At 58.6% G+C, this 55,984-nt stretch carries 54 protein-coding genes and 2 tRNA genes (2 of these 56 only partly in view); 30 read left to right on the forward strand and 26 right to left on the reverse strand.

Features of this window, described 5'->3' with window-relative positions; genetic code table 11:
• From ABD903_RS14380 to ABD903_RS14415, 8 genes are all read left to right on the forward strand, one after another.
• On the forward strand, positions 1-383 hold the 3' portion of the coding sequence (locus ABD903_RS14380; protein WP_345225365.1) for a glycosyltransferase family protein. 646 nt of this gene lie to the left of the window's left edge; the window shows 383 of its 1,029 coding nt (coding positions 647-1,029); its start codon lies off the left edge, out of view; the stop codon is at positions 381-383.
• Positions 384-627: 244 nt separating this feature from the next.
• Positions 628-2,070 carry a GH1 family beta-glucosidase gene (locus ABD903_RS14385; protein ID WP_345225367.1) on the forward strand — a complete coding sequence of 481 codons (1,443 nt, stop codon included), beginning with the start codon at positions 628-630 and terminating at the stop codon, positions 2,068-2,070.
• 339 nt (positions 2,071-2,409) lie between these two features.
• Positions 2,410-3,342 (forward strand): TIGR01777 family oxidoreductase, encoded by a 933-nt coding sequence (locus ABD903_RS14390; RefSeq protein WP_345225369.1) that lies wholly within the window; start codon positions 2,410-2,412, stop codon positions 3,340-3,342.
• A gap of 204 nt (positions 3,343-3,546) precedes the next feature.
• The gene (locus ABD903_RS14395; protein WP_425555486.1) at positions 3,547-3,975 is read left to right on the forward strand and encodes a GbsR/MarR family transcriptional regulator; all 429 of its coding nucleotides are present in this window, start codon (positions 3,547-3,549) and stop codon (positions 3,973-3,975) included.
• Positions 3,976-4,003: 28 nt separating this feature from the next.
• On the forward strand, positions 4,004-5,056 hold the full coding sequence (locus ABD903_RS14400; RefSeq protein ID WP_345225373.1) for a hypothetical protein: 1,053 nt from the start codon (positions 4,004-4,006) through the stop codon (positions 5,054-5,056).
• Positions 5,031-5,828 carry a class I SAM-dependent methyltransferase gene (locus ABD903_RS14405; protein ID WP_345225375.1) on the forward strand — a complete coding sequence of 266 codons (798 nt, stop codon included), beginning with the start codon at positions 5,031-5,033 and terminating at the stop codon, positions 5,826-5,828. The genes ABD903_RS14400 and ABD903_RS14405 overlap by 26 nt, the downstream gene beginning before the upstream one ends.
• Before the next feature lie 70 nt (positions 5,829-5,898).
• Entirely contained in the window at positions 5,899-6,678 is a 780-nt protein-coding gene (locus ABD903_RS14410; protein WP_345225376.1) for a nucleotidyltransferase domain-containing protein, read from the forward strand.
• 61 nt (positions 6,679-6,739) lie between these two features.
• Positions 6,740-7,822 (forward strand): DNA polymerase beta superfamily protein, encoded by a 1,083-nt coding sequence (locus tag ABD903_RS14415; protein ID WP_345225378.1) that lies wholly within the window; start codon positions 6,740-6,742, stop codon positions 7,820-7,822.
• Between the two features lie 78 nt (positions 7,823-7,900).
• Here the strand turns inward: ABD903_RS14415 and ABD903_RS14420 are convergent, their stop codons facing one another.
• The gene (locus tag ABD903_RS14420; RefSeq protein WP_345225380.1) at positions 7,901-8,122 is read right to left on the reverse strand and encodes a hypothetical protein; all 222 of its coding nucleotides are present in this window, start codon (positions 8,120-8,122) and stop codon (positions 7,901-7,903) included.
• A 261-nt stretch (positions 8,123-8,383) separates the two neighbouring features.
• Between ABD903_RS14420 and ABD903_RS14425 the strand changes: the two genes are divergently transcribed.
• From ABD903_RS14425 to ABD903_RS14440, 4 genes are all read left to right on the forward strand, one after another.
• A complete protein-coding gene (locus tag ABD903_RS14425; protein WP_345225382.1) occupies positions 8,384-8,986 on the forward strand; it encodes an RNA polymerase sigma factor in 603 nt (200 codons plus the stop codon).
• A 4-nt stretch (positions 8,987-8,990) separates the two neighbouring features.
• Complete coding sequence (locus ABD903_RS14430) at positions 8,991-9,284, forward strand: hypothetical protein (protein ID WP_345225384.1); 294 nt, start codon at positions 8,991-8,993, stop codon at positions 9,282-9,284.
• 104 nt (positions 9,285-9,388) lie between these two features.
• Positions 9,389-10,087 carry a ClpP family protease gene (locus ABD903_RS14435; RefSeq protein WP_345225385.1) on the forward strand — a complete coding sequence of 233 codons (699 nt, stop codon included), beginning with the start codon at positions 9,389-9,391 and terminating at the stop codon, positions 10,085-10,087.
• An 11-nt stretch (positions 10,088-10,098) separates the two neighbouring features.
• Positions 10,099-10,506: an ADP-ribosylglycohydrolase family protein gene (locus ABD903_RS14440; protein ID WP_345225387.1), complete on the forward strand. Its 408-nt coding sequence runs from the start codon at positions 10,099-10,101 to the stop codon at positions 10,504-10,506.
• Positions 10,507-10,588: 82 nt separating this feature from the next.
• On the opposite strand, the gene ABD903_RS14445 is transcribed toward ABD903_RS14440, so the two are convergent.
• The gene (locus ABD903_RS14445) at positions 10,589-11,536 is read right to left on the reverse strand and encodes an acetyl-CoA carboxylase carboxyltransferase subunit alpha (protein ID WP_345225389.1); all 948 of its coding nucleotides are present in this window, start codon (positions 11,534-11,536) and stop codon (positions 10,589-10,591) included.
• A 263-nt stretch (positions 11,537-11,799) separates the two neighbouring features.
• Between ABD903_RS14445 and ABD903_RS14450 the strand changes: the two genes are divergently transcribed.
• Positions 11,800-11,873: transfer RNA gene (locus ABD903_RS14450), tRNA-Asp, on the forward strand.
• Between the two features lie 318 nt (positions 11,874-12,191).
• Positions 12,192-12,265, forward strand: a tRNA-Asp gene (locus tag ABD903_RS14455).
• 200 nt (positions 12,266-12,465) lie between these two features.
• On the opposite strand, the gene ABD903_RS14460 is transcribed toward ABD903_RS14455, so the two are convergent.
• The gene (locus ABD903_RS14460) at positions 12,466-12,801 is read right to left on the reverse strand and encodes a hypothetical protein (RefSeq protein ID WP_345225390.1); all 336 of its coding nucleotides are present in this window, start codon (positions 12,799-12,801) and stop codon (positions 12,466-12,468) included.
• 110 nt (positions 12,802-12,911) lie between these two features.
• Between ABD903_RS14460 and ABD903_RS14465 the strand changes: the two genes are divergently transcribed.
• The 5 genes from ABD903_RS14465 (at position 12,912) to ABD903_RS14485 (ending at position 16,852) form a co-directional block, all read left to right on the forward strand.
• Positions 12,912-13,760 carry an MBL fold metallo-hydrolase gene (locus ABD903_RS14465; RefSeq protein WP_345225392.1) on the forward strand — a complete coding sequence of 283 codons (849 nt, stop codon included), beginning with the start codon at positions 12,912-12,914 and terminating at the stop codon, positions 13,758-13,760.
• 8 nt (positions 13,761-13,768) lie between these two features.
• On the forward strand, positions 13,769-14,581 hold the full coding sequence (locus tag ABD903_RS14470) for a patatin-like phospholipase family protein (RefSeq protein ID WP_345225394.1): 813 nt from the start codon (positions 13,769-13,771) through the stop codon (positions 14,579-14,581).
• Between the two features lie 33 nt (positions 14,582-14,614).
• Positions 14,615-15,172 (forward strand): 1-acyl-sn-glycerol-3-phosphate acyltransferase, encoded by a 558-nt coding sequence (locus tag ABD903_RS14475; protein WP_345225396.1) that lies wholly within the window; start codon positions 14,615-14,617, stop codon positions 15,170-15,172.
• Between the two features lie 130 nt (positions 15,173-15,302).
• A complete protein-coding gene (locus ABD903_RS14480) occupies positions 15,303-16,199 on the forward strand; it encodes a methylated-DNA--[protein]-cysteine S-methyltransferase (protein WP_345225398.1) in 897 nt (298 codons plus the stop codon).
• 56 nt (positions 16,200-16,255) lie between these two features.
• Positions 16,256-16,852, forward strand: coding sequence for a hypothetical protein (locus tag ABD903_RS14485; RefSeq protein WP_345225400.1), 597 nt, complete (start codon positions 16,256-16,258; stop codon positions 16,850-16,852).
• Positions 16,853-16,859: 7 nt separating this feature from the next.
• On the opposite strand, the gene ABD903_RS14490 is transcribed toward ABD903_RS14485, so the two are convergent.
• The 3 genes from ABD903_RS14490 to ABD903_RS14500 all read right to left on the reverse strand — a co-directional run bounded on the left by ABD903_RS14490 (position 16,860) and on the right by ABD903_RS14500 (position 19,730).
• Positions 16,860-17,519, reverse strand: coding sequence for a DUF4159 domain-containing protein (locus ABD903_RS14490; protein WP_345225402.1), 660 nt, complete (start codon positions 17,517-17,519; stop codon positions 16,860-16,862).
• A gap of 106 nt (positions 17,520-17,625) precedes the next feature.
• A complete protein-coding gene (locus ABD903_RS14495; protein ID WP_345225403.1) occupies positions 17,626-18,333 on the reverse strand; it encodes a 16S rRNA (uracil(1498)-N(3))-methyltransferase in 708 nt (235 codons plus the stop codon).
• Positions 18,334-18,944: 611 nt separating this feature from the next.
• Entirely contained in the window at positions 18,945-19,730 is a 786-nt protein-coding gene (locus ABD903_RS14500) for a S1/P1 nuclease (protein WP_345225405.1), read from the reverse strand.
• Positions 19,731-19,901: 171 nt separating this feature from the next.
• Here ABD903_RS14500 and ABD903_RS14505 point away from each other — a divergent pair, with 171 nt between their 5' ends.
• Positions 19,902-21,023 (forward strand): SDR family oxidoreductase, encoded by a 1,122-nt coding sequence (locus tag ABD903_RS14505; RefSeq protein WP_345225406.1) that lies wholly within the window; start codon positions 19,902-19,904, stop codon positions 21,021-21,023.
• A gap of 82 nt (positions 21,024-21,105) precedes the next feature.
• Here the strand turns inward: ABD903_RS14505 and ABD903_RS14510 are convergent, their stop codons facing one another.
• Together ABD903_RS14510 and ABD903_RS14515 are read right to left on the reverse strand one after the other, a co-directional pair.
• Positions 21,106-21,825, reverse strand: a complete 720-nt coding sequence (locus ABD903_RS14510; protein WP_345225408.1) for a hypothetical protein — start codon at positions 21,823-21,825, stop codon at positions 21,106-21,108.
• A gap of 107 nt (positions 21,826-21,932) precedes the next feature.
• A complete protein-coding gene (locus tag ABD903_RS14515; protein WP_345225410.1) occupies positions 21,933-22,463 on the reverse strand; it encodes a hypothetical protein in 531 nt (176 codons plus the stop codon).
• Between the two features lie 285 nt (positions 22,464-22,748).
• On the opposite strand from ABD903_RS14515, the gene ABD903_RS14520 reads away from it, so the two are divergent.
• Positions 22,749-23,144, forward strand: a complete 396-nt coding sequence (locus tag ABD903_RS14520) for a hypothetical protein (protein ID WP_345225411.1) — start codon at positions 22,749-22,751, stop codon at positions 23,142-23,144.
• Positions 23,145-23,236: 92 nt separating this feature from the next.
• On the opposite strand, the gene ABD903_RS14525 is transcribed toward ABD903_RS14520, so the two are convergent.
• Together ABD903_RS14525 and pckA are read right to left on the reverse strand one after the other, a co-directional pair.
• Positions 23,237-23,845 carry an SRPBCC family protein gene (locus tag ABD903_RS14525; protein WP_345225413.1) on the reverse strand — a complete coding sequence of 203 codons (609 nt, stop codon included), beginning with the start codon at positions 23,843-23,845 and terminating at the stop codon, positions 23,237-23,239.
• Positions 23,846-23,937: 92 nt separating this feature from the next.
• The gene (pckA, locus tag ABD903_RS14530; protein ID WP_345226415.1) at positions 23,938-25,563 is read right to left on the reverse strand and encodes a phosphoenolpyruvate carboxykinase (ATP); all 1,626 of its coding nucleotides are present in this window, start codon (positions 25,561-25,563) and stop codon (positions 23,938-23,940) included.
• Between the two features lie 268 nt (positions 25,564-25,831).
• On the opposite strand from pckA, the gene ABD903_RS14535 reads away from it, so the two are divergent.
• Positions 25,832-27,259, forward strand: a complete 1,428-nt coding sequence (locus ABD903_RS14535; RefSeq protein ID WP_345225415.1) for a peptide MFS transporter — start codon at positions 25,832-25,834, stop codon at positions 27,257-27,259.
• A gap of 214 nt (positions 27,260-27,473) precedes the next feature.
• Complete coding sequence (locus ABD903_RS14540; protein WP_345225417.1) at positions 27,474-29,102, forward strand: peptide MFS transporter; 1,629 nt, start codon at positions 27,474-27,476, stop codon at positions 29,100-29,102.
• Between the two features lie 89 nt (positions 29,103-29,191).
• Here the strand turns inward: ABD903_RS14540 and groL are convergent, their stop codons facing one another.
• The 12 genes from groL to ABD903_RS14600 form a co-directional block, all read right to left on the reverse strand.
• Positions 29,192-30,847, reverse strand: coding sequence for a chaperonin GroEL (gene groL, locus ABD903_RS14545; protein WP_345225419.1), 1,656 nt, complete (start codon positions 30,845-30,847; stop codon positions 29,192-29,194).
• A gap of 40 nt (positions 30,848-30,887) precedes the next feature.
• Positions 30,888-31,175, reverse strand: coding sequence for a co-chaperone GroES (gene groES / locus ABD903_RS14550; protein ID WP_345225421.1), 288 nt, complete (start codon positions 31,173-31,175; stop codon positions 30,888-30,890).
• Between the two features lie 289 nt (positions 31,176-31,464).
• A complete protein-coding gene (gene secG / locus ABD903_RS14555; RefSeq protein ID WP_345225423.1) occupies positions 31,465-31,887 on the reverse strand; it encodes a preprotein translocase subunit SecG in 423 nt (140 codons plus the stop codon).
• 14 nt (positions 31,888-31,901) lie between these two features.
• A complete protein-coding gene (locus ABD903_RS14560) occupies positions 31,902-33,128 on the reverse strand; it encodes a hypothetical protein (RefSeq protein WP_345225425.1) in 1,227 nt (408 codons plus the stop codon).
• A gap of 258 nt (positions 33,129-33,386) precedes the next feature.
• Entirely contained in the window at positions 33,387-33,917 is a 531-nt protein-coding gene (locus tag ABD903_RS14565) for an LptE family protein (protein WP_345225427.1), read from the reverse strand.
• Positions 33,904-35,208, reverse strand: a complete 1,305-nt coding sequence (locus ABD903_RS14570) for a sigma-54 interaction domain-containing protein (RefSeq protein WP_345225429.1) — start codon at positions 35,206-35,208, stop codon at positions 33,904-33,906. The genes ABD903_RS14565 and ABD903_RS14570 overlap by 14 nt, the downstream gene beginning before the upstream one ends.
• Positions 35,209-35,377: 169 nt before the next feature.
• Positions 35,378-36,817, reverse strand: coding sequence for a tRNA (N6-isopentenyl adenosine(37)-C2)-methylthiotransferase MiaB (gene miaB, locus ABD903_RS14575; protein WP_345225431.1), 1,440 nt, complete (start codon positions 36,815-36,817; stop codon positions 35,378-35,380).
• 144 nt (positions 36,818-36,961) lie between these two features.
• The gene (gene pabB, locus ABD903_RS14580; protein WP_345225433.1) at positions 36,962-38,233 is read right to left on the reverse strand and encodes an aminodeoxychorismate synthase component I; all 1,272 of its coding nucleotides are present in this window, start codon (positions 38,231-38,233) and stop codon (positions 36,962-36,964) included.
• Positions 38,234-38,288: 55 nt separating this feature from the next.
• A complete protein-coding gene (locus ABD903_RS14585; protein ID WP_345225435.1) occupies positions 38,289-39,848 on the reverse strand; it encodes a tetratricopeptide repeat protein in 1,560 nt (519 codons plus the stop codon).
• A gap of 59 nt (positions 39,849-39,907) precedes the next feature.
• Positions 39,908-40,657, reverse strand: coding sequence for a zinc ribbon domain-containing protein (locus tag ABD903_RS14590; protein WP_345225437.1), 750 nt, complete (start codon positions 40,655-40,657; stop codon positions 39,908-39,910).
• Complete coding sequence (locus tag ABD903_RS14595) at positions 40,647-41,747, reverse strand: Nif3-like dinuclear metal center hexameric protein (RefSeq protein ID WP_345225438.1); 1,101 nt, start codon at positions 41,745-41,747, stop codon at positions 40,647-40,649. Before ABD903_RS14595 ends, ABD903_RS14590 begins: the two co-directional genes overlap by 11 nt.
• 237 nt (positions 41,748-41,984) lie before the next feature.
• Complete coding sequence (locus ABD903_RS14600) at positions 41,985-42,674, reverse strand: uracil-DNA glycosylase family protein (protein WP_345225440.1); 690 nt, start codon at positions 42,672-42,674, stop codon at positions 41,985-41,987.
• 161 nt (positions 42,675-42,835) lie between these two features.
• Here ABD903_RS14600 and lpxK point away from each other — a divergent pair, with 161 nt between their 5' ends.
• The 4 genes from lpxK (at position 42,836) to ABD903_RS14620 (ending at position 47,093) form a co-directional block, all read left to right on the forward strand.
• Positions 42,836-43,903: a tetraacyldisaccharide 4'-kinase gene (gene lpxK / locus ABD903_RS14605; RefSeq protein WP_345225442.1), complete on the forward strand. Its 1,068-nt coding sequence runs from the start codon at positions 42,836-42,838 to the stop codon at positions 43,901-43,903.
• Positions 43,896-45,845 carry a putative porin gene (locus ABD903_RS14610; RefSeq protein WP_345225443.1) on the forward strand — a complete coding sequence of 650 codons (1,950 nt, stop codon included), beginning with the start codon at positions 43,896-43,898 and terminating at the stop codon, positions 45,843-45,845. Before lpxK ends, ABD903_RS14610 begins: the two co-directional genes overlap by 8 nt.
• Positions 45,846-45,902: 57 nt before the next feature.
• The gene (locus tag ABD903_RS14615) at positions 45,903-46,544 is read left to right on the forward strand and encodes a MiaE family protein (protein ID WP_345225445.1); all 642 of its coding nucleotides are present in this window, start codon (positions 45,903-45,905) and stop codon (positions 46,542-46,544) included.
• Positions 46,545-46,625: 81 nt separating this feature from the next.
• Complete coding sequence (locus ABD903_RS14620) at positions 46,626-47,093, forward strand: hypothetical protein (RefSeq protein ID WP_345225447.1); 468 nt, start codon at positions 46,626-46,628, stop codon at positions 47,091-47,093.
• 21 nt (positions 47,094-47,114) lie between these two features.
• Here the strand turns inward: ABD903_RS14620 and ABD903_RS14625 are convergent, their stop codons facing one another.
• Both ABD903_RS14625 and ABD903_RS14630 read right to left on the reverse strand, forming a co-directional pair.
• The gene (locus tag ABD903_RS14625) at positions 47,115-48,971 is read right to left on the reverse strand and encodes a glycoside hydrolase family 2 protein (protein ID WP_345225449.1); all 1,857 of its coding nucleotides are present in this window, start codon (positions 48,969-48,971) and stop codon (positions 47,115-47,117) included.
• Between the two features lie 253 nt (positions 48,972-49,224).
• Positions 49,225-50,502, reverse strand: coding sequence for an asparagine synthetase B (locus tag ABD903_RS14630; protein ID WP_345225451.1), 1,278 nt, complete (start codon positions 50,500-50,502; stop codon positions 49,225-49,227).
• A gap of 148 nt (positions 50,503-50,650) precedes the next feature.
• Between ABD903_RS14630 and ABD903_RS14635 the strand changes: the two genes are divergently transcribed.
• Positions 50,651-51,892 carry an ABC transporter permease gene (locus ABD903_RS14635; RefSeq protein ID WP_345225453.1) on the forward strand — a complete coding sequence of 414 codons (1,242 nt, stop codon included), beginning with the start codon at positions 50,651-50,653 and terminating at the stop codon, positions 51,890-51,892.
• Between the two features lie 802 nt (positions 51,893-52,694).
• On the forward strand, positions 52,695-53,300 hold the full coding sequence (locus ABD903_RS14640; RefSeq protein WP_345225455.1) for a hypothetical protein: 606 nt from the start codon (positions 52,695-52,697) through the stop codon (positions 53,298-53,300).
• Between the two features lie 78 nt (positions 53,301-53,378).
• Here the strand turns inward: ABD903_RS14640 and mtaB are convergent, their stop codons facing one another.
• The gene (gene mtaB / locus ABD903_RS14645; RefSeq protein ID WP_345225457.1) at positions 53,379-54,728 is read right to left on the reverse strand and encodes a tRNA (N(6)-L-threonylcarbamoyladenosine(37)-C(2))-methylthiotransferase MtaB; all 1,350 of its coding nucleotides are present in this window, start codon (positions 54,726-54,728) and stop codon (positions 53,379-53,381) included.
• 338 nt (positions 54,729-55,066) lie between these two features.
• Between mtaB and ABD903_RS14650 the strand changes: the two genes are divergently transcribed.
• On the forward strand, positions 55,067-55,783 hold the full coding sequence (locus ABD903_RS14650; protein ID WP_345225459.1) for a hypothetical protein: 717 nt from the start codon (positions 55,067-55,069) through the stop codon (positions 55,781-55,783).
• An 81-nt stretch (positions 55,784-55,864) separates the two neighbouring features.
• Here ABD903_RS14650 and ABD903_RS14655 read toward each other — a convergent pair whose 3' ends face one another.
• Positions 55,865-55,984, reverse strand: the final stretch of a protein-coding gene (locus tag ABD903_RS14655) for a hypothetical protein (RefSeq protein WP_345225462.1). 261 nt of this gene lie beyond the right edge of the window; only the last 120 of its 381 coding nucleotides appear in the window; its start codon lies beyond the right edge, outside the window — the gene reads right to left on this strand; it ends in the stop codon at positions 55,865-55,867.

Genomic DNA, 55,984 nt, shown 5'->3' on the forward strand with positions numbered 1-55,984 from the left:
AGCAGGAAACCACCGTGGGCAACGTGCGCGTACGCCCCGTGAGCGGTGCCGCCTTTCTCGACAGCCTGGCCCGCAGCGCCGGGGTACTCTGCGGCGCCGGCTTCGAAACGCCCGCCGAAGCCTTGTACCTGGGCAAGAAGCTGCTGGTGGTGCCCATGAAAAACCAGTACGAGCAAACCTGCAACGCCGCCGCGCTGGCTCAGCTGGGCGTGCCGGTGGTTAAAAGCTTGAAGAATAAACACCTCGAAAAGCTCGAGAACTGGCTGCACAACGGCCAGTCCATCCCCGTTGATTACCCCGACGAAACCGCCTCAATTATCGATCAGCTGCTGCTTGAACAGCTCCCCGCCGGCGTTCGGCCGCTGGCGCTGCGGTCGGCATGACCCCAAACTCCCCGCCTCAGATGAGGAGGGGACGCCACCGCTTTAGCGGGGGCTGGGGTGGTTGACAATCGTTGCTGACGGTGGTCATCATTAGCACCGCTTATCCCGATTTCTAACCGGCTAGTGGTTGTGGAACTTATCAATACCAATGAGTCAACCTCCACAAGTCGGCCCAACGCAGGCTCTGCCGAACCCCAGGTTCCCAGTAAGTACCCATTCGCCTCAACGCGCCGTTTCAAGCGGAATGACCGACCCTTTGCTGCCCGCCGGCCTGCCGCCCGCCTTCTTTCCGCCGACCACGCCCGCCGCCTTTTCCTGCGCCGATTTTGGCCCGAACTTTCACTGGGGCGTATCGGCGGCGGCCTACCAAACCGAGGGCGCCCACAACCTCGACGGCAAAGGCCCCAGCATCTGGGACGCTTTCGTGCGCGGCCGTCGCAGCATCAAGCGCCGGGAACACGCCGATGTGGCCTCCGACTTCTACCACCGCTGGCCCGAGGATCTGGACCTGCTGCGCCAGCTTAGTGTGTCCAGTTTCCGCTTCTCCGCAGCTTGGTCGCGCGTGCTGCCCGAGGGCACCGGCGCCGTGAACCCGAAGGGCCTGGGCTTTTATGACCGGCTGATCGACGGCTGCCTGGAGCGCGGCATTACGCCCTGGCTCACGCTCTACCACTGGGATTTGCCGCTGGCCCTGCAGCAGCGCGGCGGCTGGCAAAACCGCGCCGTGGTAGGCTGGTTCACCGATTATGCCGAACTAATGGCCAAGCGCCTCGGTGACCGGGTAACCAACTGGATGGTGCTCAACGAGCCGATGGTGTTTGTGGGGGCCGGGCATTTCCTGGGCATTCACGCGCCCGGCAAACGCGGCCTGGGCTCGTTTCTGGCCGCCACGCACCACGCCGCGCTGGCCCAGGCCGAAGGCGGCCGCGCCCTGCGCGCGGCTCTGCCCGCCGCCGCGCAAATCGGCACCACGTTTTCGTGCTCTTATGTAACGCCTGCCCGCCCCGGCTTGCCCCGCGACGAGCGCGCCACCCGCCGCGCCGATGCCCTCCTGAACCGCCTGTTTGTGGAGTCCGCCCTCGGCCTGGGCTACCCCGTGGCCGATTTACCCTTCCTCGGCTGGCTGGACCGCTACATCAAGCCCGGCGACCTGGACCGCCTGCCGTTCGACTTCGACTTCCTGGGCGTGCAGAACTACACCCGCGAAGTGGTGCGCTACGCGCCGTACGTGCCCCTGCTGTGGGCCACGCTGGTGGGCGCCGCCAAACGCGGCGTGCCGCATACCACCATGGGCTGGGAGGTATACCCCGAAAGCCTCTACCACATGCTCCGGCAGTTTGCCGCTTACCCCAACGCCCCGCGGCTGCTGGTCACCGAAAACGGTGCTGCCTTCCCCGACGAAGTCACCCCCGACGGCCGCGTGCCCGATTTCGCCCGCCAAGCCTACCTGCAAAGCGCCATCGGTCAGGTGTTGCGGGCCCGCCGGGAGGGTGTGTCCGTGGAGGGCTACTTCGCGTGGTCGTTTACCGATAACTTCGAGTGGGCCGAAGGCTACGCGCCGCGTTTTGGCTTGGTGCGCGTCGATTTTGAAACGCAGCAACGCATCGTGAAGGATTCCGGCCTCTGGTACAGCCGGTTGCTGGCCGGTGAGACGGTGGATAGCCAACCCCAGCAACGCGTTTGGTAGCGGCAGGCCCCGACGCCCGGTGTAGAGCGTGATACGTCGCGTCTCAATAGTTTGAGGCTAGTTCTTAAAGAGATACGCCCCTAGTGTTTCCTACGCCGATACTGCTACACAGCTCGGGTGTGGCTTGGCTCTCCAACCTTCTGCCAAAACAAAGCAGGTTGAGTTAGCTGATGAATGAAGTTGTTGGGCAGACTGTAGAGAATAACATGGTTTGATTTTCAATGACTTGTATGAAATGTGCTTTTGAGTTTTTAAACTTTCAATAATTATTGAAACAAATGATACATTTGGGCCATACAAGGCAGAACAGTCTTCTGTCAGCTTAAGAAGGCCCGTGTTATGAAGCCTAAACGCATTGTGCTTGCCGGTGGAACAGGTTTTTTAGGTCAGTGCCTGCAACGGCATTACCAGCACCAGCCCGTGGAAGTAGTGGTGCTGACCCGCCAAGCCCGCGCCCCGCACGACAATGTGCGCTACGTAGCCTGGGATGGGCGCACTTCGGCAGGGGAGTGGGCTACCGAAGTTGACGGGTGCGACCTGCTTATTAACCTGTCGGGCCGCACGGTGAACTGCCGCTACACCTCCGAAAACCAGCGCCAGATAATTAACTCGCGGGTAAAAAACACGCGGGTATTGGGCGAAGTGCTGGCCGCGTGCGCCGCGCCCCCGCCACTGTGGATCAACGCCGGCTCGGCCGCCATTTACGGCAACGCGGGCCCCGAGGAGCACGACGAACACGACCCGCGCCTGGGCACCGGCTTTTCGGCCGAAGTGTGCCGGCAGTGGGAAGCCGCTTTTGCGGCCGTCGATACGCCGCGTACCCGCAAGGTGTACCTGCGCATTGGGCTGGTGCTGGGGCTACCGGGCGGCGTGCTGGAGCCGTTTCTGCGGGTGGTGCGCTGGGGCTTGGGCGGAACCATTGGGCACGGAAACCAGGGTATTACCTGGCTCGATGAGCTGGACTTTTGCCGCCTCATCGACTGGCTGGAAGAGCAACCCGAAGTTGCGGGCGTTATTAACGCAGCGGCACCTAACCCGGTATCGAACGTGGAATTCATGCGCGAGCTGCGCCGGGCCGTGGGGGCACCGGTGGGGCTGCCGGGGCCGGCGCCGCTGGTGCGCCTGGGTACCTGGCTGCTGGGCACCGAGTCCGAACTGGTGCTGACGGGGCGCTACGCGGTGTCGCGGGTGTTGCGGGAGCAGGGCTTTCCGTTCGACTACCCGCACCTACGGGGCTCGTTGCGGCGCATTTTTGGTCCGCCGCAACGCTGAGTTGCTGCACGGCAAAAGCGGTGGCCTTCTGCGCGGGCATCTCATAATCAGACCCGATCTAGTAAAATCCTTTGCTGAAGACCAATTCACCATCTCCTTTAAGCTGCTTTGGCAGCAACGCATAATATGACTCTGGACGAGGCGAAGGCACAATTCATCCATACCTGGGGCACCTCTGGGGCAGGCTGGGGTATTAACCGCACCATGGCACAAATTCACGCCTTGCTGTTGGTATCGGCCGAGGCGTTGAGCACCGAGGATTTGATGGCGCAGCTGCAGATTTCGCGCGGCAACGCCAGCATGAACGTGCGCGAGCTGCTCGATTGGGGACTGGTGTACAAGGAATTGCGCCCAGGCGAGCGGCGCGAGTTTTTCGTGGCCGAAAAGGACATGCTGCAGGTTACGCGCTGCGTGATTCGGGAGCGGAAGCGCCGCGAGCTAGACGCCATGAAACGCAGCCTCGACCAACTGGCCACCCTGCCCGGCGACCCCAACGACCCGGCTTTCCAGGCCTATCACCGCACGCTTACCGACATCCAGCAGCTGGCCGACAATGCCGACCGCGTGCTTACCCGCCTGATGCAGGCCGAGCGCAGCTGGTTCTGGGACAAGTTCCTGAAGCTTTTCATGTAGTGTCGCTCACCTCCTAAACGCCCCGCGTATGGAACCCGCCGACTTTACCCCGCAGCCCGAAGAATCCGGTGCGGAGCCCTCGTCCTTCAAAACCTGGCTTACCACTACCCAACGAGGGTGCGTGGTGCTGGCCGTGGTGCCCACGGCCGTGCTCTGCGCCGGACTTACGGCGCTTTCTACCAATGCTTTCCGGCAGTACGGCATGATGCTGTTCATGGCGTCGCCCTTTATCTGTGGAATGGCCGCCAGCACGATTTTCACGGCGCTGAATCCGCAAAAGGCAGGCAGTAATTTTAGGGTAGCGGGTGGGGTTACCGTGGTGCTGGCCGTGCTTACCACGTTGGCCTTGCTGGTATTCTCGGCCCTGGAAGGCGTTATCTGCGTGCTCATGGCGGCCCCGTTCGCGCTGTTGATGGGCGCCGTTGGCTCGGTGTTCGGGCAGTTCCTGGGCGCAACGCTGGGGCAGGGAAGCCGCATGTCGGTGTTGGCCACGGTGGTGGTGCTCTACCCGGTGGGGCAGCACTACGAGGCTGCAAACCAAGCTCCGGCCGCGCCTCATGAAGTAGTAACACAAGTGCACATAAAAGCCGCACCCGCCGCGGTTTGGCAGGTAATTACCCAGCCCGTGCAATACCCGGCGAAAGTCGGGCCGCTATTCAAGGCGGGCGTGGCCTATCCCACGCGCACTGCGCTGAAGCCTGCGGCCAACGGGCAGCGCGTGCTCGAATGCACCTATTCGCAAGGCAAGGCCCGGTTGCCTATTACCGTCTGGAAACCAAGCCAGGAACTGCAATTCACTGTTCCCGAAACGCCGGCGCCCATGAAGGAGCTAAGCCCATACCCGCGCATTCACGCCCCGCACCTGCACGGCTACTTTCAAGTGGAAAGCGGCACGTTTCGCCTGCTTGCTCAGCCCGACGGCAGTACGTTACTGGAAGGCCGCACGGTGTACCTCCACAGCATGGGCCCCCGGGCCTACTGGCAGCTATGGAGCGACTACCTGCTCGATGATATGCACGCCCGCGTGCTACACGCCATTAAAACCCAAGCCGAACATGCCCCTGCGCAGCCTCGCCTTTGACCGGCACACCCGCCCCACCGCACCCGGCGAGCAAGTCACCGACGCCGATTTTTACCAGCCTCGGTTTGTACGAGCTTTATTCGATCAGTTGGCCGGGAGCTACCGCTGGCAGCAGCTTATTTCGCTCGGCCTCACGCAAGTATGGCGGCGGCAGGCCGTGGCCCTGTTGCCCGGAGGCCCGCTGGGAAGTATCGTGGATTTAATGACCGGCACAGGCGAAATGTGGACGGCTTTGCGGCCAAGAATAGGTGCGGGCACGCAGGTGCACGCGGTTGATTTCTCGGGACCAATGCTAGGGCACGCGGCCCGGCGCAGAAACACGGACGGCTACTCTGACCGCGTAATGCTCTACCCCGCCGATGCCACGGCTTGTCCGCTGCCCGCGGCCATGGCCGATGCCGTGGTGTGCGGATTCGGACTAAAAACCCTGGCTGCCGCGGAATACGAGGCGCTGGCGCGCGAGGTGCAGCGGCTGCTGCGGCCCGGGGGCAGCTTTGTGCTGGTAGAGCTAACCCTGCCCCGGCAGGGGTGTCTGCGGTGGGCGTTCGGGCGTTACATAGGGGCGGTGCTGCCCTTGGCGGTGTGGCTGAGCAGGGGCAGGGCGGCCATGCACCGCTACCTCCCGTACTACGCGCAGCAATTCTCGAACCTGGATGCCGTAGAGGGCGCTTTTCATGTCGCCGGTCTCGAAAACGTGCGGCAGGTACCGCTGCTGTTGGGTTGCGCTACGGCCTTGGTAGGTTGCCGGACCGAAACGACGTCAGCGTGCTAGCTAAGCGAGTATTTCCAGTTGACTGTCCGGAAAACGTTTGCGTTAAGCACCTTTGGCCCAAACTTCGGTTATGAACGATACTTCAATGGGCCCGCGCGTAGCGGCGGCGCTGCGCAATCTGGAGCTCGGCCACGGCATTCGAGTGCTGTACGCCTGCGAGTCGGGCAGCCGGGCCTGGGGTTTCCCTTCCCCCGACAGCGACTACGACGTGCGCTTCATTTATTGCCACCCCCCGCAGTGGTACCTGAGCCTCGACGAAGGTCGCGACACGCTGGAATTTCCCATCGATGACGAGCTGGACCTGAGCGGTTGGGAGTTGCGCAAAACCCTGCGCCTGCTGCGCGGCTCAAACGCGGCGCTGCTGGAGTGGCTGCAGTCGCCGGTGGTGTACCACGAGGCGCTGCATTTTCGGGCAGAAGTGCAGCCGCTGCTGCCGGCTTGCTTTCGGCCCCAGGCGGCTCTGCACCATTACCTGGGGCTGGTGCGCCGCGGGCTCGAAAGCGACCTAGTAGGGGAGGAAGTACGGCTCAAACGGCTGTTTTACGCGTTGCGCTCGGCGCTGGCCGCCCGCTGGCTTCGGGAGCGGCACACACTGCCGCCCATGGAGTTTGCCTTGTTGCGTGAGCTGCTGCCCTTAGAGCTGAACGCCGAAGTAGACGAGCTGCTGCGCCGCAAAGCCAGCGCCAACGAGAAAACCGTGGTGCCCCAGCCCGCGCAGCTGCTGGCTTTTCTCCAAACCGAGTTCAACGCCGGCCAAGCAGCTCGCAACGCGTTATCGGGCCCGAGCCAGGATAATCCTACAACCGAGCTAAACACTCTGTTCCAGCATATGCTCCAAACCACGTTTTAAGCTGATCAGCCCTCCGCGAAAACCTCAGCGCACCTCTGCAAGCAACCCCTATCCGCGCCTAATGACCATCCAAGACCTGCGCGCCCAACATCTCATCCTCTTCGAGGCCGTGAGCGGCAGCCGTGCCTACGGCACCAACCTCGCCCACTCCGATACCGACCTGAAAGGCGTGTTTGTGCTGCCCGAAGAGCAGTTCCTTGGCCTCGATTACATTCCGCAGGTAGCCAACGCCACCAACGACGAGGTGTTTTACGAGCTGCGCCGCTTTGTGGAGCTGGCCCTTAAAAACAACCCCAACGTGCTGGAGCTGCTGGCCACACCCGCCGATTGCGTAATGCAGTGCCACCCGCTGTTCGAGGCGTTTCAGCCCGAGTTGTTCCTCTCCAAGCTCTGCCGCCAAACCTTCGCCGATTACGCCGTGGCGCAGATTAAGAAGGCAAAAGGCCTGAACAAGAAAATCAACAACCCCGAGCCGCCCGCCCGCAAAACGGTGCTGGATTTCTGCTACGTGACGGCGGGCGCCGGTGCCATGCCCGTTGAGAAGTGGCTGCAGCGGCAAAACCTCACCGCTGACCAGTGCGGCCTGGCCAACGTATCCCATCTCACCGACCTTTACGCCCTGTTCGCGGACCGCACTCCGAACGCCCTGCTGGGATACCGCGGCCTCGTTCGCGACCCGGAAACGTCGCAGGACGTGCAGCTTTCCGCCGTGCCAAAGGGGGAGGAACCGGTGGCCTACCTTTCGTTTAACCGCAATGGGTACAGCACTTCCTGCCGCGTGTACCGCGAGTACTGGGACTGGGTACAGAAGCGCAACGCTGAACGCTACCAAAACACCGTGCAGCACGGCAAAAACTACGACGCCAAGAATATGCTGCACGTGTTTCGGCTGCTGCAAATGGCCGAGGAAATTGCCCTGCACGGCGAGTTGCGCGTGCGCCGGCCCAATCGGGAATTTCTGCTGCAGATTCGGCGCGGAGAGTTTGAGTACGCCGATCTAGTAGTGCAGGCCGAGGAATTGGTGGAGCGCGTAGATGCTGCCTTTGCCACTTCGCATCTGCCCGACGAGCCCGACCGCGCCGCCGTGGAGGCGCTGTTGGTAAAAACCCGGCAAGCATTTTATGTCGGCCAGGGAAATAAATAGGCACTACGGCAGCGTGCAAAAAAGCCCGTTGCTCTGCCATCCGGCAAAACAACGGGCTGTCCTGAATACTCGATTGCGCTAGAAGCGGGCCGTACGCTGCGCAATGCGTGGGTGAAGTAGCTTGCCCACGCGGCTGCGGCGGTGGCGGTTTTTGCTTTTGTACTTCTTATAAACGGGGCGGTGCGTAAACATTTTTCCCTTCATTTTAGCCTTGGCGTAGGCGCTGGGCCGGGCGGCCATCGTGGGCTGCGAACCACCTAAAATCAGGAGGGCGCAAACGAGTAGCAGGATGCGAAACATGACGGAAACAGGGTTGGTTCGCGCTTATAACTCAAGTGACGGGCCAGGAATTGTGTAATTCCGTAGCCGCAAGGCTTTTTCTTAGCATTGTGCCAAAGTTCCCGGAAAAGATAATGCGCCTATGAGCCGTAGAAATTACCGTGGTGCGCAACCATCTCCTGCTGTGCCCGACGCTTGCGCAAAGCAGAATCAATGGCTAGCCGGTTCATAGGCGGTGATAGTTGATTCCGATTCGGATTAATGAGTACCAAATCGGCTACCATGAAACTCCTCGAATTAACGCCAGCGCCTGCGCCCACCCCCACGGCCTGCTCTGTTTCCGAATGGCGCCATGCGCTACTCACCAACCGGGAGCAAACCCTCACGCGCCTCTACCAACGCACTTTTCCCATGGTGCGCCGCCACGTGCTGCGGCACGGCGGCGCGGAACAGGACGCCAAAGATGTTTTCCACGATGGGCTGGTGGTTTTCTACGAGAAAACCGTAGCCGGTACGCTGCATTTGTCGGCTGCCCCCAGTACCTACCTGGTGGCCGTTTGCCGTAACCTCTGGCACCGGGAGCTGGCGCGCCGCAACCGGTACCGGCCCACCGAGCTGACCGACGAAAATACTGCTCAGCTTTTTGCAGAGCCCGAAATTTCAGTACCTCAGGACAGCATTTCGGTACTGGATTACGTGGCGCAATTGGGCGCTAAGTGCCGCAGCATATTGCTCGCTTTTTACTACTTCCAGCAGCCGCTCGACCAGATAGCCACCGAGCACGGCTACGCCGGCACCCGCTCGGCTACGGTGCAAAAGTTCAAGTGCCTGGAGCGGCTACGCACCGCCGTGCGGGCCGCTGTTTCTACCCCTTCAAGCCGCTGAAGCCATGCGTCCCGAACTCGAACGACTCCGGCGCATTGAGCAGCTGCTTACGGGCACCGAGCCGGCGGCCACCTGGGAGCAAGAGCTGCGCCTCGACCCCACACTAGCCGCCGATGCCGAGGCGCAGCGTCAGCTGTACCAGGCGCTGCACATGGCCGGGCAACGCCAGTTGCGGCAGGAATTGAACATCATTCATGCGCGGCTGTACGGCCGGCGCCGCGCCGGCTGGTTTAGCGCCGTTACAGCCGGGATACGCACCGTGCTGCTGCGCTGGCCGCGCTTTAACTCACCTGGCTAGGCGTTAATCCTTTTTCCTCTTTCACAGATTACGGGCCGCTGAACGGCGCTCCGCCGCTACTACTGTGCCCGTAGGTTTCGTCACGTTTTCAAGCTCCTCACCACATGCTGAACAAACAGGAATTCCGCAAATTTGCCGTTAAAGGCCAGGGCCTGAACGGCCTGGGCGTCGACCAGTACCTGCACCACGTCGAAGGCCAGAGCCGCCATTTCGTCACGGGCATGACGCGCTCCGTGATTGAGGAGCGCCCCACGCGCTTCGCCGAAATTGACGTGTTTTCCCGCCTGATCATGGACCGAATTATTTTCCTGGGCCAGGCTGTCGATGACAACATCGCCAACATCATTAACGCCCAACTGCTCTTCCTCGAGTCGGCCGACGCCAAGAAGGACATCCTGCTCTACATCAACTCGCCCGGCGGCTCGGTGTACGCCGGCCTGGGCATTTACGACACCATGCAGTACGTGGGGCCCGACGTAGCCACCATATGCACCGGATTGGCCGCCTCCATGGGTGCGTTTTTGTTATGCGGCGGAGCCTTGGGGAAACGCTCAGCCCTGCTCCATGCCCGCGTCATGATTCACCAACCTTCGGGCGGCGTGCAAGGGCCTTCTGCTGATATTGAAATAACGGCCCGCGAAGTAGTGAAGCTGCGCCAGGAACTTTACAGCATCTATGCCGAGCGTACCGGTAAAACCTTTCAGCAAATTCACGACGACTCGGACCGTGACTACTGGATGCGCGCCGACGAAGCCAAGGAATACGGCCTCATCGATGAGGTGCTAGAGCCAAAAACACAGTAGGAGAGTAGCCCTTGCTAGCCGGTCAAACCCCTGCTGAAGATTACGCCCAATTGTGTGCTGAGGCACCAGCAAAACTGGTGCAGCTTAATGCAGCGGAGTCGGATAAGCGGCAGTTAGATTACCTGCTGACCGGCTCTTTGGCTGATTTTCCCCAGCAAGCCATCCGAAGTGGCGGCTACGTTTTACACACGTTGGAAGCAGCTCTATGGTGCTTATTGCGCCATAACACGTACGCCGAACCCGTACTGGCTGCTGTTAACCTCGGCGACGATACCGATACCACCGGTGCCGTGGCAGGCGGTTTAGCAGGCTTGTACTACGGCGAGGCGGCAATTCCCGAAGAGTGGCGGTCAACTTTAGCCCGCCGGGTCGATATCGAGGACCTGTGCGCACGCATGGCTGCTGTTGTTAGTGCATAAAAAGGCCCTACGTATCTGTAGGGCCTTTTTCGGTATTCAGAAATGGTTTCGTGACCAGCAAACAGGCTCCGTTAACTGCCAACTACTCTACCACCACGCCCATTTTGCCAAACTTGTCGATGCGCTGCGAAATGCGCTCATCGGCGGGTAGGGCTTCCAGTTCGTCGAGGCATTTGGTCAGCGTCTTTTTCAGCAGCTGAATCATTTTGGTGGGGTCGGTGTGGGCTCCACCGAGCGGTTCTTTCACAATGCTATCGACCAAGCCGGCCTTGAGCATGTCGGTGGCCGTGAGCTTGAGGGCTTCGGCGGCTTGCTCCTTGTAGTTCCAAGAGCGCCACAGAATGCTGGAGCACGATTCCGGTGAAATTACCGAGTACCAGGTGTTTTCGAGCATCATCACCCGGTCGCCGATGGCAATGCCCAGGGCTCCACCCGAGGCCCCTTCACCAATGATGACGCAGATAACCGGCACCTTCAGCATGAACATCTCACGCAGATTACGGGCAATGGCCTCGCCTTGTCCGCGTTCCTCGGCTTCCAGGCCCGGAAAAGCACCGGGCGTGTCAATGAGGGTTACAATGGGCTTGCCGAACTTTTCGGCTAGCTTCATCAGCCGCAGTGCCTTCCGGTAGCCTTCGGGGTTGGGCATGCCGAAATTGCGCATTTGCCGCTGCTTGGTGTTGCGGCCTTTTTGCTGGCCGATAAACATCACGGTGCGGCCATCGAGCTCGGCAAAACCGCCCACCATGGCCTTGTCGTCGGCCACGGTACGGTCGCCGTGCAACTCGATGAACTTCTGGGTCATGCCCTCGATGTAGTCGAGCGTGTAGGGGCGGTCGGGGTGGCGCGAAAGCTGCACCCGCTGCCAACGGGTAAGGTTGGCGTAGGTTTCCTTTTTGAGGGCCTTGATCTTGGCCTCCAGCGCCTCTACGGCTTCCGATACATCAACTTGGCTTTCCTGAGCCAGTTTCTGCATCTCGCGGAGTTTGCCCTCGAGGGCGGCAATGGGTTGTTCGAAGTCGAGCAGCATAGCCAAACAGGGCGGCGGGTGGTCACCGCACAGTCGTTCTTAAACGGTGGGAAATGAAGGATGGCAAAGGTACACGAACCAACGCAAGCTTGAGGCGGCTATTTTTGCGCGGAAGAGGTAAATTTTTTGTGGTTGTTAATCAGCAATAACCGGTGGTAAGATACCCGATTGCGTAAAATTGTAAGGCGCCGACTTGCACGGGGCCAAAACAGCAGCCTACCTTTGCAGCGCAATCGGGGAAACGCCCCGGCTCATTGCAGCCTGGTTCGGTAGTTCAGTTGGTTAGAATGCCGCCCTGTCACGGCGGAGGTCGCGGGTTCGAGTCCCGTCCGGACCGCAAAGAGGCCCTGTAACGCAAGTTGCAGGGCCTCTTTCGGTTTGTAACAGTTTCAGCTTGGCTAAAATTGCCCGCAAATCCGACGGGCACCAGCGTTTCAGCAGGGTATGGGCTTTAAACTTCGCTTTGGCGGAAAGGAGTTAATTTTTTTCTTTCGGCTTTTGTGACTGATTATCAAGCCTGGAGAAACGATTAACATGAATTAAAATCGGCGAGGCCTGTCTTTTTCCTTCGATACAGCTCCTTTTCGATTGCAAATTCAAAAAGCACTTCTACCTTTGCAGCGCAATCGGGGAAACGCCCCGGCCATTGCAGCCTGGTTCGGTAGTTCAGTTGGTTAGAATGCCGCCCTGTCACGGCGGAGGTCGCGGGTTCGAGTCCCGTCCGGACCGCAAAAGCCCTTCGGTGTATTCCGAAGGGCTTTTTCGTTTTTACACCCTACACGCTTTATGCAGGCCTAAACAACTATTAAGTTGCGTTACGGTGCAGCGTGCTTGGTCGGCCGGGAAGGTGGCGCTAAGTGAGCGTGACCGAAGCCAACCCGTATGGACTGGCTTGGTCAAGCTCTAAGGCTAACATGAACGGCACTCCGTTACGCCACGGCTACTAAGTCCAGCGCAGCTGGGTGCGGCGCAGCCATTCGGCCTCCGTGCTTCTGAAAAAATGCCCTTACGGTTGCTGCCAGCTGCAATTCCTCCGAAGCATCGGAAAGATTACCAGCTGCTGCAGAGGCGGTTCGGGGAACGGATAAATAGAGGCGTGCACCGTCGCGGGCCGTATGCCGGTGAACGTACATGGTAGTTTGCCATTGCGAAGCATAGGGCAGGGGCTCGAAACCGATTTCCAGTAGGTATTCGTCGTGCATAGCCATTGCAGTAAGATGATAAACAGGGATATAACGCAGCCCGGCGGCACGCAGGTACCACATAATCATGTGATGAATGAACCCGCCGCGGCTTATTCACTGCGAAAAGCGGGAGGGGCGTATTAGCCGGGGCAATAGTTGAGCGGGTTGACAGGTTTGCGCATCTTGCGTCCATGAACATTCATTCCCTCGATACGGGCCTGTTCAAGCTCGACGGCGGCGCCATGTTTGGCGTGGTACCCAAGTCGCTTTGGAACAAGCTAAACCCCGCCGACGACAACAACATGTGCACCTGGGCATTGCGCTGTCTGCTCATAGAAGACGCTGGCCGCTTAGTACTGGTCGATACAGGCATCGGCAACAAGCAGGACGCCAAATTTCGCGGGCATTTCTACCTACACGGCGACGATTCGCTGGAAGGCTCGCTGCGGAAGCAGGGCTTTACGGCGGCCGATGTAACCGATGTGCTGCTTACTCACTTGCACTTCGACCACTGCGGCGGCGCCGTGGAGCGCACCGCGGACGACAGGCTGCAGGTGGCCTTTCCCAATGCCACGTATTGGTCGAACCAAGCCCACTGGGACTGGGCCGTTCAGCCCAATGCCAGGGAAAAGGCCTCTTTTCTAAAGGAGAACATTTTGCCCATTCAGGAGAGCGGGCAGCTGCGTTTCCTGGAGTCCGGTGCCGGTGTTGGCGCCGCTCTGCCCATGTTGCGCGACCTGGTGTTCGTGAATGGGCACACCGAGCAAATGATGTTGCCCGTAATGGAGTATAAAGGCCGTACGCTGGTGTTTACAGCCGATTTAATTCCCTCGGCGGGTCATTTGCCGTTGCCCTACGTGATGAGCTACGACGTGCGCCCTCTGCAAACCCTTAGCGAAAAAGAGCAGCTGCTTGAACGGGCTGCCGCCGAAAACTGGGTACTGGTGTTCGAACACGATGCGCAAGTGGAGGCCTGCACCGTGACGCGAACCGACCGCGGCATACGTCTGGCCGAAACCTTGCGGTTGGCCGACCTGTAAGCGGGCTGGTGGAAACAGCTACTCCTTTTCGCCGCAGTTTGGGTTTGGCCATGTCGGGCGGCGCGGCGCGTGGCATTGCGCATCTAGGCGTGTTGGAAGCTTTGGACGAGCTTCAACTGCCCATTGGGCGCCTTTCGGGCGTGAGTTCGGGGGCGCTGGCGGCGGTGTTCTACGCGGCCGGTGTTCCACCACGCGAGGTGCTGCGCCTGCTTACCGATACCCGTTTTTTACGCATGTTGCGGCCGGGTTTCGGGCGCGGATTGGTGCGGGTTTCGGTGCTGGAGCAGCTGATTGCGGCGCATTTGCCCGGCAGCCACACCTTTGCCGATTTGCGCTTTCCCGTTACGTTGGCTGCTACCGATCTGGCCGCCGGCGAAACGGTGTATTTTCACGAAGGCCCCTTGTTACCGGCGCTGATGGGTACATCGGCGGTGCCCGTGCTCTTTCAGCCCGTGGAATACCAAAACCGGGTACTGGTGGATGGCGGCCTGCTGAATAACCTGCCCGTGGAACCCTTGTTGAACCGCCCCGAGCTGGCCGTGGTGGGGGTGCACACCAACGTGCTGAACATGGAAGCGCCCATTACCACCATGCGTCACGTGGCCGAGCGCACTTTTTTTCTGGCTATTAGCACCAATGTGGCGCCGCGCCTGGCCCGTTGCGAACTGGTGCTGCAGCCGCAGGAGCTGCGGCAGTTCAGCGTGCTGGATCTGCGGCACGCGGCGGCCATTTTCGAAATAGGGTACCGGTACACGCTGGCACAAGCCGGAGCGTTGGTTTCGTTGCTCGAAAAACCCTCGCCAACCGGGGATTTTGCCTAATTTTGAGCTTTTCCAAGGTTCTTGCCCCTGCGTATGAACAGCTTTTGGCTGGCGTTTTCGAAGTTCTGGTTTAAAATTACGGGCTGGCGGTTGGCTTCCGGCATCCCTGCTCACATCCGGCAGGGCGTCATGATTGCGGCACCGCACACCAGCAATTGGGACTTTATATATTCCCGCGCCGCGTTTTTCCTGATGCGCCGTGACGTGCGTCTGACCATCAAGAAGGAGTGGACCGAAATACCAATCCTGGGCAAGCTCGTCCTGAGCCTGGGCGGGCTGCCTATCGACCGCAGCAAGAACAACAGCACGGTGGAAACCATGATCGAGCTGTTCAAGCAGAATCCGGAGCTGATAATCCTAGTTACGCCCGAAGGCACGCGCAAATATCAGCCGCGCTGGCGCAAAGGCTTTTACCACGCCGCCGTAGGCGCGGGCGTACCCATTCTGCTGGGCTACCTCGATTACGAGAAAAAGGAGGCCGGCGTGGGTCCTGCAGTTTATCCCACCGGCAACTACGAAGCCGATCTGGAAACCATTCAGAGCTTTTACCGCACTAAAAAAGGCCGTTATCCAGAGCAGGGAGTTCGGTAAGTTGCACTGGTTGTTTGAGCGGGTCTGACCTATTGGGGTACCAGAAGCGCCATTAGGGAGCAATTGGGGTTCTACAACTCCGCAAGAATCGGGTTGGGGCAAGGGGATATCCGCGCGTAGTTTTACCGGTATGCAAACGTCGCTTTTCCCACCCACGTTTACGGCTGTGCCCGAGGCACCAGCCGCTACCGATTACCAGCGTGTAGCCCAGGCTATCCGGTTTTTGGAGGAAAATTTCCGCCGCCAGCCGAGCCTGGATGACGTAGCCGCCGCCGTGCACCTGAGTCCGTTCCATTTTCAGCGGCTGTTCAGCGAATGGGCCGGCATCAGCCCCAAGCGCTTTGTGCAATACCTAACCGCCGATTTCCTAAAGGCGCGCTTAGCCGAGGCTGGTAGCTTGGCCGAAGCCGCCGAGGCGGCCGGGCTTTCGGCTCCATCACGGCTGCACGACCTGTTCGTGACGCTGGAAGCGGTAACCCCGCAGCAGTACCGCACCGGGGGCGAAGGCGTGCGAATTGGCTACGGCGTGCACGAAACGCCATTTGGCCCGGCCCTATTGGCTGCTACCGAACGCGGCATCTGCAGCCTGGCGCTGCTAGGTGCAGCTTCTCCCGAAGCGGCCCTGACTGATTTACAAAAGGCCTGGCCCCGAGCCGCACTGGTAAACGATGCAGCCCAAACTGCACCCTTACTGGGGCAGGCATTTGCCACTACGCCTAGCCGACCGCTGCATTTGCTGGTGCGGGGTACTAATTTTCAGGTGAAAGTATGGGAGGCGTTGCTGCGCATTCCGTTGGGGCAGCTGGTTAGCTACCAGCACATTGCGCAGGCCATTGGGCAGCCCAAAGCCCTGCAGGCGGTCGGGTCGGCGGTGGGGGCAAACCCTGTGGCGTACCTGATTCCCTGCCACCGGGTAATTCGAAAGGAAGGCGTGCTGGGTGAATACCGCTGGGGCTCCACCACCAAAAAGGCCATAATAGGTTGGGAAATGGCTCAAACCGAGCTGCAAGCCGGCCAATTCGCGTAGATTAACGGCCCGGCACCTGTTTTCGGAGTTCCGCCTACCATCAAGCTTCCTGCGTCATGCCCGAAAAACTGCAAACCCTGCTTTTTATCCTCCTCGGGATAGTTGTGTTTGTAATCAGCATGGTGCGCAAAGCCCGGGAGGCCATGCGCCGCGAGGCTCAGGAACGCAAATTGCCGCTGCCCGGCGACCAGCGCCCCACCTCGCGGCCGGTGCGGCCGCCCAGTGCCCCATCGTTCGACGACTTGCTGCAGCAAATGAAGGAGCAAAACCGACGCGGTCAGGCGACAACTGCGGCTCCAACTGCCCCCACGCCTGAAACCACGCCGGGAAACCGACCCATTCCCCGCGAAGTAGCGCGAGAAACCCGCACGCTGGAAGCACCCAAACGCGCCGCTCAAAGCCTGGAGGAAGCCGCCTTGGACCGACCTGCCCGCAGCCAGGAAAGGCAAAAGCCCATTGCCCGGCGTGCCGATACGCTGCCGCGCGTAAGCGTGGCCCACGGCAACGAAGATTATTGGAGCCGGAAAGCGGCCGAGCCCCGCGTAGCGCCCGTTGCTACGGGGGCCAGCATTGCGCGCCGCCTGCACAACCCCGCCGATGTACGCACTGCGTTCATTTTATCCGAGGTGCTGCAGCGGCGGTTCGAGGTTTGAGGGCAGTCTATTGCTGCGTGAGGGCGTACGCCAGCAGGTTAGCGCCCATGCGCAGGGCTTGCTCATGCTTTTCCACTGGGTCACGGTAGATTTCGGGGTCTTCCCAGCCGTTGCCCAGGTCGCATTCGTAGCTATAGAAGCACACCAGGCGCCCTTTGTAAATCAGGCCAAAGCCCTGGGGCCGGCCACCGTCGTGTTCGTGAATTTTGGGCAGGCCCTTGGGAAAAGCGAATTTCTGGTGGTAGATGGGGTGGGAAAAGGGCAGTTCCACGAAGCTTAGCTCGGGGAATACCTTCTTCATTTCGGGCCGAATAAACTTGTCGAGGCCGTAATTATCGTCGATGTGCAGGAAGCCGCCGCCGGTGAGGTAGCGCCGTAGGTTTTTGGCTTCGGCATCGGTGAAGGTGATGTTGCCGTGGCCGGTGAGGTGTACAAACGGGTATTGCAGCAGCTCCGCTGAACCGGGCTCTACGGTAGCTTCGTCGGGGGCAATGTTGGTTTTGAGCGTCTGGTTACAGAAGCGAATCAGGTTGGGCAAGGAGGTTTTGTTGCCGTACCAGTCGCCTCCGCCGCCGTACTGCAGGCGCGCTATTTTAAAGCTGTAGCTCGGGCTGGCGGCCGAGAGAGGCAGCAGCAGGACCAGCAGCAAAAGTAAGTTCTTTATCATCGATGGGTGGTTTTCGCAATAATTAGCAGGCTCCTATTCAGCAGCCTAAATCAACTCTCGGGAGTAAACTGCTTCTTTCGAGGCGCATTAGGCTAACAATGTAGCGCTACGATAATTCCCGCACCACGTGTACGGTGTGGCAGGCCGCCAGCGCCGCGGTTTCGGTACGCAGGCGTGAATTCCCCAGCGTTACCGGGCGAATACCGAGGCCCAGCGCCAGCTCTATTTCCTCGGGGGTAAAGTCGCCCTCGGGACCGATAAGGATGCAGCATTCGGTGCCTGTGGCCGCTACTTGGGCCAGCGCGGTCCGTTCGCCTTCGGCCAAATGGGCAATGAACGCGGTAGCCGGCTGCACGGTGCGCACGAAGGAGGCAAAATCGGTAAGCTCGTCGAACTGGGGTAGCCAAGCCTGGCCCGACTGTTTAAGGGCACTCACGGCAATTCGTTCGAGGCGGTCCAGCTTCAGGTCGCGGCGCTCGGAGCGGGCGCAACGTAGGAACGACAGTCGTTCAACCCCGATTTCGGTGGCTTTTTCCACCAGCCATTCCATGCGGTCGAGGTTTTTGGTGGGCGCCACGGCTACGTGCACCTGGTACGGGCGGCGCGGCACCTGCTGCTCGCCCACGATGCGCAACTGGCAGCGCTTGGCTTCGGCCACAGCTACTTCGGCTTGAAATACGCCACCGCGGCCGTTAAGCAGCTCCACTGCGTCACCCTCTCGCAGGCGCAGAACGCGCACGGCGTGCTTGCTTTCGTCTTCGGGCAGGGTGTAAGATGAGCCGGAAAGGTCGGGAGCGAAGAAGGTGTGGGGCATGGGGCAAAGGTAGGTCCGTCCGCCGACGCGGAGTGTGCCGATTATCTTGCATCAGCACTACTTTATTAATTAGCCATGAACTGGAACCGGATTAAGGAAGAAGTATACGTCGTCGATGGATCGTTACTCTACTTGCACGTGCTGGATACCACCGTTGAGGACTGGCGTCGGTGGGTCGGACTAGTCAATAAAACCTATGCGGTAGAATTTCATAACTGACCGGCTGATCGAACGGAGGACAAAGTTGATTTCGCGGTATTACTCAGGCAGTGGGAGAACCCAGACGAGCTAGAGTGGAGCGTCCTTAAAATCAAGATTAGGGATTACACGGTGAATTGTCATTTCCTCTGGAGCGGAGAAATCCAGAGTGACGTTCATCCTGCCGATTTTCAGCAACCAGCAGATCATGAAGCTCTGCTAGCCTACCTGCAACTGGTTTCGACTACACTGCAGAAGCCAGTGCTGCTGGCGCCCGAAGGCGCCCCGGAGGTTGTGCTGCTGGAGGTGACTGGAACGGAGGTTCGGTACTACTTCTAATAGCCAAAGCGCGCTGCCGAATTTATTGGCAGCGCGCTTTGGCGGCTTAATAAGAGCTGATAGCTGTATTGACGTTAATCCAACGACTTGTTCAGCACCTCGGCCAACCGAATACCAGCCCGCGACAGGCACTGGCGCACGTCCTCGATGTGCGAGGTGTAGTACTGCTCCTCCAGGGTTGTGCCGGTGGGGGCTTCGGCGTAGAGCTTAGTGCTGAGCTGATACGATTGAAACAGCCACTGCTCCATCGGGTCGCGGCGCCAGATTTTGGCGGTGCGCTTCTCGGGGTGGTCGTAGTTGGCGGCCATCTGCTGGTAGGAGAGGTTCTGTACCTGAATCAGGCCGCTGTCCCAGAGGCGGTGCAGGTTGGTGCCTTTGCCCTGAAACTGCAGCTGGATGTCGTTGCCGCCTTTGTCTTCGGCCCGGCTGATGTGCATGGGTTGGTGAATGTCGCCTACGATGTGCACCACGAATTTCAACGCCACAATGCGTTGGTCGCGCGGTTGCTTCTTATCGGTAAGTATCCGGATGTTGTCGTTCAGGGCTTGGTAGGCGTTTGGTTCGGTTTTGGCCTTCAGCTGCTCATTGAAAGCGGGGAATTCCAAGCCCAAGGGCAGGTTAACGAAATGCCAGGGGGCAGTGCTTTTGTACTCGGGCGTGCTGCGTACTTCGTCGGCCCAAGTAGAAACGCTGGCCAGGGTTTCGGAACCCAGCAGCTCTTTCACCTGGCGGGCGGCTTTGCGGGAGAGGTGGCGTTCGGCAATGAGGCCCACCGTGCGGTGCCCCTCGGCGCCCCAGGCAAATACCAGGTGGGGAAAGAGGAGCAGCAGCAGCAGCGCGGGGCGGATGAATACGGGCATGGAACGATTCCCTGCTTGCCTTCGAAAACACTTCGGAGCAAATGGGCGCGCAAGTAGGCAAACAACCCGCCGCCGAACAAATTCAGTGAAATGATAATCCTGGAAAACGGCCTCTTGATTTCGAAAGGCGTATAGAAGGTCTTGCTTGTACATTCCCAAACTACACGACCAATGGCAACCAAACTCAAAAAACTAAAGGATCAGGTTATTGTAATTACCGGCGCTTCCAGCGGTATAGGCTTGGTAACGGCCCGCATGGCAGCTCGCAAAGGGGCGAAATTGGTGCTGGCGGCCCGCAGCGAAGCCGCATTGCGGCAGCTGGTTTCTGAGATTGAGCAAGAAGGTGGGAAGGCCACGTACATCGTGGCCGATGTTAGCCAGCCCGACGCGGCCCGCACCATTGCCCAAAAAGCCCTGACCACTTTCGGCGGCTTCGATACCTGGGTGAACAATGCCGGGGTGTCCATTTACGGCAAAGTGGAGGAAACCCCCATCGAAGACATGCGGCAACTGTTCGACGTGAACTTCTGGGGGTTGGTGAATGGCTCGTTGGAGGCGGCCAAGCATTTGAAGCAGAAAGGCGGTGCCATCATTAACGTGGGTAGCATTCTGTCGGATGTAACGGCAATTCTGCAAACCATCTACTCGGCTAGCAAGCACGCCGTGAAAGGCTTTACCGACGGCCTGCGCATGGAGCTGGAAATGGACGGCGCGCCGGTGTCGGTAACGCTCATTCAACCCGCAGCCATTGACACGCCGTACCCCGTGCACGCCAAAAACTACATGGAGCGCGAAGCCAAGCACGCACCGCCCGCTTATGCTCCCGAAACCGTAGCACGCGCCATTTTGCACTGCTGCGCCACCCACGAGCGGAGCGTGGTGGTAGGCGGTGGCGGCCGTGCCTTTATCAGCATGGAGCAATGGACGCCCGCCCTGCTCGATAAGTTTATGGAGAAGTCCTTCGTGAAGCAGGAAAAGGCCGATTACCCGCCGCGCCCCATCGGTCAGAATGCCCTCGACCGCCCCATGGGCGCCCTAGAGGAACGCGGCAACTACCCCGGTCATACCCGCGAGACTAGCTATTATACAGAGGTTGTAACCAGCAAGAGCCCGGTTCTGAAATCGGCTTTGGCCTTGGGGGCTGGATTAGCCCTGGCCACCTGGTTGAGCAAGTCCCGAACCAGTAGCAACTCAGAAGACGCACATGCACGTCCATCACAAAACAGCAGTAACGGCACCTATGCCAGCAACGACCACCGCTACGCGCAGGCTCGCCGCGAAGACTTGCCCTAGCATAATTTAAAGCAATTAAAAGCCCCGCTGGCCGTAGCTAGCGGGGCTTTTTTGTGGTCTGTATCCAGTCGATTGCCGAAGCCTACTTGGTGGTCAGCGTACGCATCAAAGCATCTATATCGTGCATCGATACTTCGTCGGGCATGCTTACGTACGGGTCGTTAAGCCGATGCTTCTGCTGCCACAGGGCCTTGGCTGTTTGGAGTTGGGTTATAGCCGCTTTGGTTTCGTGCCGTTTGTAGTGGGCCAAGGCCGTGTAGTAGTAAGTTTCGGCTAGCCGTTCGTTCACGGTGCGCTGCCGGGCGAAATCGGCCAAAGCGCCGGTGTATTCGCCCAGGCGCAACTTGGTAGTGCCCCGGTGGAGGTAGTCGTAAATGCCCACGCGGTCCTGCTTGGTGTTGTCGGCAATGCACAGATCGAACGTTGCCAGTGCGCCGCGCAGGTCGCCCAACTCCCGCTGGCACAGGCCGGCCACCATGCGCAGGTCGTAGGATCCGTCGCCCGATTGTCCCGGCTGATTGTTCGTCAACGTTTGCAGCCGTTGCAGGTCAAGCAGTGCGCCCCGGTAATCGTGCACAAACTTGAAGCGGCACCAGCCCCGGTCGCCCAGGTACCGGTCGGGCTGCAGCTGCACGGCCACGTCCATCAGTTGCTTCCAGGTCTGAAAATCGCCCCGCTTCAGAAACGGCACCGACTTCTCGTGGTAGGAATAGGCAAAGGTGGGGCACGCCGCAATGGCGCGGTCGAAGTACACTTGCGACTGGATGGAGCCCTGGGGAAACTCAATGGCTTGCAGGTACAACTCGCAGGCAGCGCGTTCAGGGGACCCAGATGGGTAAATCCTGCAATTAGGCTGCGCGCCAGCTATTTGTACAAGCAACGACAGCAGCAAGAAAAGTAGGCAATGCTTCATAGCGTGGCTTCGCGGATGCGGCCCTTATCGACGACGAACGTGATGTAGTAATAGCTGTCCTGGGTTTCGCCATTAATCAGGCCCGGCTCCCAGCCTTTCAGGCTGCGGCAGGCCCGCAGCACGTCGGCTACAAGCGCCGGCTCATACGGCTGCGGCCGGTACTCCGAATCGAGCGTGCTGACGCGAAACCGGTCGGTTTCGCCGCGGTGGTTTACCACGAAACGTACGGTGAGGTAACCGCTGGCAGCGCCGCGAGCAGGCAAGGGCAGCAGAGCCTCGTGCAACAGCCGGCGCAATTCCAGCCGCCCGCCCGTGAAACTGGTGGCGAAGTTGTAATACTGATAGATCGGGCGGTTCGGGCGTAAGGCAAAGTCGGCGCGGTCCTGCGTTGGGTCAAAAGCAATATCCCCAACATGGTACTTGGGGTTATAAGGGAGAGGAATAGCAGCCGAACTTCGCGTTCCAAACTGAGCCTGGAGCCCCAGGGGTAACATGAGGAATAGCAGCAGAAGCCAGCATTTGGGCATAAGGTTAATGTGAGGTTGGGTAGATAACCTGGTAATGGAAGCTCAACGGTTGGTAATGCGTCTTGGTGTAATGCGTCAGCAATTATTTAGCCTGCACCAGGGAAAGGAATAGAGGACTTAATAAACCGAAGGCTCGATCAGCAGTTAGCGGACTCATTTTTAAGCTATAAACGACATTTTTGCATCACCACTTTGGAGGGAGGGTTATCAGCAATATCTGCAACTTGCTTTACTGTTTTTCAGCATAAATATTGTCAGAGAATGAAGTTCAGAGAGTCATACTGCTTGAAAACCGCATTCGAAATGTACTCCGCAAATCAAAGCCGGCAGCAGGTTGAGCAAATGCTAGTAAGCGAAGGAGCCGATTGTGAAAATGCCCCGCAATTAGCCCTGAGTTATTACAAGGATTATCTGTACCTCGCTTTAGAGGAACAGAAGAAAAGGCGCAAGAAGGCTGATGGGCAGATCGTGGCTGGTACGATTATTATGCTGTGCAGTGTGGCCCTGACGCTTATCGTGTATTGGGGTCTGAATGGCAATGACCTGCTCGTGTATTATGGCGCCACCGTTTGCGGCATTGCGTTGCTTATTAAAGGTATTACGGAGAAAAATGCGGCAAATTCAAACAGTGCATTGCTGACAGAGAAATTGAAGTCGTCGCAGATTTTCAGCTTTGAATAAAGAAGGCCCGCTGGCATTTGCCAAAGTCCCTTTTGTACTTATGATAACAATAATCAGCTTTAGTAGGTACGTGAGCGTTAACTAAGAAATGCTCAAGAGGCAACGTGTTTAGATGTGTCATAAATGCGTTCTTCCAGGAGGGTTTGCAGCTTGCGCAGGTAGCGCTGCATCATCCAGCCGCTGTACCAGCGCAGGAACCACAGGGGCGGGGCAAAGCCCAAAGCTCGTTGCACTACCTGCTGTTCGAACTGCAACGTGTAAACGAATTCCGTAACCGACGGGCTAAGGGGCGTGAAGCTTCGTTCAACGCAGGTCCAAACGGGACTGTCTGCCGTACTAGAGCACCTTATGTACTGGTTTGGCTCGTAGGCTTCGTAAACCAGGGTCGTTATCGAATGGGGTAATTTGGCCGACAAACAAGCGTCTTCAGTTGCAATAACTCCAAGACCCGGTTGCGCAGCGTCCAGTGCGGTACCGTTGATTTCCTGCCGCCAATCCCTGTCGTTACGCAAGTCGGCAACGTAGCCAAAAACCTGTTCAACTGGGGCCTGAATAACAATTCGCCGTTCAACAGCCACGACTGGCGAACATGGTTCTACTTGACTCATCTTCATTTGTACTGTGCCGCTATATGCGACGTTTTTCCTCTTTGCAGAGGTAAAGGTCCAGTACACGAGGCGCAGCCACAATCGCACGATCATGTGGCTGGTTCAGTAAAAAAATAGTCGGACGTCTTGACGCAAAAAGCCCCGCCGGCAGCTGCCGGCGGGGCTTTTTAAATCAGGTTTTACAACTATGCGTTGGCTACAGCTTCCACTTTCGGAGCGCCGGCCAGGATTTCTTCGTTGGCGAAATCAGCGTACTTCTTGAAGTTGTTCACGAACTTCTCGGCCAGCGAGGCAGCCGTTTTGTCGTAACCCTCTTTGTCCGACCACGTGTTGCGCGGATCAAGGATTTCGGTGGGTACGCCGGGCACCGAAGCCGGAACTTCCACGCCGAAGATGGGGTGCTTCACGAACTCCACGTCGTTGAGTTTGCCTTCCAGCGCGGCCGTAATCATGGCGCGGGTGTAGGGCAGCTTCATGCGCGAGCCTACGCCGTACGAGCCACCGCTCCAGCCGGTGTTAATCAGCCACACGTTCACTTCGTGCTCTTCCATTTTCTGGCCCAGCATTTCGGCGTACTTGGTGGGGTGCAGCGGCAGGAACACGGCGCCGAAGCAGGCCGAGAACGTAGTTTGCGGCTCGGTAATGCCCATTTCCGTACCGGCTACCTTGGCGGTGTAACCCGACATGAAGTGGTACATGGCGTGGCTCTTGTCGAGGCGCGAAATGGGAGGCAGTACCCCGAAAGCATCGGCCGTGAGGAAGAAGATGTTCTTCGGCACACCGGCTACCGATGGCTCGATGGCGTTGTCGATGTAGTTGATGGGGTAGGCGGTGCGGGTGTTTTCCGTCACCGACTTGTTAGCGTAATCAACGGTGTGCGTGCCGGGGATAAAGCGCGTGTTTTCCACAATCGAGCCGAACTTGATGGCGTCCCAGATCTGGGGCTCCTTCTCCTTGCTCAGGTCGATAACCTTGGCGTAGCAGCCACCTTCGAAGTTGAAGATGCCGTTCTGGCCGGGCATCCAGCCGTGCTCGTCGTCGCCAATCAGGCCGCGGTTCGGGTCGGCCGACAGGGTGGTTTTGCCGGTGCCGGAGAGGCCGAAGAAAATGGCTGCGTCGCCGCTTTCGCCTACGTTAGCCGAGCAGTGCATGGGCAGCGTTTCCCGCTCGTGGGGGAGCAGGTAGTTCAGCACACCGAAGATGCCTTTCTTCATTTCGCCGGCGTAGCCCGTACCACCAATCAGAATCATCTTCTTGGTGAAGTTCAGGATGGCGAAGTTGGGCTGGCGGGTACCGTCTACGGCCGGGTCAGCTTCGAAGCCGGGGGCGCAGATGATGGAGAAGTCGGGCGTCCAGCTGGTGTCAGCGCCTTCCTCGGGGCGCAGGAACATGTTGTAGCAGAACAGGTTGTGCCAGGCTAGCTCGTTTACTACGCGCAGCTTCAGCTCGTAGTCGGGGTGGGCGCCGGCCATGGCGTCGCGCACGTAAATCTTTTTGTCGGCCAGGTAAGCCACCATTTTCTGGTGCAGCTGGTCGAACTTGTCGGCATCAAACGGAATGTTGATGTCGCCCCACCATACGCTATCCTCGGTGTTGGCGTCGCGCACTACAAAACGGTCTTTGGGCGAGCGGCCGGTGAACTTGCCGGTGTCGGCCATCAGGGCGCCCGTGTCGGTGAGGGTGCCTTCGCCGTTCCGGAGGGCTTCCTCCACCAGCTCGGCGGGCGTCAGGTTAAGACGTACCTCTTGGGCCTGGGTGATGCCCAGCGGCTTGAGGCGGTCCAGAGCAGCGGCGGAAGTGCTGGTTTCCATCATAAAAACGCGGTAGGTAGGTAAGGTAGGGAGAGTGGGAAATGGGAAATGGGGAAATCCGAGACAAAAATAGGCGAAAATCCGGTGTGGCAGTCCAGCCGACTCCTATTAATGCCCGTTGCCTTAGTGGGCCGCTCTACGCTGGCAAGGGGGTAACAGTTGGGAAAATTTGGCTAGATTTACCCGTAAGCCCCCAGCTCTGTTAAGCGGCTGGTGGGCTTTTTGTTTCCTCTCCATTACTCCCAAACCCTCTTTTCTCCACGCACTCATGCAAGTAGCCTCCGCTCAGGCCCAGCCGCCAACCCAAATGAGCACCAAGCACCCCCCCGGCCTGTACCTGCTGTTCTTCACCGAAATGTGGGAACGGTTTAGTTACTACGGCATGCGCGGTTTGCTGGTGTTGTACCTCACCAAAACGGCTGTGCAAGGCGGCTTGGGCATTCCCGAAGCCAGTGCCACGCTCATTTACGGTTACTTCACGGGCTTCGTGTACTTCACGCCCATCATCGGTGGCTACCTCGCCGATAAATACATAGGCCAGCGGCGCGCTATCCTTATTGGGGGTATTACCATGGCCCTTGCCCAGCTCTGCCTGTTTATGCAGCCGGCGGTTTCCACCGACCCGGCCATTTTTGGCATGCCCTGGCCCACCGCCCTGGGCTTGCTGCTGCTGATTTTGGGCAACGGTTTCTTTAAGCCGAACATTTCGACCATCGTTGGTAAGCTCTACCAGCAAGGCGACCCAAAGCGCGACGCCGCTTTCACCATTTTCTACATGGGCATCAACGTGGGCGCCTTTTTTGCTCCGTTGGTCTGCGGTTACCTTGCCGAAGACCTGTTCGCCACCAAAACGGTGGTAAACGGCGTCACCGAAATCAGCAGCTACGGCTTCCGCTACGGTTTCTTGGCCGCCGGTATTGGCATGATGCTGGGCCAGCTGGCCTTTAACCTCCTCGGCAAGAAATACCTTGGCGACGTGGGCATGTACCCCGAAGGCCATGGCGAAGACAAAACCATTGCCAAAGCCCCGCTCACCAAGGAAGAAACCGACCGCATGGCCGTTATCTTCATTATTACGCTGTTCGTGGTGTTCTTCTGGGCTGGTTTCGAGCAGGCTGGGTCATCCTTAACGCTCTACACCGATAAGTACATCAACCGCGACGTGTTCGGCTTCCTGATTCCGACCTCGTGGTTCCAGTCGGTTAACCCGCTCTTTATCGTGGCTTTTGCACCCGTAACGGCTGGTATTTGGCTGGCCCTCGGGCGCAAAGGCAAAGACCTGAGCATTCCGGTGAAGATGGGCCTGGGCATGATTCTGCTCGGTGCCGGCTTCCTGTTCATGGTGGGCGCCGTAATGGAGCGCGGCGGCGACGTGCAGGACACGACCATTAAGGCCAGCATTTTGTGGCTGCTTGCTACGTACTTCTTCCACACCATCGGCGAGCTGTGCCTGTCGCCCATCGGCCTCTCGATGGTGTCGCGTCTGTCGCCGGTGTCGCTCACGTCCATGCTCATGGGCGTGTGGTTCCTGGCGCCCTTCGTGGCCCAGATTGCCGGTGGCTACATTGCTGCTTACGTAGAAGAGCTCGGTGCCCTAAAGGTGTTCGGCCTGATTGCCGCCTTCGTAATCGGGGCTGGCTTGCTGCTCATCCTCATTGCCAAAAAGCTGTTCCACATGATGCACGGCCGCGGGTAACTCCTGCCAGTATCATTTGACTTAAAAAGCCCCGCCGGAACTACTCCGGCGGGGCTTTTTGCGGCTCATTCCAGCGCGCAGCGAATCTGCGCAACCAAAGAGCCGTGAGGGTCACCTTTGGATCGGATGATCTTCGTCCGCTGCCGTAACAAAACGTGGTTACTTGCGCCCGTCTTCACTTCGTCCGGCTTGCTCATTCCCGACGCCTCCCCGAATGCAAACTACCTCTACGCCCGGCAACTCAGCTGCCGCCCCAAGCAGCACCAGCCACCCCAAGGGCCTGTACGTGCTGTTTCTCACCGAAATGTGGGAACGGTTTAGCTTTTACGGCATGCGGGCGCTGCTGAGTTTGTACATGGGCAAGGCGTTGCTCTTCGATAAGGCTCTGACCTCGCGTTTCTACGGCAACTACACTAGCCTGGTGTACCTCACGCCGCTGCTCGGCGGCTACCTCGCCGACCGGTATTGGGGCAACCGCCGCTCCATATTAATAGGCGGCTTGCTGATGGCTCTAGGGCAGTTTTGCCTGTTTTTCAGTGCCTCGCTGTACGTGGCGGGTCAAACCGAAGCTGGGGCTGCGCAAAAGCTGCTGTTCTTCTCGGGGCTGGGCCTGCTGATTTTCGGCAACGGTTCCTTTAAGCCCAATATCTCGTCGATGGTGGGCATGCTCTACCCAGCCGGCGACAAGCGCATTGATACGGCTTACACCATTTTTTACATGGGTATCAACATCGGGGCCTTTCTCTCGCCTTTAGTATGCGGCTACCTGGGCGACACCGATAATCCGGCTGATTTCAAGTGGGGTTTTCTGGCCGCTGGCATTGGTATGTTGCTTGGTACTGCCACTTTCGAGCTGTTCAAACACCGTTACGTGGTGGATGCACAAGGCGCCCCGCTGGGTGCCAAGCCCGAGCGACAGGTGGCACAGTCCCCGGTTGTGCCTCTCACAACCGATGCTCCCGTACGCAACGAAACCTTGGCCACACCGGCCTCTACCGGAGTTACCGCCGGCCGCATGCTGGCCTTAGCCGCCATTTTCACGGCCGTGTATGCCGCCATTGCCTGGTACATGAATCAGGACTGGATCGGGGCCTTGGTTTTTTCCGCCATGCTGGTGGTGCCTTTGGTGGTGCTGGCCGACGCCTCGCTCACGGCCCGAGAAAAAGAGAAAATCTACGTCATCTTCATCCTGAGCTTCTTCGTGATTTTCTTCTGGGGCGCCTACGAGCAGGCCGGCGCCTCACTCACTTTCTTCGCCGATGAGCAAACCGACCGGCAACTGGGTCGCTACGTTATGCCCGCTTCGTATTTCCAGTCGGCCCCGGCGTTGTTCGTTATTACGTTTGCGCCGCTGTTCGCTGTCATCTGGACCGCGCTGGGCCGCCGCGGGCTGGAGCCGTCGTCGCCGCTGAAAATGGCCATAGGCTTGCTGCTGCTCGGCTTGGGCTACCTCATCATTGCCTTTGGGGTAAAGGGCGTAGATGCAGCCACGAAAGTGAGCATGTTCTGGCTGGTGGCCATGTACTTGCTGCACGTATTCGGGGAGTTGTGTCTGTCGCCCATCGGCTTAGCGTTAGTAAACAAACTGTCGCCGGCCCGTTTTGCTTCGTTGCTAATGGCCGTGTGGTTTATGGCTACGGCCGGCGGTAACAAGCTGGCCGGTGTGCTAAGTGGACTGTACCCCGAGCCGGGCAAAGCCGCTCCGCACTTCCTCGGCTTCGAAATCAGCGGCCTTTACGAGTTCTTCTTGATTTTCGTAGGATTGTCGGTAGCCTCGTCGTTGGTGCTATTCCTAATCCAAAGCCGATTAACGCGCATGATGAACGAGCCAGTTGAAGCATAAATACTTTACAACCAAACGCAAAAAAGCCCTGCCGGACTTGGTCCGGCAGGGCTTTTTTAATCCAGAGCAGAGAGGCTCGGACGGGCTGATTACATCATGCCGCCCATGCCGCCCATGCCGCCCATGCCGCCCATGCCGCCAGCACCGGCGCCTCCGCCTTTCTCTTCTTCGGCTTCTTCCGAAATCACACACTCGGTCGTCAGCAGCAAGCCGGCAATCGAGGCAGCGTTTTCGAGGGCCAGACGCGTTACCTTGGTCGGGTCGAGAATACCAGCGGCCATAAGGTTTTCGTAGCGGTCCTCACGGGCGTTGTAGCCGTAGTCGCCTTTGCCTTCGCGTACCTTCTGAACCACTACCGAGCCTTCGCCACCGGCGTTGGCCACGATGGTGCGCAGGGGAGCTTCCAGAGCCGTGCGGATGATGTTTACGCCGGTGCGCTCGTCGCTGTTGATGGTGTCAACACCTTCCAGAGCGTCCAGAGCACGCACCAGGGCTACGCCACCGCCGGGTACCACGCCTTCCTCAACGGCGGCGCGGGTAGCGTGCAGGGCATCGTCTACGCGGTCTTTCTTCTCCTTCATTTCCACTTCGGTCGAGGCACCGATGTAGAGAATAGCAACACCGCCCGACAGCTTGGCCAGACGCTCCTGCAGTTTCTCCTTGTCGTAGTCCGACGTGGTGGTTTCGATCTGAGCTTTGATCTGATTAACGCGGGCCGAAATATCGTCCTTCTGACCACGGCCGTTCACGATGGTCGTGTTGTCTTTGTCAACCAAGATTTTCTCGGCCTGGCCGAGGTAGTCCAGGGTAGCGTTGTCGAGCTTGTAGCCGCGCTCTTCGCTGATAACCGTGCCGCCGGTGAGGGCTGCAATGTCTTCCAGCATGGCCTTGCGACGGTCACCGAAGCCCGGAGCTTTAACAGCAACGATTTTCAGCGAGCCACGCAGCTTGTTCACTACCAGCGTAGCCAGCGCTTCGCCGTCTACGTCTTCGGCAATGATCAACAGGGGCTTACCGGTTTGCACCACTTGCTCCAGCACGGGCAGGAGCTCCTTCATGGTGCTTACTTTCTTGTCGTAGATCAGGATGTAAGGCGAGTCCAGCTCGGCTTCCATCTTCTCGGCGTTGGTTACGAAGTAAGGGGAGAGGTAGCCGCGGTCGAACTGCATGCCTTCCACCGTTTTTACTTCGGTTTCGGTGCCACGCGCTTCTTCTACCGTGATAACGCCTTCCTTGCCCACTTTGTCCATGGCATCGGCAATCATCTGGCCGATTTCCGCGTCGTTGTTAGCCGAAATGGTGCCTACCTGAGCAATTTCCGAAGAGTTTTCAATCTTCTTCGACTGCGACTTGAGGTTGGCAACCACGGCGTGAACTGCCTTGTCGATGCCGCGCTTCAGGTCCATGGGGTTAGCACCGGCGGCTACGTTCTTCAAGCCAGCACGGTAAATGGCCTGGGCCAATACCGTAGCGGTGGTAGTACCGTCGCCAGCCTGGTCGGCCGTCTTCGATGCTACTTCTTTCACCAACTGGGCACCCATGTTCTCTACGGGGTCCTTCAGCTCAATTTCTTTGGCAACCGTTACACCGTCTTTGGTGATGGTGGGGGCACCGAATTTCTTGTCGATAACCACGTTGCGGCCTTTCGGGCCCAGGGTTACCTTCACGGCGTTAGCCAGTTTATCTACGCCAGCAACGAGTTTGTTGCGGCCTTCAATGTCAAATTGAACCAGTTTAGCTGCCATTGTGGGCTTGTCTTGGTTTGAAAGTCTGGAGAGATGATACTTACAGGATGGCGAAGATGTCAGACTCCTTCATGATGAGGTAGTCCTGACCATCCACGGTAATTTCAGTGCCGGCGTACTTGCCGTACAGCACTTGGTCGCCTACCGACACCTGGGGCTGCACGAGCGTACCGTTCTCGGTTTTGCCTGCGCCCACGGCCACTACTTCGCCGCGCTGCGGCTTTTCCTTGGCCGTGTCGGGGATGATGATGCCCGACTTGGTTTTCTCTTCGGCGGCGGCCGGCGCAATAATTACGCGGTCAGCCAGCGGTTTGATGCTAATAGCCATTCTGCTGGGTTGGGTTGAGGGGTTATGATCAAAGAAAAGTCTTTGGAGTAGGTTCCGCGAAGGAGCCTGCTGCCGCTCGGCACTTCTTGTGCCAGCCCGCGAAAAACTGACAGAATGGTCAGAAATCGGAACTTTTTGCGGTTTTCGGCGCAACAACCCTGACAAACCGGGCAGGAAAGTGGCAGAACAGCGGCCGCAAGTATAGTTAACCTAAACCAGTAAAAAGGAACCGGCGGCTTCTCGCTGGTGCGAGAACCCGCCGATTTTGAAGGACAGCCTAAGATTAAAGCTATTGAGCCGGGGCCGGAGCGGGAGTAGGCTGGGCGGCTGGAGCAGTGGTAGCCGGAGCCGACTGCGGGGCGGTAGCACCCGGAGCAGTGGCGCCCGGTGCGGGAGCTTGCGGGCCCGGAACAGCCGGGGCAGCGGGTACACGCGTTTCCAAAGCTTTCTGTTGGTTCACGCTACGCATTGGGCCAGCCGTTTGGCCCGACAGGATTACGTGCGAAGCCAGCGACAACACAATCAGGGCAATGGCGAAACCCCAAGTTAGGCGCTCCAGCAGGTCGCCGGTGCGCTTCACGCCCATGAGCTGGGCAGTGCCGCCGGCAGCGAAATTACTGGACAACCCACCGCCCTTAGAGTTTTGGGCCAGCACTACTAGGGCCAGCAACAGGCAAACGAAAAGGGCAAGGACGATAATGGCAGTGTACATCTACTGTTCCGGTTTTACTCCGGCTGTTGTTTCAGGTGGTCAATTTGAGCGGCAAAGTACGCCTTTTTTTCGGGCTGGCGCACCATCAGCTGTTCGTAAATTTCAATGGCACGGGCAGTTTTGCCCTGCTTAACAAGGATTTTAGCCAAGCTCTCCGAGGCCAGACTTGGCGGCGGACTGGTGCTGCGCACCGATAAATCGGCTTGCGGCTCGGTTACCATAGGGATTCGTGCCGCCGACGATTTGATACGCGGTTGGTTTTTGAGAAACCGCTCGATCAAGGCAATGGACGAAGGGGTAGCCGGCGTTGCGGGTCGATGCTTAGCCGCGTGGTCCAGCAGAAGCGCGTCGGGCAGCCATGCCGAATCCGTGGGTAAATCGTGGGTGAGTTCGGCACTGCGCCCCATTAAACAATGCCCAAAGCGGCTCCCGACAGCAACGGCGTAGGCAAGATGCTCATCGGCGTAGAAGGAAGGCAACGGCGCTTTGGCCGGCTCAATTTCCTCAAGCGCTTCGGGCAGCCGGTAGGAGGTTACGGGCGGTAACGATTCGGCCAATCCAAACTCGAAACGGGAACTGCCTCCCTCTACCGGTGGTCGAATAGCAGGTGCGACGGCCGGCAACTCATCAGCCAAGGCCTCGGTAGCTTGAGCTTCGGCAGGAGCTAAATTGGTTTCTTCAACAGCGTCTTCCAGAGGTTCAGCAGCGGGCTGATGAGCTTCAATTGGTGGGGTTGAATCGAGTTGTTCCGCAGAAAGGGGCTCGGACTCATCGACTTCAGCTTCTTCTAGCGCGTCAGCTTCTGGGGTAACGTCTTGCGTTAGCTGCTCGTTTTCAGAAACGGTGTTTGTTTCTGCCAGTTCCAATGGCTGGGGCGCTTGCAACTCACTTTCGACTTCGAGAATAGCCTCAGTTGATGTTGCTTCTGCTGGCTTAGCCTCTTGCTCCGCAAGCAACACATCAGCTATGTCGGCCGAAGATGGTTGCTCGATTACTTCAGTAACGTCGTCAGCTGCTGGCGCAACGGAATCGAAAGAAACCTCGGCAGCGGTGGCCGCAAAAGCATTTTCAGGAACTGGTTCAGCAACCGTTTCCGGGGCAGCCGCAGCAGCTTGAGGTTGGGTTGCGGGCCGTTCGATTAACTCCCGCAGCAGTTCGCGGTTGGTAGCGTACGTGGCGGCGCGGCGCAGGCGTTGGCTGGCCAGCATGCTGCCGCGGTCGTGGGCGGCTTTGGCCAGCAACAGATGCGCGGTTTGGCAGTAGGGGAAGGCGGTAGCCAACTGCTCCAGCTCCCGAACTTCGGTATCCGAAATTCCGGTAACGTGGTCGAGAATATGCAGCAGCGACGCGCGGGTCATGGATTACTGGCCGGAAATGGGTGGTTCTGGAGTTTGGAAAAAGGCAGGTTGCTAAACGCAGAGACGTTGGTTAACCAGCCCGTGCAACGCCAAGGGGCCGCAACAATACAGCAATTTAGTTATTTAACCCAGGCCGGGCCCCTACCAGTTAGCCACCGACTTGTTGAACACGTCGGTAATTACACGGTCGGTGATGCGGCGAATGGCGGCCTGGTCGTTGTTAATAACTGTAATGTCTTGTGTAGCAGCAAAGTCGCCGTTGCTCTGGAACGTCTGCTCGAAATCCTGCTTCGGGTCTTTGGTGTTGGTAAATTTCACCCGCACCTGAATGGTGAGGCGGTTAATCCCGGCTTGGTCGCGGCCGTCCTGGCGCTGAATGGCCGCCGGCGCGAAATCGTACGCCACAATCTGGCCTTCGAACTGCAGGTCGCCGTCGCGCGGTACTAACTTGAGCGTGGTGTTGCGCTGGAAATAGTCGCGCAGGTCCTCCGAAAAACGCTGCGAAAGGAAAGAAGGGCCGTTGGTGGCGTTATTGGGGAACGTGGCAACCGAGAAGGTTTTAACCGCTGGGTCGATGTTCGTGCCGGTGAAGGAGTACACGCTGCACCCGGCCAGCGGCAGCAACCACAGCACGAGCAGCAGGCGCCACGCGCCGAGGTTATTCCAGGTCATACTGCTTGAGTTTGCGGTACAGGGTGCGTTCCGAAATGCCAAGGTCCTGGGCCGCGTACTTGCGCTTGTTGTGGTGCTTTTTCAAGGCTTTCACAATCATTTCCTTTTCCTTGGCTTCCAGCGAAAGGCTTTCTTCTTCTGTTTCGTGCGAAATATCCTCCACGCGCTGGGCGTCGTCCTCCACCTCGTATTCGTCGGGCTGGGCGTTGATGATGAAGGAATCGGGGCCGTCGGGAGCGGAACGGGTGAGGCGGCCGGTTTCGTATGGGGCAATGCCTGCTGCGGCAAACAAATGGCTGTTCTGGCGCACAAGCTCTTGGGCTTGGTTGCCATCGTGCCGGGCCCCGCCCGCAGCCAGCTCCAGAACCAACTTCTTGAGGTCGGTCATGTCGCGGCGCATGTCAAACAGCACCTTGTACAGCAGGTCACGCTCCGATAGGCCCGAGGGGGCAATGCCATCGGCGGTGGCGCCGATGAGCATGGGCAGGTTAGAGCTTTGATCCTGCGGCAGGTAGTGGCGCAGGCGGCGGCCGTCTACTTCGCGCTGCTCGGTTTGCAGCACCGAAATCTGTTCGGCTATGTTCTTGAGCTGGCGGATATTACCGGGAAAGCGAAAGCGCTGCAGCTCCTGCACCGCATCGGGCGTCAGTGAAATGGGCTTTACGCGGTAGCGCTCGGCAAAGTCGGTGGCGAACTTGCGGAACAGCAGGTAAATGTCTTCGCCCCGTTCGCGCAATGGCGGCACGGTAATAGGCACCGTGTTCAGGCGGTAGTACAGATCTTCGCGGAAGCGGCTCTCGCGCACGGCATCGAGCAGGTTCACGTTCGTGGCCGTTACCACGCGCACGTCGGTCTTTTGCACCTTCGACGAGCCCACGCGGATAAACTCTCCGTTTTCCAACACGCGCAGCAGGCGGGCCTGGGTACCTAAGGGCATTTCCCCGATTTCGTCGAGGAAGATGGTGCCGCCGTTAGTTACTTCGAAGTAACCTTTGCGGGCTTCGGAAGCCCCGGTAAACGAGCCTTTTTCGTGGCCAAACAGCTCCGAATCAATGGTGCCTTCGGGAATGGCGCCGCAGTTCACGGCAATGAACTGCCCGTGCTTGCGCGGCGACAGGGCGTGAATGATTTTCGAAAACGATTCCTTGCCCGAGCCGCTTTCGCCCGTGATGAGCACGGTCATATCGGTAGGAGCCACCTGCGCCGCCACCTGAATGGCGTAGTTCAGCGCCGGCGCGTTGCCGATAATGCCGAAGCGCTGCTTAATGCTTTGTATTTCGGAAGGAGTCAAATCAGGGTCGGGTTGTCGTGGGGTAGACGGAAAGCGGCGCGGAATACTTTACCGAAAGCAGAATCTAAACGACATGCTGAGCGCTACCGGGGCATCGGGTCGAAGTTGTAGCTACTTTCCTGCATCAGCATGCGAAATACATCGGCAGTGCTCAGTATGGCGGTGAACCTTACTCAACCGCCTCGCCCAGCAGCGTGGTACTGGTACACTCGGTTACCAGCACGTTCACGTAATCCCCCTTTTTGTAGTGCTTTTTGGGGAAAATGACCACCTTGTTCTGGTCGTTGCGGCCGCTTAGGTGCTCGGTGCTGCGCTTGGAGGTGTTTTCCACCAGCACGCGGTGCACTTTGCCCACCCCCATTTGGCTACGCACCAGGCTGTGGCGCTGCTGCCGCTCGATGATTTCGGCCAAGCGGCGCTTTTTCACCTCCAGCGGCACATCGTCGGCCAGCTTGCGGGCGGCCAGGGTACCGGGGCGCTCCGAGTAAAAGAACATGTAGGACATATCGTACTGCACGTGGTCCATGAGGCTGAGCGTGTCTTGGTGCTCTTCCTCGGTTTCAGAGCAGAAACCGGCAATCATATCGGTGGAAATGCCGCAGTCTTCGCCCAGAATACGCCGGATGGCCGCTACGCGGTCCAGGTACCATTCCCGGTCGTAGGTGCGGTTCATGAGCTCCAGCACGCGGGAGTTGCCGCTTTGGGCCGGCAGGTGAATATAGTTGCACACGTTGTCGTACTTGGCCATCGTGTGCAGCACCTCGTCGGTAATGTCTTTGGGGTGCGACGTGGAGAAGCGAATGCGCAACTCGGGGCTTACCAAGGCCACGCGCTCGAGCAGGTTAGCGAAGTTCACGAACTCTGTACCGTCCTCCGATTGCCACTTGTAACTGTCTACGTTCTGGCCCAGTAGCGTGACTTCTTTAAAGCCTTTGTTGAAGAGGTCTTCGGCTTCGCGTACGATGCTGTGAGCATCGCGGCTTCGCTCGCGGCCGCGGGTGAAGGGCACCACGCAGAACGAGCACATGTTGTCGCAGCCGCGCATGATGCTGATGAAAGCGGTAATACCGTTGGAGTTCAGGCGCACCGGCGTAATGTCGGCGTACGTTTCCTCCCGGCTCAGCAGCACGTTCACCGAGCGTTGACCGGCGTCTACTTCCTTGATGAGGCGGGGCAGGTCGCGGTAAGCATCGGGGCCTACCACGAGGTCCACGATTTGCTCTTCCTCCAAGAATTTGCTTTTGAGGCGCTCGGCCATGCAGCCCAGCACGCCCACCAGCAAGCCGGGCTGTCGGCGCTTGTGGGCGTTGATTTCCTTGAGGCGCTGGCGCACGGTAACCTCCGCTTTTTCGCGGATGGAGCAGGTGTTCAGCAGCACTAAATCGGCCTCGGCCAACTCGGTAGTCGTGTCGAAACCTTCATCGAAAAGGATGCTGGACACGATTTCGGAGTCGGAGAAGTTCATCTGGCAGCCGTAGCTCTCGATGTACAGGCGACGCGAACGGCCGGTGTTGGTGGCTTCGGTTACACGTACGTCGGCGGGCAGCTGCTCGGCGGTGGGGGCAGCTGCCTGGTCTAGAAAGTCAAGCGTAAGAATCGGTTGAGACATGGCCTCGGGAAAAATCAACGAAAGGACGACAAAGGTACGGCTTGCCGGGCAAAAATGACAGTTTGGCAGAGCCTTTGGCTACGAACTATTACCAGCGCCGCCAGGTGCTGGACCCTAAGCCACGACCGTTGCCGGATAGGGTAGCTATGCTACGGTGGCGCCCAAGACTTCCAGCATGGCTTGGGCCTTCAACAGGCATTCGTCGTACTCGCGTTCCGGGTCGGAGTCGTAGGTAATGGCCGAGCCCACTTGGAAGCTGAGGTAGCCCGTGTCATGGCGGTATTGCAGGGAGCGGATAACTACGTTGAAATCAAACGAGCCATCGGGCAGTACGTAGCCGAAGCTGCCACTGTAAAGGCCACGCCGGGTGCGTTCGTATTGCTCGATAAGTTGCATAGCCCGGATTTTCGGCGCGCCCGTCATAGAGCCCATGGGGAAGGTTGCGCGCAGTACATCCGCCAAGCCCACACCCGGCTGTAGCTCGGCTTTCACGGTTGAAATCATCTGCCACACGTGCCGGAACGGGTACAGGCCGAACAACTCAGGGACCTTTACGCTGCCCGTTTCGGCAATGCGGGCCAGGTCGTTGCGCACCAGATCCACAATCATCAGGTTTTCGGCGCGTTCCTTCTCGTCGTTCAGCAGCGTTTGGCGTTGTTGTTCGTCGGCTTCCGGGGTATGGCCGCGCCGAATGGTGCCTTTAATAGGTTGAGAAATAATAACTGGCTCTTGGTAAGCCAGAAACCGTTCGGGTGATGCGCAAAGCAGGTAATGGTCGTGCCAACGGCAGAAACCCGCGAAGGGCGTAGGGGAAGCTGCATTGAGCCGGTGAAAAACATCGACAGGGTCGAGGGAAACCCTTTCGGCGTAAAACTCCTGGCACAGGTTCAACTCATATACTTCTCCGTTCAAGATATCTTCCCGCACTGCCGCTACTGCCGCTAGGTAATCGGCGCGGGGCATACGGGCCTGCATGGTGGAAACGGCAGGCGCCGCCGGGGCCAGCAATTGCGTCTGTAAAATTTCCTGAAACACAGCTTCCGAACTGGGGCCGTGAATTTCGAGGTGCGCCGCTTGCCAGTATAGCCAGTGTTGCGGCGTGAAAAAATGCAGTGCCGGCCAATTCAGGCCAGTGAAATTGTTGCTTTGCAGCGCTTCAATGTCGTTTTTAACGTCGTAAGTAACGAAACCGCACCGTGCAGCCGGCGCCGCAGACTGCAGCCACGGTTGCAAAGCGGCTAATGAGCCGGGCGCGCCGGTAGCTTCCGGAGCCACGGCCAGCAGACGCCGGAAGGGGCCGCAGGGGTAAGTGAGGTCGTTGGGCTCGAAGTAGGCGCAGTGCGGAAAGCCGGCCGCCCAGCGCAAGGCGCGGGCCCGGAAGTCGGCGGGCAAATCGGTCAGCGGAACTCTCAACACAGCACGAAAGTAGCCGCTAAGCCCTGTTCGCAGCAACCGTACACTAAGCCACTGCTTATTTCAAAGCGGCCAGCGCCACCTTGGCCTTGGCATCGGTGCTGGTTTTGTATTCGTGCTTGGCGTAGCCGAGAGCTTTTTGAAAATACGCTTTGGCCTGAGCCTTCTGGCCGGCCTCCAGGCTTAAATAACCCATTTGCAGCGCAGACTGAGGCGCGAAATAGTACGGCGCATTGCCGCTCAGCGAAAGGGTGCGTTGGTAATAGAACCGGGCAGAATCGAGGCGGCTTAGGCCGTGATAGGCCCGTGCCAGCCGGTAAGGTTCTTCCAGCCGGTCGCGCAGGGGCGTAGCAGCCGTTACGCGGAAACGGTTGAGCGTGCTTAGAGCGGCGCGGTAGTATCCGCCGTCGAGCTGGAGGCGGGCGGCGGTGAGAGTACGGTTCAGCGGCAACTGGTCGTCGATGAAGCGCTGGGCGTAGCGGTCCTCTTCCACCACGGTTTCGCCGCCGCTCGCAATTTGCCGGCGGGCCCGCTCGGCCGCTGCGTCGTTGCCGGCGAGCCAGTGCGCGAGGTACATCTTAAACCAGGCGTCTTTGCGGTAATGGCTGCCGCGGTAATCGTTGATAAACTGTTGATTGGCCTGCGTTGAAGCCGCGTACTGACCCTGGTAAAGCAACAGATCGGCGGCCATGTGGTGTAGGTAGGGCACCACGGGATAAGCTGGGCCGGTGGGCCGACTGCGGTAAGCGGCCAGGGCGCGGTCGGTGTGGTGCAGTTTCTTCTGAATCGACATAACCAGGTAGCTGAACAGCAGGTTATCGGGCTGCTCGCGGTACAACCGATCGGCCAGCGCTGCGGCTTCGTTGTCGGCTCCTTGGTAAGCCTGGCGAATCAGGGCCAGCAGCACTTGCGACTCAATCTGGAAATCGTGCGGGTGCAGCGTGGCCGTGCGCAGGTTTTGCAGGCCCGCGTTGGTGTCGCCGGGCAAGCCTAACAGGTTCATAAACCACCGGTAGCCCTCGGGCACCGAACCAATCAGAAACTGACACAAGCCCAAGGTTTTGCGCGTGGGCAAGTGATTGGGCCAGCGTTTGGCGTTCTGCTGCACCTGCAGGTAAGCCTGCCGCAGGCTCCACGCTCCCTGAAACTCGTGGTCGAACATGACCTGGGCCACGGCTTGGTGCAGCCGGATTTCTGCTCGCGCATAGTCGCGCAGGGGCGTGCGGGGCAGTTGCGCGAGTTGCTCCAGGTACTCGTCTTGCTTGTCAATTACGGCTTCGTAGCGGGCCGCGTCCTGACTTACCACCAGCTCCGTGAAGTCTATGCCTTCGTCAACGAGCAGGGCCCCGGCGTTGGCGGGCTGCTGGCGTAACTCGGCGCGCACGGCGGCCCGAGCGGCAGCCGTGCGCAGCTTCAGCAAATCGGCATAGGCGCGGCGGCTCGTTGAACTGAGCTGCTGTGGTGCGGCTTCAGCTTCCGCAATGGCTTCCTCAACTTGTTGGCTGGCATGCCGCGTCTCAGCCGCCACAAAGTTCCGGCTTGCCAAGGCATACGTCATGAGCAGCGCGCTGAGTGCGCTGATGCGTAAGTCCCGGCAAACCGTTTTAAGAAACTCCATGCAACAAAAAAAGGAACGACACGAGGCCGTTCCTTTCTAAGATGAGTAATGCCGGGAAATTAAGAAATCTTGGCTTCCACGTCGGCCAGAATACGGCCGCAGTGCTCACACACGATGATTTTCTTGTGCGAGATAATGTCGGCCTGGCGCTGCGGAGGCACCGTGTTAAAGCAGCCGCCGCAGGCGTCACGCTTTACCATTACCACGGCCAAACCGTTGCGGGCATTGCCGCGGATGCGGGTGTAAGCCGTTAGCAGGCGCTCCTCTACCGGCTTGGCCGCTACGTCGCGCTGCTCAAGCAATTTCTGCTCGTCGGCTTCGCTTTCGCCCACAATTACCTGCAGCTCGGCCTGCTTGTTGGTGAGGTCCTTGCGGCGCTCTTCCAACCGGGCCTTCGTGCCGCCGATTTCAGCAATTTTCTGCTCGATTTGGTACTGGGCTTCGCGGATTTTCTTTTCCGAAATCTGGATTTCGAGCTTCTGCAGCTCCATTTCCTTGCCGATGGCCTCGTACTCGCGGTTGTTGCGGACGTTCTGCTGCTGGTCTTCGTAACGCTTGATGAGCGTTTCGGCGTCCTTAGCGGCTTGCTTACGCTGTTTAATTTGCTCGTTGAGCGAAGCAACTTCTTCGTCGAACTTGCTTACGCGCACTTCGTAACCCGCAATTTCATCCTCCAAGTCGCGCACTTCTTCGGGCAAGTCGCCGCGTACGCGGCGGATTTCGTCCAGTTGGGAGTCCAGCTGCTGCAAATTCAACAAGGCTTCCAGCTTACTGGCGACGGTGGTTTCCGTGGACGGATTAGAAATCATAGCGAACGGGGTTCGTGGGAGTCTCTGCTAACAAGACCGCAAAAGTACGGGAGAATTTCTCGGTAAGCAATGCCCTGAAAAGCTCACTGGTGTACTGCTCGCTTTCGTAGTGGCCCACGTCGCAAAGAAGCAGCCGGCCTTCGGGCGCAAAGAACTCGTGGTACTTGATGTCGCCGGTCACGTAGGCGTCGGCACCAGCAGCCACGGCTTTCTTGGTCAGAAACGAACCCGCACCGCCGCACACGGCAACCTTTTTTATCGAGGCACTGAACTCGGTGTGTTTCACCACGGGCACGTGCAGTTGCTCACGCAGGCGGCGCAGAAACTCCTGCGGCGGCAGGGGCTCAGGCAGTTCCCCAACCATACCGGAACCAACTTCCTGGTGTTGGTTTTCGAGCTTTACGAGGTCGTAGGCCACTTCTTCGTAGGGGTGGGCCGCCCGCATGGCCCGCAATACCTGGCTTTGCAGGTGCAGGGGCAGCAGTACTTCCACGCGCAATTCCTGCACGGTTTCAGCTCTATTAGGCCGGCCGGTGTGCGGGTTTGCGTCGGCACCTGGAGTAAAGGTGCCCTGGCCAGCAAACTGGAAGCTGCAGTCGGAGTATTGGCCAATGCGGCCGGCACCGGCATCGTACAGGGCGCGCTTTACGGCTTCGGCGTGTTCGGGTGGGGTATACACGGCGAGTTTGCCAAGTAAGCCGGACTTGGGGTCGAGCACGCGCAGGTTTTCGAGGCCGATTTTCTCAGCCAGCAGCCGGCTTACGCCGTGCTGCACGTTGTCGAGGTTGGTGTGGGCAGCGTACACGGCCACGTTGCTACGCAGGGCCAGCATAATGGTCCGCTCTACTTCGGTGGCACCGGTGAGGCGTTTCAAGGGTTGAAAAATGACGGGATGATGCACCACCACCACATTGCAGTTCCGGTGTACAGCCTCCTCTATAATAGCGGGCGTACAATCCAGGGCAATGAGTACGCCGGTAACCACTGCCTGCGGGTCGCCACACTGCAAGCCGGCGTTGTCGTAGCTTTCCTGGTAGGGCAGGGGGGCCCAGGCTTCCAGGGCGCGGGTGAGGTTTTGAACGGTAGCCATGCGGCGAAGGTAACGCCGGGCGCTCTTGCCTGGATGCGGGCCGGATCAGCGGGCAAGCGGATTATTGGCCGCCGTTAGGGCTGCCGGCTGCCGACAGAAGTGTAAGGAAAAGAAGCTGAGTTCCTCTACTTTTGAGTGGCCTACCTGATGGGGAAGCTTACATCTATGTAGGCTTCCCCGTTTGGTACGCCAGCGAAAAGTAGAGGAAAGGTGTACGCTTCCCCCTCAAGTAAACCACTAAAAAGTAGGGGAACTCACCAGCTCGCCCAGCACCCGTGCGTAGTCGGTCACAGAATCGGGCACAAACCGGCGCTTGTACTGCATGAGGTAGCGCGGGTGGTCGAAAACTACCACCCGCTCGAACAGGCCCAGCTCGTTGTTGAGCCGCGCGAAATACTCCCCGTTGCGCCGACCCAGGCACACCACTACGTCGCGGCGCAGGCCCAGGGCTGCTTGCTCGCGCAAGGAGGTTTGCATATCGGGCCACAGGGCCTGCGTCAGGGCCGGGGCGTCGTAATAGTTGTGGTTCAGGCCGTGGCGCAACAGCACCAGCGGGTAGAGCGAGCCAAGGTAAAAATGCTGATAAAAGGCCTGTGGGCCACCCAGCGCGGCAATCAGCTGGTACACAAACTGGCTCGACAGCTCGGCCCGGCGGGGCAGCTCGTTCGGAATGTGGCAGTGCAGCGCCAGCGCCGCGGGGTCGGTGAAGGCAATGCCGGTGGTGCCGCCGCCAAACCGGCCGGGGTTAATGCCCAAAATAGCCACGCGGGGTTGGTTATCGGCGTAAAAGCGGTGCGCGAATTGCGTCAGAAGCCCGTGAGCCGTAGGTTCTTGGTACGGGTGGTAAGCCAGTACATCATCGGGCAGGGCAGTAGCGGCTGGAAAGTGCGTGAGAAATGCGAGGAGGCGGTCGGCGAAGGTGGGCATAACGGGCAGGTGGGCTCAGGTTTCTTACGGATGGGGCGGGCCAGCAGCGTAACCGCTGAGTGGGCATACGAAACTGATTTTTGGGGTTTGGGCTTAGACGCGGCCAATTGACGTATTTTTGCCGGCCGTTCGCCCCGTTGCGGCCGCTTGAAACCCCGTCCATGCCTTCGTTGCTGACCCTGCTGCTGCTGCCCTTTTCCTGGCTCTACGCCGGAGTGGCAGCCGTGCGTAACTGGTTGTACGACACAGAGTGGCTGGCCACTACCGCCGCCGCCGTGCCGCTGATTAACGTGGGCAACCTGCGCGTGGGCGGCACCGGCAAAACCCCGCACGTGGCCTGGCTGGTGCAACTGCTGCTGGATGCGGGGCAACAACCCGCCATTCTCAGCCGCGGCTACGGCCGAGACACGCGCGGCTTTCGGCTGGCTACTGCCGCCGATACAGCTGCTACCATCGGCGACGAACCCTGGCAGCATTACCACGAGTTTGCGGGCGCCGTGCCCGTGGTGGTCGATGAAGACCGGCGGCACGGCCTGGCTGAACTGGAAACGCTGCCCTTGAAAATCAGTGCGGTAGTTCTCGATGACGCCTACCAGCACCGCCGCGTTCAACCCTCGCTGAATGTACTGCTCACCGAACAGGCCCGGCCGTTCTGGCAAGATCATGTGCTTCCCGCCGGCCGACTGCGCGAGAGCCGCCGGGGAGCCCGCCGCGCCGATGTCGTGGTCGTAACCAAATGCCCGCCAACCTGGTCCGAACAGGCCCGACGTGAGGCGGCGGCGGCGGTACACCGATACACGCGTTCCAACGTACCGGTGCTGTTTTCAGCTTACGAATACGGAAATCCAGTGGCGGTTTCGGGCTCCGCAGCCGGCTCCGGGCCCAAACCGGGGGCCGAAGCCGTGCTACTAACGGGCATTGCCCAGCCCCAGCCGCTAATCGACTACCTCCGCGGCGCCGGCTACCGGTTGGCGCAGCACCACCGCTTTGCCGACCACCATGCTTTCACGGCGGCCGAGCTGATGGCCGTGGCCGATTCGCTGGCGCCCGGGCAGGTGGTGCTGACCACGCAAAAAGACGCTGCCCGCCTGCTCGAGCCAACGCTGCGTACTGCCGTGGCGCTTTTGCCGTTATTTTACGTTCCCATTCGGGTGCGCTTCCTTGCCGACGGCGCCCAGCGCCTGCAAAAGCTTCTCGCCCCGCTGTTTATACCCCGTACCGTTGCCTGATTCCGCGCTTTTTCGCTTGTTGTGTTGTGTACCGGTGGCGCCGTGGCGCCGGGCGGGGCTGTTGGTAATACTGGCTTTACTGCCCGTCGCTTTGCGGGCCCAAATCATCGATGATACCACCCGGGTGCTGTTCGGGCCGCGCACAACCTTGGTTGTGCGCGAAGCCAACGTACTCCGCAATCTTCCGGATGGCGCTCCGCTCGATACCACCATCAACGGTATTCAGCAGAGTCGTAATTGGGTATATGATAGCACGTTTCAACAAAATTTAGGCACGCTGGGTACGGCTTCGCGCCGGCTTCTGTGGGAAGTAAATACCAACATTGGGGCCCGCTTGGGGCGTGATGTATTCAATCGGTATTTCCGCAGCCCGAACGCGGTGCCGTACTACGACACCCGGTCCCCGTTCTCGTTTTTTCGCTTTATCCAAGGTGGGGCGGGCGAGTCGGTTTTTGAGGGCTCCTACAGCCGTAGCATCAAGAAAACGGCCAACCTGGGCATTGTTTACGAGCGAATTTCGTCGAACAAGCAGTTGGCTCCTGCCTTTCGCGACGACGGACTCACCCGGCACACCAACCTGCTGCTGTTCGGGCGCTACCAAACCCGCGACAACCGCTACCAGATGCTCGCCCATTACTACACGGGGCGGCATGAAGCAGCCGAGCAGGGGGGCATTCGACCCGGTACCGGCGACCGGCTCGATTCTTTGGAGGGCCTGTTTAGCTACAACCTGGAGGCGGTGCGCCTGACAAATGCCACCAATACCGATAATCGGGACCGGTTTCACTTAGCGCACACGTACAACCTGGTGGGGCGCGGCCTCACCGCCTTTCACGTGCTCGACTGGAGCCGGCAGTACAACCGGTACCTCGACGAAGCCCTGCGGCCGCTTTCCGATACTACGCAGTTTTACCCGGCGCAACTCTTAAGCAACCGCCGTACCGACGACCGCACCGACTACAAACAGTTCGAAAATACCGGCGGCCTGCTGGGGCGAACCGATTTTCTCGAGTACCGGCTCTATGGGCGGGTGCGTAACTGGAGCCTGGATACCCGGAACAACACCACTGACTCCACCGGTGAAAACCTGAAATCCTCGCTCGACCGCAGCGGAACGCAATTGTTTGCCGGCGGCAGCGTGGCTTTTCGCTGGAAGAAAATCTTTGATGTGGAAGCCGCCGGGGAATACAAGTTTTTCGATGAGTACTGGCTGCGGGGCTCCATGCGCTTCGGGCCGCTCCGGGCCGAGCTGCTGAGCTCGGCCTACGCGCCCTCGCTCACCGAAACTTATACGGAGAGCAACCACTACCGCTGGGATAACCGAAGCCGGTTCTCGAATACGCTGACCAACCAGCTTACCGTGTCGTTTAACCAGCGCATTGGGGGGGCACAGGCCCGGGTTCAGCAGCAGTTACTGGCTTCTATTGCGGTGGCGAACATCAACAACCTGGTGTTTTACAACCAGCTGGCCGAGCCTGAGCAGCTGAATACCGGCAAGCAGCTGCTCATTGGCACGCTGCGGCATCAGCTGCGCTACGGCGTGCTGCACACCGATAATCAGGTGGTCGTTACCCAGGGCGGCGACGGCGAGGGCCTGCGTATTCCGGCGGTGGTAGCCAACCTGAAGGTGTACGCCGAAGGGTACTTGTTTAAACGCGCGCTGTTCAGCCAGATAGGTCTCGAAACCTACTTCCAGGACCGGTGGCAGCCCTACGATTACGCGCCCAGCATTCAGCAGTTCTACGTGCAGGACTTCTTCACCTCGCGCCGTTATTCCGTTATCGATGCCTTTGTAACGGCCGATATCAAGACCGTGTCGGTGTTTCTGAAAATGGCTTACATCAACCAAGGGCTGTACCGCAACGGGTATTTCACGGCGCCCTACTACACTGGCAATCCGCGTAATTTTCAACTGGGAATCCGCTGGAATTTCTTCGATTAAGGCATTGTCCAGTAGATTAATTATGTCAGGTAACTTCTTTCTTTGCTTTAGCCGATCATGACCGCCCATTCTCATTCCTTGCCTGCGGCCGACGTTGCGCAGCAGCGCGAGAAAACCATCCTGAAGCTCAAGCTCAACACCGATCCGCGCTGGGTTGATATTGCCAGTAAGAACATCGGCGACATTCTGGCCGACCACGCGTATTGCGAGCAGAAGGCCGCTTCCACCGGCATTTCGCTCATCGTGAGCTACCCCGAGAAAACCCGCTTGGTTGACGAACTGACCGACTTGGTGGCGGAAGAGTGGAGCCACTTCGAACGGGTGCTGCAGGAACTGCGCAAGCGCAATCTGCCGCTAGGCCGCCCGCGCCGCGACGAATACGTGGTGGAACTGCTTAAGCACGTGCGGCGAGGCGGCTCCCGCGAGCGGCAGCTCATGGATCAGCTTCTGGTATCGGCCCTAATAGAAGCGCGTAGCTGTGAGCGGTTTAAGTTGCTTTGGAAACACATTCCCGACCCCGAGCTCAGCAAATTCTACTACGAGCTAATGGTTTCCGAAGCGGGACATTTTGTGGCCTACGTGGACCTGGCCAAGGAGTACTGCACCCCAGCCGACGTAGATGCCCGCCTGCAGGAACTGCTGAAAATTGAGGGGGAAATTGTGACCAGCTTACCCGTGCGCGACGACCGGATGCACTAAGCAGCGGTGGGACAGGAGTGAAAAGCTTGTGGCGGTTGGCTCACTTTCGGTACATTAGCCTAATTTATCTGCCCTCAATCCATGAGAAAACTTGTCCTGCTCGCTGCTATCCTCGGCTTCTTCAGCGTAACAGCCGCGTTCGGACAGAACCAGGCTCCTGCGCTGAACTTTTGCGGCCTGGATATTCCCGTGTCTGCGGGCTGTACGGCGGCATCTTCCTACGAGCTGCGCTGCACCGATTACAGCTTGCGTTGGGCGTACCTGAACTACGCCCAAATGGGGGCGGCCGCCGAAGAAGCGGCGCGGGTGGTGAAAAAAGACCACAAGAAAGCCGAGCAGGAACCCCTGGTCGGTTTTATTCTCGACATGCCTGCCAAGGGCTACCGCCTGAGCTACCCCACCGAAGCAACTGGTATGGCGTACGAAATCATTCTCTACGGCGTAGCCAAAGGCCAGCCCGTGGTGGTGCAGCTAACGATGGGCGTAGCCCCGGAAAAAACTACCGATTTACCCGAAGTAGCCCGCCGGATTCTGCGTCTGGACCGGTAAAGGCCCTTCTGGGTTAAAAATTCAGGGCTGATTATCGCCTGCGGGCGGATCAGTTGGCAGGCTATTGCGCGAATTCAGCAGGCCCTCAGGCACGCTTAATTCGCCCGTGTGCGGATCGATCAGGCCGTTGCGCTCGTCCTCTATGTTGGTGGCCTGGGTGTATACGTCGCCGGCAATGGGCCGCTTGCGCAATTCCTGTTTAAAGGCCTGAATGGCAGCGGTGCGGGTGGCTGCGTCCTGGGGACCACCGTAATCGGGGAAGCCAAAGCCGCCCCATTCGCTTACAACCAAGGGTTTTTGGCGGCGGTAGAAGAAAGGGTCGCCAATAACCAGCGGAAAAGCTGCCGTGCCTTCAAACTCGCCTGCTACCAGCCGGTCGAGTAGCTCCTGCCAGCGGGTGAGGTCGGGCGTGTAAAGGTGCGCGGTTAACAGGTCCGATTTCAGTCGACCTTCCTGCGAAATGTGCTGCCAGCCGTCGTTATCGACCACCAAAAACTGCGGGTGCTCGATGAGCATGTAGTGGTAAAGGTCCACGATGTACCGCCGGGTGCCGGGGTTAGTGGCAATGTCCTGCGCGCCCCAGTCCTCGTTGTACAGGCTCCAGATAACCACCGAGGGGTGCGACTCGATTAAGGCCAGCATGCGCAGCAGCTCGGCGCGGTGATTGGCGCGGCTGCGCGGCGTGGAGCTGTGTGGGCTGGGTACCTCCACCCACAGCAGCAGACCCAGTTCGTCGGCCAGGTTGTAAATGCGCGGATCGACGCCGGCAATGTGCACCCGCACCAGGTTGCAGCCGAGCGCCTGCATGGCGTGAAAGTGGCGCTGCATTTCCTCGTAGGTAGCCGTACCGGGCTGGTACAGAATGCCGTCGAGGTACACGGGCTGGTTGTTGAGATACACGTGCCGCCCGCGCGACTCAATTTTGCGCAGTCCGAAGAACGTTTCAATCTGGGCGGCGTGGCCGTCGGCATCAATGAGCTGAGCTACCAGTCGGTACAGGTGCGGGTTTTCTGGCGACCAAAGCTGCGCGCCGGCCAGTTCCATAACCACGCGCTGCTGCCGCTGGCCGGCTTCCAGCCGCAGGGGAAAATCGGAGGTGGCCAGCACAGAGGTGGCTTGCTCGTCGCGTTCGAATACTTGCAGGCGCAGTGTGTACTGGCCGGGGTCCTGAATGCGCGTGCTCAAGGTGAAGCGCACCAACTGGTCTTCAATCACGCTGTCGACGCCAACGCGGGAACGGAGGCGGTTGCGCTCCACCAGTTCCAGCCACACGGAGCGTACCGCGCCAGTTTGGGTTTGGTACCAGATGCCCCCGCGCTTGTACACGTGCGACTCCTGTTTACCGCGCGGTCGTTCGGCGTCCATGGTGTCGGCAATGCGTACGGTAAGGCGGTTTACGGGCCGTAAGTGCGCTTCCAGTAACTCAAAGCTGAAAGACGTGTACTCGCCGTAGTGCACGTCTTCGCCCTCAATGGTGCGCAAGGGGTGGCCGTTCAGCCACACGCGGGTTTCGTAGCCGCAAGCCCCAAACGTGAGCTGGAACAAGGAGTTGGCCTGGGCCGCCGAGCGTTCGGGAAGGGTAAATTCCCGCTCGTACCACGCCACCACCTCGTCTTGCCACACCCGGGCGTTCTGGCCTTTGGCCGCCGCCATGTGGTCTTCCACCGAGCCTGGCCACTGCGCCGTGTGCTCGTAATGATGCCCCAGGTGCCAACCTTCGCGCAGGCCCGTATCCTCGGCATCGTGGGCGAAATGCCACTCGCCATCAAGCAGCTCGTAGTTGTTGGTGCGCAACACAGCCCGGGGCAACGGGTTAAGTGACGTGCGGCCGTTTTCGGCCGGCTGACGAAGGCTGGGGGTCGGTTGTTCGGCGCTCATGCCAGAAGTGCGGTGGATGAGGTACTACAAACGAATATTGCGCATTCGCGGATGAAGTTTAACCTCAACAACAATAACGCGACGCCGCCGCTGGTCTTCGATTAGACGTTAGAAAGTAGCGCGTGGGTAAGCACTTTAAGCACCGCGCCCCACCCGGAAAACCAACAAGGGCATCGGGCGGGGCGAGAGGTATTACAGGAATAGCCGGAACGTTTTCGGAAGCCGTTTCAAATGCGAACCGACCGAGGCAAACTCAGGTTTTCTGCTTTTTCTTTTTAGCGGCCGGAAAGAGAATGTTGTTCAGAATCAGGCGGTAACCGGGGGAGTTGGGATGCAGGGCCAGGTCGGTGGGCTCTTCCTCCACCATGTGCTGGTAGTCTTCGGGGTCGTGGCCGCCGTAGAACGTCCAGGTGCCTTTGCCCAGTTCGCCGTGCATGTAGCGCACCTCGCCAGAGGCCTTGTTGTCGCCCATCACCAGCACATCGGACTTCACCAGGCTTTTGCGGAAAGCGGTGGTCTGGCCCATAAATCCTTTGATGGTTTTCGTGTGGTTTTGGGTAAGCATGGTGGGTACGGGGTCGTACTTGGCCGAGAAGGTAAAGAGCGAGAAGTAGTCGTTGTCTTCGCCCACGCCCCGCTCGTAGGGCTGCATGTCGATGTTCGAGTACTCGTACTGCAACGGATTGCGCTCCAGGGTGAAATCCTTGAAAGCCAGGCTGCGGTTGAAGTTGAGCTTCTGTTGGGCCTGCGGATCGGCGGCGTCGCCGTCGTAAATGCTTTCCACCATGTCCACGCCTAGGCCCGCCAAGGCAATGTCGTAGGTATCGGTGGCCGAGCACATGGCGAACATAAAGCCGCCGCCGGCCAGAAACTCCTGCATGCGCGTAACCACCGAGCCCTTCATTTGCGAGACTTTGCTGAAACCGTGGCGCTTGGCGGCGGCTTCGGCGTCGCGCTGCTGCTGCTGGTACCAGGGGCGGTTGCGGTAGGTGAGGTAAAACTTGCCGTACTGACCCGTAAAGTCCTCGTGGTGCAGGTGCAGCCAGTCGTACTTGGGCAGCTTGCCATCGAGCACTTCGTCGTCGTAAATCTCTTCGTAGGGAATTTCGGCGTAGGTCAGCACCAGCGTCACGGCGTCGTCCCAGGGCTGCTTTCCTTTGGGCGTGTACACCGCAATTTTGGGCGCTTTCTCCAGCTTCATCACGTCCATGTTGGCGTTGGGCTCGGCTATCTGAGCCAGGATGCCGTTGTACTGCGCGTCGCTAATAACCTGGTAAGTAACGCCGCGCACAGCCAGCTCCTGCTCCACGCCCTGCATGTTCGGGCAGGAAAAGGCGCCGCCGCGGTAGTTCAGCAGCCAATCGACTTCTACTTGCTTGCCCAGCAGCCAGTAGGCCATGCCGTACGCTTTAAGGTGTTCCTTCTGCGCCTCATCCATGGGAATGAGCACCTGGCTGGCCCGGGCCGCTAGGGGCAAACCCAGGCCCAAGGCCAGTAGCAGAATTGAGAAAAAGGAGCGGAGTAAAATCATGCGACGGGGCGGAAAAGCAGCCTAAACAAATGTAGCGAAACGGGTAGGAGTTTTACCGAAAGCCAGTACCTTTCGGCCGGGCCGCGTGTGGTGTTTTGCCAGTCGCGGCGCCTGTTCAAGACTACAGACGTCTTTTGGCTCGGCGGGTATGCATTGGTTTGAAAACATTCGGGAAGCGTTCCGTTCCATTAACAGCAACCTGCTGCGTACCGTTCTAACGGCGCTTATTGTTAGCATCGGCATCATGTCGCTTGTGGGCATCCTCACGGCCATCGATGCCATGAAATACTCGCTGAACGCCACGTTCAGCAGCCTCGGCGCCAACTCCTTCGACATCGAAGCCAAAGGCTATACGAACCGCATGCGTCGTGGGGGGGTGCGCGGGAAACAATATCCGCCCATTAATTACCTGCAAGCCAAACAGTACAAGCAACGCCTCGGCGACGAAGGGGAAGTGGGCGTGTCGGCTTTCATTGCGGGCGCTGCCAAGCTCAAAGCCGGCGATAAGGAAACCAACCCCAACACCCGCGTAATTGCCGGCGACGAAAACTACCTGCGCAACCAAAGCTATAACCTGGCGGTCGGGCGCAGCTTTGGGCAAACCGAGCTGGAAAGCGGGGCCAACGTGGCCATCATTGGCAGCGAAGTCAAGGAAAAGCTCTTCGGCAACGCTTCGGCCGAGGGCAAATACGTGTTCCTGCTGGGCCAGCGTTTTCAGGTGGTGGGCGTACTCGAACGCAGTGGCAGCGGTGCCGGAGGCGGCGGCGGCGCCGACCGCCTCGCCCTGATTCCGCTCGAAACCGGCAACCAAATGCCCCGGCAGCAGGCTCTTACGTACGACATTAAAACGGCCGTGGCCACCGCCGAAAGCCTGCCGTTTGTGATGGACCAGGCCCGCGGCATTATGCGCGCCGTGCGCCAAGACGCGCTGGGGCAGGAAGATTCGTTTGAGATGGAAAGCAGCGACTCGCTGGCCAGCAAGCTGGATTCGCTGTCGGGAAACCTGAAAATCGGTGGCTTTCTGGTGGGCTTCATCACCCTGCTGGGCGCTAGTATTGCCCTCATGAACATCATGATGGTGTCGGTAACGGAGCGCACCCGTGAAATAGGAATTCGTAAGGCACTGGGCGCAACGGCGGTGCAAATCCGGCAGCAATTCCTCATCGAGGCCATCGTGATTTGCGTACTCGGCGGCGCGCTCGGCATTGTGCTGGGCGTAAGCATGGGCAACGCCGTGTCGCTGTTTGTGGGCGAGGGTACCTTCCTGGTGCCGTGGCTGTGGATGATGCTGGGCCTGATTATCTGCGTAACGGTAGGCTTGGCCTCCGGCTATTACCCGGCCAGCAAAGCCGCCGCTCTGGACCCCATCGAGTCGTTGCGCTACGAGTAGGAGCGGGGCCGACCGATGCAACACAGACCGAAATATTGGCTTGCCGCAGCGCCCATCATAAGCAATCTGAAAATCCAGGGGCAGCACGCGCCCGGCAGTCGGGCTCTGGTCTACCCCGCGGCTATTGCAGGCGCCGCCGGCCGTTTCCGAGTACCCCAACTCAAGCTGCCCGATGCAGCCGTGGCTTGACGCAACCGACAAGTGCTTTGTTGTCTGTAGACCGATGGTTTCAGCAGGGTAGATTCAGTGGCAGCTCTACCAGACGTCCCGGGCTGCTACGGCGAAGATGCCAAAAGCTGGCGCGCGGGCTGCGGACTTGCTGATACCGCCTATGAAGTGCTGCTGAACCAGGATTTCTTGTTACAACAACAGTCTCAATATTACTACCAAGGCCTCTCTGAGCCGGCCACCCTCTACCTCCCTTTTGATTTGCGTATGGGCTGTTTGCTCACGTCGCAGCCAACAACGGCGACTCGACTACCATTGCGCACGTGACCGAAATCTGAGCTCTGCGCGACTGGTGCACGACTCCCAAACGGGGCCAGCCATTGACATAGCCCCCGGATAACGAGGGGCCAGATTATATACAGTTGCGCTAACCCCAACGCTCTGCTACTTTTTCACCCGATAAGGATGTCTCGACCAAACCTTGAATTTCTGCCCGACGAACGTACACCTTTCCGTTTGAGCGTCTGACGTTGAAACCCATCCTGCTGCCCGCAGCGAAGGGAGAGTGTATAAGTGACACCATTCGCGTTTGTCATAATAAGTTATAGATTTGTGTAAATAATCATTTGGGTGTATGGCAAAGACCACAACTGTTGGGCAGCGTTTCGCAGAGCTTATTTCTCATTTGGGTATATCTAAGAATGCCTTTGCAATGTCTTTGGATAAGACGGCCACCGTTATTCAGCACATAGTAGAAGAGCGGAATAAGCCTGGTTTTGATCTTTTGTGTAAGGTGTTTGAAAAATACCCAAATGTGTCTAAAGACTGGCTGATGCAGGGTGTTGGCCAAATGTTGCAAGGTTCTGCAGGCCTCGCCGTTATACCCGGCGCACCTAGCGCCGGGAAAATTACGGAAGCTCCGGCTGTTGCTGCATCGGCAGCAAACGTATCTACTGCTGCTACGCCTCTGGAAGCTCCGATTCGAGTAGCGGCTGAAGTACCTACTAATCCCGTTCTTGCAGATGCAGGTGCAACAACAAAGGAAGTTGCGCCCCAGGAATTCGGTGCACCGGCACATGTTGCGGCTGCACCCGCTGTTCCTGCGGTATCGTGGGAGGCCGCGCTGTACGCACAACAGCTTAGCCATCAGCTGGCGTTGGCGGAAATGCGGAACCAGCATTTACTGGAGCAGCAGCGCCTGATGCAACAAATGGTGGACTTGCTCCAAAAACAGCGCTGAGTCTTGTAAGGGGCTATGAGAAACGAAAATGGGCTAACGTGTACGTTAGCCCATTTTCGTTTCTCTACTGAATCCGGCTTAGTGGACGAACTCCTCAATGCCCATTTCCTCTGCCTCCATCAGGCCAGCTGCATTGACTTGCGTTAAGCGCAGTGGTTTCAACTCGCCTACCAAAAGCGGGTCATAATTGGCTACCACCCGAATGTAATTGGGCGTGAAGCCTTCCATGCGGCCGTCGGGGCCCAGGTCGTCTTCGAAGAGTACCTTGGTTTCCAGGCCCACGTGCTGCTCGTAGAAGTGGCGCTTTTTCTTTTCGGAAAGGCTTCGCAGCTGGGTCGTACGCTCGTGGCGCACCCGGTCCTGCACGCGGCCGGGTAACGTGGGAGCCAGCGTGTTTTCGCGTTCGGAGTAAGGAAACACGTGCAGATACGATACCGGCAGCTCGTTCAGAAACTGGTACGTGTCGAGAAAGTCGGCCTCGGTTTCGCCGGGGAAGCCTACAATAACGTCGACCCCGATGCAGGCGTGCGGCATTACCTGCTTGATAAGGGCCACCCGCTCGGCATACAGCTCCCGGCGGTAGCGGCGGCGCATCAGGCCCAGAATTTTGTTCGAGCCCGACTGCAGCGGAATGTGGAAGTGCGGCATGAACCGTTGCGACTGCGCCACCGTGCGGATAATTTCGTCGGTCAACAGGTTGGGCTCGCAACTACTGATGCGGAAACGCTGAATGCCTGTTACAGTATCCAGTGCTTTAACCAAATCGGTAAACGTTTCCCGCCGTTCGCGCTCCGGGCCTTGCAGGCCAAAGTCGCCCAGGTTAACGCCCGTTAGCACAATTTCCTTGGTGCCGGTTTCGGCCAGCTGCTGCACGCGCTCTACCACGCTTGCTACCGAGCCGGAGCGGCTGTGGCCACGGGCCAGCGGAATGGTGCAGAACGAGCAAGAGTAGTCGCAGCCGTCCTGTACTTTGAGGAAGGTGCGGGTTCGGTCGCCGAAGCTGTGGGCGGCGTGAAACTCGGTGGCTTCGCTGATGGGCGAGGCAAACACCTGACCGGGCTGCCCGGCGGCGGGCTTGCGGAAGGCGGTTTCGTCAAGAATTTCGGCCAGCCGGAATTTCTCGGCTGCGCCTAATACAGCGTGTACACCGGGTATTTCCGCTATTTCCTGCGGCTTGAGCTGCGCGTAGCAGCCTACAATGGTCACGTAGGCCTCGGGGTTGTGCTTGAGGGCCTGCTGCACCACCTTCCGGCATTTGCGGTCGGCGTGGTCGGTGACGGAGCAGGTGTTGATGACGTAAATATCGGCCCCCCGCTCGAAGGCTACTTTCGCAAAGCCTCGCTCCTCAAACTGCCGGCCCAGGGCCGACGTTTCAGAGAAGTTGAGCTTGCAGCCCAGCGTATAAAAGGCAACGGTGCGCGTGTTCATAAGTCCAGCAAAGATACAACGCGGAGCGGGCTGCCGGTTCCGACTGCAGTAGGGCTATGCAACGGCAGCAAGATGTAACCGCCCGAAGGTGCTTTGTGGGGCAAGAGGTTAAGGCAGGACAACGGGCCTTGAGGCGGTCAAAACGGTGTTAAATTTACTTTTGATTGGCTCGCTAAATGGGGAAGCCTACAAACCCAATACTTTTATAGGGGCTGTTGGATGTTTTTAAAAGACTTTCATATAGCTTCAACAATAAGTAGCGAATCAAGAGGGCAACTACCCTTCTGTACTACCTGTTTTCAGTCTTTTTGATTATGATCTTCAGTAAGTTCTAAATAATGGATGAGTTCGGTAAAAATGGGGAGGCTGTCCGCATTGATGAATTAATGCCTGAACGGTACAAGGAACAAGATAGAGAAATGAGAGAACAAATGGGTCTTAGTAAAAGAGACTCTTCCCTCTCGTGGAGAGAGCAGTTCCGAAAGGACAATGCAGAAATGAAGGAGAAAAGAGAGCGAACTATGCGCCGGTTAATGGCTGGTAGCGAAGAACATTTTCAACGGGTAGAGGCCGAACGTGCACGCCAAGAGTTCCTTGCCTTCCAGCCGTATAGCAGCTTAGAGGAGGTCTTCGCTGAATGGGAATGCCGAAGTGGCAGAAGCTGTGAGGTCAAATTTTTAAGACCGTCCAACTTAGCCGAGTGGCAATCGACCATTTATCGATGCGCGACAATGGTAAAAGTTTTGAAGACTCTTGATCAATTTATTCCCCAAAACATAAAGCAATACCGGTTTCACTACATCTACAAGACGTTCTATAAATTTACCACCCATGTGTTTGAGTACGACCCTGCGAACTACTCTTTCATCGTGAAAACGGGAGCTGCGTTTGGCAATGACCAGATCGATAACAAGCAGATGCCAGCACTCTACGAAAACGCACGCGCACAATTGGAGAACTTGTTGCAAACGATGAAGTCTGAGCTGCCTCAAACACATTTTGAAAAAGTATTTGCTCTGTACGTATACATCAAGGATAAGAAAACTGCTCACTAGAGCTTACCAGCTTGGTAGGCCAAGCGAAAGTAAAGTTCAGGTGCGATTAGTCAAAATGCAGGCGTGGCGCTTTGCGCCTGATTAACGCCTAAACTCTGGCGCGAGCAGCGCCAGCCGCTGCCGCAACAATGCCATCAGGCCGGGCAGGTCCAGGTTCCGCAGCTGTTGCGCGGAACCAAGCAAGGTTGTGCGGCCCGCCTC

This window comes from Hymenobacter koreensis (assembly GCF_039541855.1).
Taxonomy (GTDB): domain Bacteria; phylum Bacteroidota; class Bacteroidia; order Cytophagales; family Hymenobacteraceae; genus Solirubrum; species Solirubrum koreensis.

Excerpts from the sequence above, each read along its gene's own strand:
- ABD903_RS14385 (WP_345225367.1), top strand. The coding sequence starts at position 628 with ATGACCGACCCTTTGCTGCCCGCCGGCCTGCCGCCCGCCTTCTTTCCG.
- ABD903_RS14390 (WP_345225369.1), top strand. The coding sequence starts at position 2,410 with ATGAAGCCTAAACGCATTGTGCTTGCCGGTGGAACAGGTTTTTTAGGT.
- ABD903_RS14395 (WP_425555486.1), top strand. The coding sequence starts at position 3,547 with ATGGCACAAATTCACGCCTTGCTGTTGGTATCGGCCGAGGCGTTGAGC.
- ABD903_RS14400 (WP_345225373.1), top strand. The coding sequence starts at position 4,004 with ATGGAACCCGCCGACTTTACCCCGCAGCCCGAAGAATCCGGTGCGGAG.
- ABD903_RS14405 (WP_345225375.1), top strand. The coding sequence starts at position 5,031 with ATGCCCCTGCGCAGCCTCGCCTTTGACCGGCACACCCGCCCCACCGCA.
- ABD903_RS14410 (WP_345225376.1), top strand. The coding sequence starts at position 5,899 with ATGAACGATACTTCAATGGGCCCGCGCGTAGCGGCGGCGCTGCGCAAT.
- ABD903_RS14415 (WP_345225378.1), top strand. The coding sequence starts at position 6,740 with ATGACCATCCAAGACCTGCGCGCCCAACATCTCATCCTCTTCGAGGCC.
- ABD903_RS14420 (WP_345225380.1), bottom strand. The coding sequence starts at position 8,122 with ATGTTTCGCATCCTGCTACTCGTTTGCGCCCTCCTGATTTTAGGTGGT.
- ABD903_RS14425 (WP_345225382.1), top strand. The coding sequence starts at position 8,384 with ATGAAACTCCTCGAATTAACGCCAGCGCCTGCGCCCACCCCCACGGCC.
- ABD903_RS14430 (WP_345225384.1), top strand. The coding sequence starts at position 8,991 with ATGCGTCCCGAACTCGAACGACTCCGGCGCATTGAGCAGCTGCTTACG.
- ABD903_RS14435 (WP_345225385.1), top strand. The coding sequence starts at position 9,389 with ATGCTGAACAAACAGGAATTCCGCAAATTTGCCGTTAAAGGCCAGGGC.
- ABD903_RS14445 (WP_345225389.1), bottom strand. The coding sequence starts at position 11,536 with ATGCTGCTCGACTTCGAACAACCCATTGCCGCCCTCGAGGGCAAACTC.
- ABD903_RS14460 (WP_345225390.1), bottom strand. The coding sequence starts at position 12,801 with ATGTGGTACCTGCGTGCCGCCGGGCTGCGTTATATCCCTGTTTATCAT.
- ABD903_RS14465 (WP_345225392.1), top strand. The coding sequence starts at position 12,912 with ATGAACATTCATTCCCTCGATACGGGCCTGTTCAAGCTCGACGGCGGC.
- ABD903_RS14475 (WP_345225396.1), top strand. The coding sequence starts at position 14,615 with ATGAACAGCTTTTGGCTGGCGTTTTCGAAGTTCTGGTTTAAAATTACG.
- ABD903_RS14480 (WP_345225398.1), top strand. The coding sequence starts at position 15,303 with ATGCAAACGTCGCTTTTCCCACCCACGTTTACGGCTGTGCCCGAGGCA.
- ABD903_RS14485 (WP_345225400.1), top strand. The coding sequence starts at position 16,256 with ATGCCCGAAAAACTGCAAACCCTGCTTTTTATCCTCCTCGGGATAGTT.
- ABD903_RS14490 (WP_345225402.1), bottom strand. The coding sequence starts at position 17,519 with ATGATAAAGAACTTACTTTTGCTGCTGGTCCTGCTGCTGCCTCTCTCG.
- ABD903_RS14495 (WP_345225403.1), bottom strand. The coding sequence starts at position 18,333 with ATGCCCCACACCTTCTTCGCTCCCGACCTTTCCGGCTCATCTTACACC.
- ABD903_RS14500 (WP_345225405.1), bottom strand. The coding sequence starts at position 19,730 with ATGCCCGTATTCATCCGCCCCGCGCTGCTGCTGCTGCTCCTCTTTCCC.
- ABD903_RS14505 (WP_345225406.1), top strand. The coding sequence starts at position 19,902 with ATGGCAACCAAACTCAAAAAACTAAAGGATCAGGTTATTGTAATTACC.
- ABD903_RS14515 (WP_345225410.1), bottom strand. The coding sequence starts at position 22,463 with ATGCCCAAATGCTGGCTTCTGCTGCTATTCCTCATGTTACCCCTGGGG.
- ABD903_RS14525 (WP_345225413.1), bottom strand. The coding sequence starts at position 23,845 with ATGATCGTGCGATTGTGGCTGCGCCTCGTGTACTGGACCTTTACCTCT.
- pckA (WP_345226415.1), bottom strand. The coding sequence starts at position 25,563 with ATGGAAACCAGCACTTCCGCCGCTGCTCTGGACCGCCTCAAGCCGCTG.
- ABD903_RS14535 (WP_345225415.1), top strand. The coding sequence starts at position 25,832 with ATGCAAGTAGCCTCCGCTCAGGCCCAGCCGCCAACCCAAATGAGCACC.
- ABD903_RS14540 (WP_345225417.1), top strand. The coding sequence starts at position 27,474 with ATGCAAACTACCTCTACGCCCGGCAACTCAGCTGCCGCCCCAAGCAGC.
- groL (WP_345225419.1), bottom strand. The coding sequence starts at position 30,847 with ATGGCAGCTAAACTGGTTCAATTTGACATTGAAGGCCGCAACAAACTC.
- groES (WP_345225421.1), bottom strand. The coding sequence starts at position 31,175 with ATGGCTATTAGCATCAAACCGCTGGCTGACCGCGTAATTATTGCGCCG.
- secG (WP_345225423.1), bottom strand. The coding sequence starts at position 31,887 with ATGTACACTGCCATTATCGTCCTTGCCCTTTTCGTTTGCCTGTTGCTG.
- ABD903_RS14565 (WP_345225427.1), bottom strand. The coding sequence starts at position 33,917 with ATGACCTGGAATAACCTCGGCGCGTGGCGCCTGCTGCTCGTGCTGTGG.
- miaB (WP_345225431.1), bottom strand. The coding sequence starts at position 36,817 with ATGTCTCAACCGATTCTTACGCTTGACTTTCTAGACCAGGCAGCTGCC.
- ABD903_RS14585 (WP_345225435.1), bottom strand. The coding sequence starts at position 39,848 with ATGGAGTTTCTTAAAACGGTTTGCCGGGACTTACGCATCAGCGCACTC.
- ABD903_RS14590 (WP_345225437.1), bottom strand. The coding sequence starts at position 40,657 with ATGATTTCTAATCCGTCCACGGAAACCACCGTCGCCAGTAAGCTGGAA.
- ABD903_RS14595 (WP_345225438.1), bottom strand. The coding sequence starts at position 41,747 with ATGGCTACCGTTCAAAACCTCACCCGCGCCCTGGAAGCCTGGGCCCCC.
- ABD903_RS14600 (WP_345225440.1), bottom strand. The coding sequence starts at position 42,674 with ATGCCCACCTTCGCCGACCGCCTCCTCGCATTTCTCACGCACTTTCCA.
- lpxK (WP_345225442.1), top strand. The coding sequence starts at position 42,836 with ATGCCTTCGTTGCTGACCCTGCTGCTGCTGCCCTTTTCCTGGCTCTAC.
- ABD903_RS14615 (WP_345225445.1), top strand. The coding sequence starts at position 45,903 with ATGACCGCCCATTCTCATTCCTTGCCTGCGGCCGACGTTGCGCAGCAG.
- ABD903_RS14620 (WP_345225447.1), top strand. The coding sequence starts at position 46,626 with ATGAGAAAACTTGTCCTGCTCGCTGCTATCCTCGGCTTCTTCAGCGTA.
- ABD903_RS14625 (WP_345225449.1), bottom strand. The coding sequence starts at position 48,971 with ATGAGCGCCGAACAACCGACCCCCAGCCTTCGTCAGCCGGCCGAAAAC.
- ABD903_RS14630 (WP_345225451.1), bottom strand. The coding sequence starts at position 50,502 with ATGATTTTACTCCGCTCCTTTTTCTCAATTCTGCTACTGGCCTTGGGC.
- ABD903_RS14635 (WP_345225453.1), top strand. The coding sequence starts at position 50,651 with ATGCATTGGTTTGAAAACATTCGGGAAGCGTTCCGTTCCATTAACAGC.
- ABD903_RS14640 (WP_345225455.1), top strand. The coding sequence starts at position 52,695 with ATGGCAAAGACCACAACTGTTGGGCAGCGTTTCGCAGAGCTTATTTCT.
- mtaB (WP_345225457.1), bottom strand. The coding sequence starts at position 54,728 with ATGAACACGCGCACCGTTGCCTTTTATACGCTGGGCTGCAAGCTCAAC.
- ABD903_RS14650 (WP_345225459.1), top strand. The coding sequence starts at position 55,067 with ATGGATGAGTTCGGTAAAAATGGGGAGGCTGTCCGCATTGATGAATTA.